This is a genomic window from Streptomyces sp. NPDC006512, from assembly GCF_040611935.1.
Lineage (GTDB): Bacteria > Actinomycetota > Actinomycetes > Streptomycetales > Streptomycetaceae > Streptomyces.
Window position 1 is genome coordinate 78,276 of the sequence record NZ_JBEXPG010000024.1, and the last position, 45,175, is coordinate 123,450.

Sequence of the window (45,175 nt, forward strand, 5' to 3'; positions counted from 1 at the left end):
CCAGTCCAGCATCTCCGCGACCGGACGCGAGACGTACAGCATCCACACCCTCTCCTCCTCCGGCCCGGTCTCCTCGTGTTCCTCGTCGCCGCGGTCCATCTCGACCGCGTCGGCGAAGCCGTGGAGTACCGCGTCCACCACGGTGGGGCCCAGGAGGTGGGTGGGCAGGATGCGGTCCAGGCTTACGGCGACAGTCCAGGCCAGGGCGTCGGAGACCTCCCGGACGGAGGTCTCGTTGCGGGCGCGCAGGATCCACCGCTTCCGCACGTCCGGCCGTTCCCACAGGGTGCCGTGGAAGTCGGCGGCGAAGTGGTCGCGGACCTCGGCGGCGCCGCGGGAGAGGTCGTGGCGGTCGCCGGCGGACATGGTGGCCTTCACGCCCTCGTAGGAACGCTGGCGCGCCTCGACCCAGTCGTCGGCCACCGCCCGCGCCCACTGATCGCGGCCTCCGACCGTCGCCTGCGGCTGGGGGACCTCGCTGTTGCCGCGGGAGATGTAGGCCCGCAGCGTGGAGGCGGTGATGCCGCCGAGCTCCGCCATCTCCGGGACGCCCAGCAGCTGGGCGCCGGTCAGTTCGGGGCTGGCGAGGTCGACCACGCACCGGTCCAGGGGCAGCGCGCCCCCCCGCTCCTGGTGGAGCTGCGCCCACAGGGCCAGGTGGTCGCCCCAGTTCTCCGGCGCCGGGTCCTTGGGCTCGAAGGTGAGGACCTTGCCGATGTGGGCGCGGGCCGGGTCGGCGCGCCCGTCGAGCATGTCGGTCGCGCTGACCGTGACGGCGGCGCGGGCCTTGCGACGCTCGTGATCCTGCGTGATTGGGTCCCAGACCTGACCGGGTCGGTACCAGGTGGTGCCGTCCCACCAGTAGCCGCCGGCACGGAACAGCAGCTGGTCGCCGCCCCAGGTGCTGTGCAGGGAGGCCGTGTCGTTGTCGCGCATGAGCAGCACGGTCCGGCCGTGCTCGGGGTGGTAGCGCACCGACCAGCCCAGGGAGTGGTCGAGGGGGTCGGTGGTGAAGGCATACCAGGCGCCGCTCTGGCGGTTGGTGTCGTAGCGGCCCCACATGCCGTCGGCCTTGTTGCGGCCGACGGCCTCGATGGCCTCGGGCCCCTCGTCGAGGGGGATGTGCGAGTCGTCGACGAACGGCAGCCCGGGCACCGGGTGGTCGGTGCGCACGCCGTTGGCGAGCGGATGGATGTGCATCAACGTGATTCCTCATTCCGTGTCGAGTGCTGCACATCTTGTGCAGCGGTTTACGTCATCTCTTATACACCGTCAGGAGTGCCTTCAAACACAGCGTTATTCGGACAGCCTTCCGCATCGGTTGCCACCGATTCGCTTGCAACGGAACCGGGTTGGGGGGTCACGTCGGATAAGCTCTCCTTATCCGACGCGACAAAAGGGGACATGACGCCCCGTCGAGCAGCGCGTCCGACCGGAGGGGAAAACCGCCGTGGCCTACTACTTCATGAGCGACGAACCGCGTGTCGCCCCGTTCAACGCCGACGACCTGAAGCAGGAACATGCCAAGTCGCTCATCGAATACCTGGACCAGATCTGGAAGACGCTGGCCGAGAAGCACGCGGCGGACAGCTTCGAGGGGCGGGCCGCCCGCACGCTGAGGGAAGCGGTCGGCATCCACCAAGACGCGCTCAACGAGTGCTTCGACGACGAGGAACCCGAGACACTCGAAGCCCGCAAGCAGGCGTGGAACCGACTGGTGTGGCTGGTCTGGCCGTGGGAGGGCACTCCCGGGTACGACGCCCGTCAGTGGCGGCTGGTCCACCACGTCGATGCCGACGACGCGGTCGAGGGAGCCCGGCAGCTGCTCGCCTCGCGGGAGGCCATCGCGCAAAAGCGGCGAGCCGAGCTGGAAGCCCTGTGACCACCGTCCCCATCACGCTGCCGCCTGCCGAGGACGATCTCGGCGGGCGGCAGCCCCCCGCGCCGCTAGACCCGGTGGCCGACGAGCGTCAGGCGCTCATCGAGCGGTGGGCCGAACGTCACGGCGTCGACGCCGCACGCCGTCTGGCCGAGGCCGAGGACCTGGCCGACGCCGTCGCCGCCGCGATCATTCCGGAGAACACCACCGACACCTACGCCAAGAGCTGGTTGGTGTGGAAGCGGTTCTGCGCGGGCACAGGCCTTCCCGAGGCGGCGGGCAGCCGGGGCGCCCTGGTCGCGTTCGTGGCGTGGATGCTGAGCGAGGGCCGGCAGAACGGCACGGGCTACGCCCCCACCTCGGCCTCCACCCACCTGGCGGCCACCGTGGTCGGCCTGCGCGAGCGCGGCGCCACGGTGTCCGGTGACGACCAGGCCGAGGCCCGCGCCGCGTTGGAGGGCCTGACCATCAAGCTCCTCAAGGCCGGCGAGCGGCGCGGCCGCGGCCAGGCCGTCGGCGCCGACATCGACGGCCTGCGCACCCTCGCCCGAGCCTGCCCCGACAACCTCACCGGCGACCGGGACAAGGCACTCACGCTCACCGGTTTCCACTACGCCAGTCGCAGCCAGGACCCGGCCGGACTCCTCACCGGCGACGTCACCCTGCACCCACGCGGCCTGGTCGTCGCCATCCTCACCGGCAAGACCAAGCACAGCGTCCGCAACGCCAAGATCGCCTACGCCGATGACCCCGAGATCTGCCCGGTCCGCGCGTGGACCGCGTACCGCAACCGCCTGGTCGCCGAACACGGTCCGCGGTGGACCGACCCGTCGACGCCGGCCTTCGTCGGCATCGACCGGTGGGGCCACATCACCGGCGGCATGGGCCCGGACTCCGTCACCCGCGCCATCAAGCGGATCTCCACCCGGGCCGGGGTCCCGATCGCCTGGACCGGGCACTCCCTGCGCATCGGCCTGGCCTCCGTCGCCCGCCGCAAGGGCCGCGACGGCATCGCCATCGCCGACCAGGGCGGTTGGGCTCGCCACTCCCGCTCCATGCTCGGCTACATGCAGCGCGACGACGGATGGGACGACAACGCTTCCGTTGGCCTCGCCTGACCCGGCAGGAACGGTCCTGCCGGGTCAGGCGCCGGAGTGTTCCGAAAGGGATCGGGTGATGGATCGTTCTTGCCGGACTTCTTGTCGGCGAAGATCTGGCATGCCGTCGTCTTGTGCAGAAGGGCAGGTTGTCAACACCTCCTTCTAGAAGCAGGTGCGCGCGCTGGGGGCGAAGGCGAGGAGGTCTCGGCGTCTGGGGGCGAAACGGCATGCAGTTCCTCAGCGACCCGATCCGAAGAAGGCCGTGGAGAAGTTCGAGGACATCACCTTGTTCATGAGGTCGAAGGTCCTGCTCAAGCTCAAGAAGTCGATCGAACCAGGGGCACATCCATGTGGTGGTGATGGGGCATCGTCCACGTGCTGAGCAGCCCGAATGTCTCAAAGCGTCGCGTGGGCTTGGGCCCTGGCCTGATGGTCGCCGGGCTCTGGGCACAGATTTGGGCGGCAAGTCGTGAGTGATTTGTGCCACATTGGCAGGGGTGAGTTCGCTGAGGAAGCGAGAGCGCATGACCTCGATAAGCGGCTGTGACCTGGGGTGACACGGAGGTCTCGTTTCCCATACTCCCGGCGAGTGACATTCCACGAATCTGTAGTCCAGTTCGGAGTGTCGCGTGGGGAGTTGGCGTGACCGTACTCGGTTGGGTCTACCGGCCCGGCGTATCGTTTGGACCCATCGAGAGCCCTTCGGAAATGACGAAGGGAGACCGCTGCGAGGACTGCTTCCTAGGGCCTGCCTCGCGGAGGATCTCCCTCTCGTCTGACATCGGGCTGCCGCTCCACAGTGAGGAGAACAAGGCAAGTGACGTCGATCGACCGTACCCCAGTCCCCGCCAGTCCCCAAGGACCGCAGCTCCGAGCTTCCCTTCTCAAGTGGCTGACGGCCGTCACAGCGCTGTCGGCCATCGTTGCCACGGTGGTTCTGCTCGTCATCGGCAACGCGGAGGCTGCCACGTCCGTGGCCGTCATCGGAGCAGCCGCGCTGGGCGTCGGTGGCATCCAGGTGACGATTCAGATCCGGCGCTGACCCGCCGACTGTGAGGCCCCATGTGTCGGGAGACCGGAACATGGGGCCGCCGCTTTCGGGAGCAAGATCGCGTATGTGGACTACAAGGAGAACGACCACCCGGTCCGTGGTGGCCCGTCCAGGGCTGGCTGGCGTGGTTGCCGAGGTCCGAGGGGCGGCGTCCAGAGGGATCAGCGGGGAGGGCGATCAGCTCAGGGCCCTTCGGGGGCGCGGAGCCGTGCGACGGAGGCTCGCACCCCGGACGGCGAGCCGTACCGGCGTGCGGACCAGGGCCTGGTGGTGGAAGTCGCAGCCGGGACGACACGGCACGCGGTGGTTACGGTCCTGCGCGTTTACGACTGACGCGCAGGCATCAACGGGACGGGGGAGACTGCAGGGTCAAGCTCCGGAGTGGGGCTTTTGCTGGGCCTGCTGGAGTGCGGTACAGCACGGGACGCAGAGCGAGTTCTCTAGGGGAGGGACCTGTGGTGCACGTCGGGTGCGTAAGAGTCAATGCAGCTCAGCGTCAGTGCGGGCCAGGATAGCGAGTGCAACATCTGTGGCGCCATCGCTGGATCGAGCGGCACCACGCGAAGAGATCCATAACGCCGAGGACCGTGCGCATGCCGAGAAGGCGGTCTCCGCGTTCGAGAAGGCGTACAGAGCGAAGTCCCAAGACCTCAGCTGAGGGCCACCGGCGAAATGTGCTGACCTGCGGTGATGGCGTCGGTCACGTATGTGGGATGCCGAGCTCGTCGTGGGGCGGCCACGAGGGCCGTTGTCAGAGGCGATTGGCAAGATTGCGGCCATGAATGTCACTCCTGTCACTCCGCCACGGCCGATCGACGTTGCCGCGGTCTTTCCTCAACTGGCCCCGCTGGCCCGCACGGCGACGCGCCTGCACCCCCGCCCTGGGGCGCCGACGTGGCACGACAGCTCGATCGGCGGGCCGCTGCTGTGGCCCGCCGAGGAGCCGTGGCCGCACTGCGAGGAACCGCATGTGGTGGACGGCATCAACCCAGCACAGTCCCCGGCGGATCTGCGGCTGGAACGACGGATCTTCGCCGCCTCGCACGGCCGGGAAATGACTGCGGAGGAGCAAGAGACTTTGGCGCGGATCCGGCCCCCTCAGACGTATCCGGTGAGGGTGGCGGTCCAGCCGTACGAGGGCTCCATAGCGATGCTGCCCGTCGCGCAGCTGTACGTACGGGACGTGCCCGATCTGAGCCCGCCGGAGGGCAAGGACCTGCTGCAGGTTCTGTGGTGCCCTTTCGATCATCCGATCATGCCCAGGACCCTGCTCTTCTGGCGTTCTGCAGCCGCCGTCACCGACGTCCTCGACACGCCCCCCGAGCCGCCCGCAGTGCAGTTCGACGGCTATCTACCGGATCCGTGCGTACTCGAACCGGAGCAGATCACCGAGTACCCCGTCCATCTGGAGCTGAGCGAAGAACTGCGGAAGCAGATCGAGCAGTGGAGTGTGCCGCAGGCAGCAGAGGAAGACCTGACCCCGGAGACGTACTACAACCTTGTGCTGGCGAACGCGCCCGGCTGGAAGGTGGGTGGCTGGGCTGGCTGGAGCTCTACCGACCCCAGCCCGGAGCACTGCTCCGAGTGCGGCACTGGCATGGAGGTTCTGATGACCGTCGCCACGTTCGAGGAAGGGGACGACGAGGCGAACAGCTGGTCACCGCACCCTCACCCAGGCGCTGGACCGTACCCCGGCCACCGCGGCTACAACGCGACCGGCGTCCAGATAGGTAGCGGCTACCGGCAGCACCTGTTCGTCTGCCCGGCCGAGCCCGAGCATCCGCACATCGAGTTGATGACGTAGCCCGTCGGCAGTGTGCAGCCGGGGCGTCACGGTGCGGGCATGCCGTGACGCTGGGTGGCCATGAGGCCCAGGGTCCCGGACAACACCTGCAGTGGGGCCCAGGCGGTCTCGGATATACGAGCCGAGTAGGGTGCGGTCCAAAGCGGGGGTGGAAGATCTTGAATTTTGATGTGCCCGGCTCGGAACCCGGCTGGCTGGATGCACCGGTCTCGGCGTGTGCGAATCCGAATCCTGCTTGGCAAACCAGTATGTGGTGGTACATATCGGGTCTGTTCCGTGTGGTGGCGGGCCTGGCACCGTCGCTGGATGCCGTGGCGGCCCGGTTGAAGCTGACGACCGAGCGGGGCTGGGAGGAACTGAGCCCCGTCGATGTCGCGATGATCCAGATCCGTGGCGTGCACTTTGCGCTCCACCGCATGGAGTACAGCCCGATGACGGACACCATCGTGTCCGTCATCAACGAAACGGACGACGACGAAGCAGCCATCGACATCCTGCTCGATGCGCTGGGCATTGGGCGTGAGGCGCTGACGTTCAGGGGAGATCTCCGACGCGGCGACGACGAAGTCGAATGGCTGCCGACAGCACGGCCCCTGGATTGTTGAGCGACGTTCTGGAAGGTGGCCGGCGTACCTCGCAGCAGCCCGAACCACCGACCCGGGTAGGAGCCACACGAATCCACATGACAACTGTGGCTGGTTCCATGACCATGAGCGGATGATCGTGCGACCGGATCTTCTCAGTCTGACCGTCCTGTGCCCACCGCCTGACGAGGGCGGCGTGGAGGTGCGCCCGATCGTCAATGGCCGGGATCTTCTGGCCGCTGTCCTCCCTGGCGGCGTGGGAGGATCCCGGTACCTGGGAGTGGGCCCTCGGTATCTGTTGGACCGGGATGGGCCGTTGCATGCCATCGCGACGCCCCACGAGGCTCGTCTCGCTTGGTCCGGGTGCGGTGCGGAGGAGTGCTGTGGTGCCCTGTACGTCACGGTCAGGCGTGACGGGGATCATGTGGTCTGGGCGGGCTGGCGCGACCCGGCCAACGAGGCCGTCGCCTTGCCGGAGCTTCGGTTCACCGCGGCTCAGTACGAGGCCGAAGTCCGGCGAGCCGGAGGGGACCGCAGCTGGGAATGGCCGGCAGGAGCAGTTGCGCGGCTGCTTGAGGCGGGGCTGAGGGGACGCAAGGACTGGCTACTCCGGTGGGAGTGCGAACTGCAATACGTCTGGGCCTCCCGCAAGCAACCCGACCACATCCAGGTCATCCTGATGCACCCCCCTGACGGGACCGATACGGATCTGCCCTGGATCCAGTTCGGGATGACTCTCCCGATCTCAGCGGACGACCCGTCGGACCAGGCCGAGCGCCTTGAGGCGCAGCTGACCGCAGGCGATCCCCGTGCCACAGCCGAGGTCTGGGGAGGTTCGCATGATGCCGAGCAACTGGGCTACCCGTGGCCGCCGGTCGACCCTCCGTTCATGTGAACAGCAGTGAGAGGCGGGCTGAGGCCCTGCCGGTGGGTGTCCACTCGCCGGGTATTCCCTCGCTGGCGCGTTTGGTGCTGCTGGCGAGGGTGGCGGGGCGGAGGATGCCGGGGCCGTAGCGGGCGCGGGCGCGGTCGGTGACCGCTTCGATGGCCAGGGCGCGGTCGTCACTGGGATCGAAGGTCAGCTGTTGGGTGGCCTCGATGGCCGGGCGGAGGTCGTGGGCGCGGAGGCTGATGCTGCGGACGCGGGCGCGCTGGAGGGCGAGCAGGTCGTACAGGTCGTACGCGGTGGCAGTGATAGGCCGGGTGTGGGCGGTGGCTTCGTCGAGGGTGCGGCTGCGGGTGCTGGAGCTGCGGTCGGCGTAGCGCACGGCGAGGGTCAAGCCGTTCGCGGCCTGCCGCTCGTCTCGGAGGCGGGCGGCGACTTCCTCGGCGAGGGAAAGCAGGGCTCGACGGTGTTCGGCCGGGTCGAGGACATCGTGCTTGAAGGTCCGCTCCGCGCTCAGTGACTTCGCGATCGGCTGGGTCTGGACGGTGCGCGGGTCCTGGCCGTGGGCGTGGGCGTGCAGGGCGCGGCCGGCGGCGGCGCCGAAGAGCCGTACGAGGGTGGGCATGGGGGTGTCGGCGATGTCGCCGATGGTGTGCAGGCCGTAGGTGCGCAGCTTTTCCGCGGTCGCCGGACCGACGCCGTAGAGCGATGCCACTGGGCGCGGCCGCAGCCACCGCTCGATGTCCTCCGTGCCGATGACGGTGGTCTGGCCGGGCGGGGTGACGGCGGCCGCCATCGTCGCGAGCATCCGGTTGGGGGCGACGGCGCACGTCGTCTGCACGCCGTGCAGGGCCATTGTCCGCAGCCGCAGGAGCGCGGCGAGTTCCGCGGGGGTGCGCTGCCTTCTCTGGGGGAGACGGTGTTGCGCGAGGCAGACGAAGGTCGGTTTGTGCAGCTCAGCGCGCGGACCGCCAACGCTAGTCGCTGCAACAGGTGTGGTGCCATCGCCGGTTCGAGTGACTCGAAGAACGGTGGGGGCGGGTGCGGGGCGGGCACGACGGCGTGGGGCCGCGACCGGCCCCCGTCCCGGTCGCGGCTCCGCCGCTTCGAGGAGCCGTCGGCTCGATCAGCCGACGGTGGCTGCCGCAGCGCCGATGGTGAGGGCGGCCAGCACCCGCGAACGCATCGGCCGCCACCACGGCCTGTGGCGCGACATCGTGCTGCTGGAGCGGCGCAGCACCCTGGTGGTCTGAACCGATCCGGGAATTCCGTTCCCGGCCGGTGAGCTCCGGGTGCAGGATTCAGCCACGGCCATTTCCATTGCAGATATCGCCTGGGCTCGCGCGGAGCTGGCCCGGTTCCTGGAGCTGACCACGCTGTACCACCCGCCGGACCCTCCGGGGGCACCTTCATCACCTCGCGTATGGGGCTGTTCACGAGTAGCGGTGACCTGGTGCGGTACAGGGCGCCTGGAGATCACTTCCCATTTTTAGGTAGATCGTTTCCCGTTTCGCACGCGATCCCTGGCGGATAGGGTGAGGCGGCGGCGTACGAGGTCGACCTCGACGATCCGTACGGTGATCTCGTCCCCCTCGCTCACGATCTGGCCGGGGTGCTCGACGGGCTCGTCACGGAATTCGGTGTTGTGCACGAGGCCCTCGACGCCGTCGGCGATGCGGACGAAGGCTCCGAACGGGATCAGCTTGGTGACCTGTCCGGTCGTGACGATGCCTGCTTGGTCCGCGAAGGGAACGAGCGGGTCCTCTTGGAGAGCTTTCAGTGACAGCTGGACCTGTCCACGCCGGGTGTCTACGTCGATGATCTCGCCGACGACCCTCTGGCCGGCCGTGACGGCGTCTGCGGGATGGTCGATCCGCCGCCAGCTCAGTTCGGGGCCCCTGATGAACCCGGTGCACTGATCATCCGGTTCGCCGTCGAGGTTCACGAAGACACCGAAGTTGTGGACGCTCTGTACCTGACCTTGGTGTGCTGTTCCGCGCCGAAGGCCGAGAAGGAATGCTCGCAGAGCCGGGTCCTCACACGCTGAAGCGGAGGCCAAGACGCGTTCCTGCTGCCAGTCGACGGCTATCACTTCAAAGGTGAGCCGCTGCCCGATGATCACGGCTTCAGACGGATGCCCGATGGCCTTGCGGGTCAGATCGCCGCGAGGGATACGTCCCAGCGCTTTCGCTGGACCAGAGAATCCGTCGAGTTCGACGAGCGCCTCCCGGTCCTCGACGCTGATGACGCGGCCGGTGCGGACTTCGCCGGCTCGTATGGTGCTCAGGAAATCCTTCAGGCTCTCGCTCGACAGGGGTTCGGTCACGGCCACGACTCTAGTCAAGGGGGCTTCGGGCCTTGCCCGTGAACCAGCTGATCCTCATGCTCAAGCCCATGAACACGCGAAGCGGGACCTTCGATGCCGTGCCCCTGGGGGCTCTCTTCCCAGACGCTAGCGTCGCCGATCTCGGCCGCCTTCGGCGTTCAGCAGATGGGATCGATGGCGTCCAGGTGCCAGGGAAGTTCCAGGTCTGGGAGTGGTTTCCCCAGCACGTCACGTTCCCGGGACGGGCTGTGGCCGGCACGCCGGAGATCCTGTTGGCTGAGGTCTCCCTCTACGGCGCAGGCGGTGACTGGCTCGAGGTCTCACTCGACGTGGAGTGGACCAAGGAGGGCCTTCTCAATGTCTGGTCAGCCATCAGCCTGGCCTGCTGGTGCGAGGTGGACCATAACGCTCACTACGTCGACCCCGTAGAACGGACTGTCGTCGGAGCGACTTCGTTGGCTGATGCTTTCGAGACCGTGGCAGGTCGGTTCATCGCGTGGCTCGCCGGACCAAGGGACCCTGAGTTCTGGAGAGCCCACGCGAGTCTCCCTCCTCGGAAGCAGAGATGAGGAGTGGGCGGCTGCGGTGAGGCGACGAAGAGCGGGCTCGCTTGGGGTATCGCTGGCTCAATCGTCGCCATTGTCTGCGTCCTCGTGCTCACCCTCGGTTGAGTCAGGCCTTTCAGGGCTTAGGCTCGGAAAAACCGTTGGCTGTCGGTGTTCCCTGCTGGAACGATCCTGGGATGACCGACCACCGTGACGCCGTCCTCCGCCTGTGGGGTCGCCAGCTCTACGAGCGTCAAGGCAAGCCACTCGCCTGGGCGGAGGCGGTCCTGAAGGCCACCGGTCGCCCGCCGACCGCCGTCACCGCGGCGATGTCCGGCCGACTCGACGCCCTCGCCGATTCCCCACCGGACCATGCATGGCTGCTGTTCCGTACGGTCGCCAAGCTGGCCGCGAACCTGCGGGGCGACGGCCACTACGACGCGGACGTCGGCACCCGGATCGGCCCACTGGCCCTGTGGTTGGGCGAGCTCGAACCGCCGCTCGCCGACCCGCTCGGAGACGCACTCGGCCCCCCGCCGGACGGGCCGACATCCCTCGTCACCGTCCACGCCGCCGAGCTGAGCAGCAACCGCACGATCCGGCTGCGGGCGATCGACGCCCTGCTGGAGTGGGCCGAACTCGGCCACCCGCAGGCCCGGGCGGCCCTGTCCGAGGTCGCCTCCGACCACCGGACGCAGGATGTCACCGTCTGGACCAAGGCACTCAACCGGATCGCCCTGTTCGGCGACGCCAGCCTCGAACCGGGCCTACTGCGCGCGCTCACCGACACCGGGCACCGCGGGGTGCGGTGGTCGGCGCTCGCCTGTGCCGAACTCGGCTTCCGCCGGGCCGTTCCGCTGATCACCGCCCTGCTGGAGCATCCCGATCCGATAGTCCGCGAGGGTGCCTGCGAGGCGCTCGGCCTCCTTGAGGAACATGCCGCCGTGCCCGCGCTGGCAGCCCGGCTGAACGACGAGACCAACTGGGTACGCAGCAGGGCCGCCCTGGCGCTCGGCCAAATCGGCGGCGACCGGGCACTCGCTGTGCTCTGGCAGGCCATGCTGGAACGCCGGAACCCGAAGGCCAACCATCTCGCCTCAGCGATCGCTGCCTTCGGCCCGCCGGTGGTGGACGACCTGATCGCCCTCACCACCGATCCCGACCCGGACCTCCGAGCACTGGCCTGCCGCGCTCTCGGCTCCACCGCCGACGACCGGGCCCTGCCCGCACTGGAACACCTCGCCGCCCACGACCTCGCCAGAACCACCCTCGGCGGCCTCGTGGCAACCGCCGCCAAGCAGGGACTGCGGACCGCGCACCGCATTCGCGCGCGCACCGCATCGACCTGAGCTCGACGCTCGTCTCGACTGACGTTCACCGTGTGGAGATGCGTCAGCTCTTCGGGCTGTTGGTGTGTTCCCGGCGGCCGGTAGGCCGCCGGGAACATGGGCGGTGACCTCAGCTGTTCCGGCTGGGCCGGACCACGGGCGCCAGCTCTCAGGACCCCTGGTTCAAGGCCCTGGTCAGTTCCCGGTTCGCGGCCCGAGCCGCTTCCAGCTCCTCCGTCCGTTCCTCGAGCTCCCCGCGCTTGTCGGCGAGGTCCTGCTCAAGCATGTTGATGCGCCGTTGGAGCTGGTCGATGTCGACGGGGGCCCCAAGGCCGGACTCATTCCAGACGCTCTCGCCCAGCTGGGATGAGAGGCGCTTCTCCAGTTGCCGGACTCTTGCGGTGAGGCGCTTGTTGGCTTCGAGCGCGTTCGCGAGGTCGGCCTGGAGTGAGGTCCGACTGACCGCCGCCATTCGCCCGTTCTCGACTGGTGTGCTGGCGGCGACGTGAACTAGTTCGAGCAGGTCAGGATGCCGGTAGAGGAATGTCCGGTCGACCCGGGCCGCCCGGGCGAGCCCGGAGACGGTGATGTCCCCGCCGGCCCTCACCGCGGTGTCGATGGCTTTGAAGACGCGTTCGCGGCGGCGGGCGGAGTCGGCCCTCTTCCCGTCGATCATGGGGTTGGTCATCCAGTGGGCCTTTCGGGACGGAGATCTTCAGGCGGCCCGACGCGGGGGAGTCCGAGGGCCACGACACGACGGGTTCGGCGGACGACAGACACCGCGTCCTGGATGTGGAGCTTGTCCTCGTCGGTCAGATCTTCAAGGTCCTCACGAACGCGGTGGACCAGGCGGCGGACCCGGGTGATCTCCTCGTCCGAAGGCATGGCCTCGGCTTTCGCCCACGAGTCGGCCGCGAAAGCAGCGAGCCGCTCCCGGCCACGCAGGAGATCAGCGAGGTACGCCTCCAGATCGGGGAGATAGGAGACATCGGTGCGGAAGTGGGAACACCCCACGCACCGAAACCGGACGGGGCAGTCCTGCCCGCCGGCCGCCACGTTGGTCGGTTCGGTGCACAGCCCGTACGGGACTTGGACCTCTCCGATGCCCCGCCGGGCGTGTTCGGAGTCAAGGACAAACTGGGCCTGGCGCCATACACGGCTGCCGTGCCGGTCGAACTGCATGCTGGTGACCCGGTCGACAGCTTCCCGGCGGCGCTGGTCGCCGACCCGGTAGTAGCGCTGTGTCGTCGACAAGTCCCGGTGGTCCATGAGCTGGCAGAGCACGTCGACCGGTACCCCCGCGTCCGCGTGACGCTGCGCGTAGGTGTGCCGGTAGGCGTAGGGAAAGATCTTCTCGCGGTCGAAGAGGATCTCCGCGCGCTCGGGGCGTCCGTCGCGGTAGACGTTCACGGACAGCGCGATGTCGGGCAGGGCCGCCACCCAGTCATGGTGCTGCAGCCCGATGTCGGCGATCGGCTTGCTCCCGTCCGGGTTGGACATGACCGTGGGCAGCAGCACCAGCCGGCTGACCGGCGTCTCCGGATAGCGGGCCCGGACGCGGGCTTGCTGTCCGATGATCAGGGCTGCTGTGGCCTCGGGCACGGGTAGCCGGCGCCGAAGGCGCAGTTCCTTGTGATTGTCGTAGAGCAGGACCGCCTTGCCGTCAGGATCCCGGGTGAGGCAGTCGTAGGGCAGGCTGCAGATCTCGAAGGGGCGCCGCCCGGTGTCGATGAGTAGTTCGACCGCGACCCGTACCTCCCGGCTCGACCTCTGTTCCAGCAGGTCGAGGTTGGCGCACAGCACGCCCATGACCTCATCGGGCAGGTCCTTGCCGGCTTCGGAGTCCTCCGGCTCGTCCGGGATGTCCTGCGAGAGCAGAATGAACTCGGCCGGGAGGCCGTGCAGCGGCTGACCGGGCTGTGTCAGGCCCATGCTCCGCATCTGCTCTAGCCATTTGCGGACCATGCGAGCGATGGCGATCCACGTGTAGACGCTGATCTCGCCGGTCGAGTTGAGGAACGCGAGACGGTTGGAGAAGTTGACCATGTCCTGGCGTTCCAGGAGCGCCAGGTGGGCGCCCTTGTCCTCGCGCTGAAGGTGCAGGCTCTCGGAGAGCCGGCTGAAGGCAGCGATGTGGTTCTGCACCTGTTGACGGGCCTTGCGGCCACGGCGCCGGGGCAGGTCGTCACACACGGCGGCTTTCAGGGCCTCCCGTAGCCAGGACTGGCGGACCTCGGTGAAGCGGATCGTGCCCGAGTGCCCGAACGCCGCGGCGTCCCACACATCCTTCCTGCGTTCGCTCTCCGGCGTCATACCCAGTCGACGGGAAGAGGCCGTGAACGCGGTCAGGACGCGGCGCCCGCGCTTGCACAGCCGGGCAGGATCGAGATCGGCCAGACTGGACACTTGCTCAGCCAACGCCCGCTCGCACACGGGCCGCACATGCCAGGGCGGGACCTTGGTACCCCTGCGGACGCGCTCCTGCAGCCCGTAGAGGACCTCGGCCGCGACCAGGGGTTCAAGGCCGGCCAGGCTGACCTCACAGTTCTTACTGACGGCACGGGTGACGGCCTGGAATGTGTCATCGCCCGGGAACGTCCCTTCCCTGATCTGACGTCCTCGCTGCTGGAAGTGCTGCAGGCAGTAGGGCGAGCCCTTCCCAGGACGCTGCCGCAGACACGCGGTGACCGCGCACACGCCGAGCGCGGCCAGCGGCCGCACATCGCCGAGCAGGAGGAAGCCCTCCAGGGAGAGACCGGCCATCTTGGACAGCTGATACTCGTGCGCCCTGCACAGCTGGGCCTTCCGTGTCGTCCAGGGCCGCAGGCAACCGGCCACCGCGCAGTCCTGCTCGGGCAAGCGACGGTTGCTCCGGGCCGCCCGGGCGAAGTCATCCACGTCCCGGCCGTCTTTCCGCCAGCGGCTCTCGCAGTTGCGGCACAGGCCGCTGGCCGAGTACGCGACACAGTCGCAGTCGCCCACACGGCACAGCGGCATACCCATCACAGGGTGCTCGACAGGGAACGTCACAACCCGGCGCTCCTCGGACCAGCCCACCAGTGAGAGGAACGCCGGCTCGACCGCGCCCATCAGTTCTTCCACCCTGGACGCGCTCCGCGCCACCGGCGTCGCAACGGCGCTCACCGGCCGGCCTCCTGCATCAGGGCCCGAGGAAGGGGAACCCGGTCGACGGCCTCGCGCAACCGTGACCGGGCGGGATGCAGGTACGGGCGGGGAGAGCCAGGGTGCTTTTGCCCGAGCAGGGCCTGCACCTCGTCGAGAGACCCTCCGGCATCGGTGACGTTGCTGGCCATCGCGTGCCGGCACATGCGCGGCGTGATGACCCGCCCCAGCCCAGCGCGCCGCGACAACGACTCCATCAGCTCGCCGATTGCTTCCGTTGTGACCGGCGCCCCGTAGGGCGGCCGGAACAGGTTCACCAGGACGTGGTCGCTGCCACCAGAGCCCAGCACCTCGTGCCGCTCCAGCGCGTACTGGTCAAACGCCTGCACGACGAGGAAGTCCACCGGCATGGCCCACGACTTCCGCGACTTCGACCAGGCGCCGTTCACGTTCTGCCGCCGCACGACGTGAACGTGAGAACCCGCAAGATCACAACCCAATGAGCGAGAGTCAGGCACCAGGTGAGCATCGCAGCGGTGCAGACCCGCCACCTGCCCCGGCCGCAGACCGACCCGGGACAGCAGGAGCACAGTCAGCCGGTCCCTGGCCGAGCGGCACGCCAGAAACATCGCGACGACCTCCTCGTCGCTCGCCCGGTCCACCTCGCTCTCCGGCTCCTGCAACCGGTGCCGTGACCTCAGCCTCAGACGCATCCCGCCGCCTTCTCCCTGGGCCTCGGCAGGAAGATCACGGGTGTCGCCCACCTCGTAGAGCTGCTCCAGTACCCAGCCCGGGACTGCCTTGTTCGCGATGCGGTGAGACAAGAACATCCGCACCGCGGTGAGCACCTTGTTGATCCGACTCTCGCCCCGCACTGGCCGGGATCCAGGCCCAGGCACTACCACTTGCCGTTGCTTCCCGCCCTCTCCAGGAGCCCAGCGCAGCCACAGGATGAACAGACCCATCTCCCGAGCGGCGGTCCGCCAGTCCCGCCCGGTCGCGCCGCACCAGCGAAGGAACAAGACGACACCCTCGGCGTATGCCTTCGTAGTCGTCTCCGCCCGACCCCGAGCAAACCGAAGCTCCCGCAAGAACAAGTCGGCGTCCTCAACGACCTCCCACCCCTCGTCCACGACGGTCCAATACCGCATGCCCGAAGGCAGATCCACCGGGAAAGCACGCACTTTTACCCCTACTCCACAAGCTGATCGCAACGATCCGCCGCAGAGCCACACCCCCTGAGAACCGCTGCAGCACCCTTAACGAAGGGCGCTGCACGACGTCACGCCACAGGTCCGGAACCCCCAGAGAAGCTGCCAGTAGCGCAGTGCCCCGGTGATGTCGAGGTGCGCGGCGTCCGGCGCGAGCGCCTGGACGCGCGGGGTGATGTCCTCGGCGAGGGCCAGGAGCTGCGCGTACAGGTCTGCGTCGCCGGGGTGGGGGAGGTGGAAGTGGGCGTGGAGAATGCGGCGCTGGTTCATGGCGCTCACCCGGGGCTTCCGGGGCTGGTGTAGCCGAGGCTCTTGAGGTCGGCGGCGCGGCTGCCGGCGGGCTGGAGGTCGGCGTAAGGGTGGAGCTTGGCGCCGGTGGTGCCGTTCGCCAAGGTCCGCGCGGGGGTGCTGCTCTGCGCGGGGGTGGGGGCGAGATCGTTCTGGCCGAGGAGGGTGAGGATGGCTTCGGGTCCGTGGTCGCGGCGGGCCGCGGCGAGTTCTTCCAGGTCCCACACCATTTGGCCGACGACGGTGCGGCGCGGGCCGCGGGCTTCGACGGTGCCGCGGACGAGCAGCAGCGCGGAGTGGAAGACGGTGTGGGCGACGGCGTCGTGGCTGTCTTCGAAGAACGCGATGTCGACGAGCCCGGACCCGTCCTCCAGGGTCACGAAGATGACCCGCTTGCCCGACGGGATCGGCGGGGTCTGCGTGGACGCGCGCACCCCGGCGACGAGGACCTTCTGCCCGGGATACATGGTCTTGAGGTGGGCGGCGTCGGTGGCGCCGATCTCGCGCAGCAGCCGGTGGTGGTGGGTCATCAGGTGCTGGGACACGTCGATGGACAGCACGCTGATCTCCGCGTTCAGCGCTTCGCGGCTGGTCATCTCCGGCAGGCCCGAGGAAGCGGCGGTGACGAGTTCTCCGCCGAGGGGGAGCTGGCCGTCGGCGGGGCGGGCGCGGGTGTGGGCGTGGAGCTCGGCGGCCTGGAGGAGGAGGTCGCGGCGGGTGAGCGGGCCGCGCAGCGCGTCGAGCGCGCCGATCTGGATGAGCCGCTCGGCGATCGGGAGGGCGGGGCGGGCACGCTGCCAGAAGTCCTGGAGGCCGTTGTAGGGCTGGCCGGCCGCGATCCGGGCGACCTGGTCCTCGCTGATTCCCTTGACCGACGACAGCGACAGCCGCACCCCCCACACCCCCGCGCCGGTCTCCTCGATGCGGTAGTCGGCGGCGGAGCGGTTCACGTCGACCTGAAGAACGGGCACATCGTGGCGCCGGGCGTCGGAGACGATGACCCGCGCCGGCCACATCCCCGGATCGTGCTCCAGCAGGCCCGCGTACAGGGCGGCCGGGTGGTGGGCCTTGAGCCAGGCGGACTGCAGCGCGGGGACGGCGAAGGCCACCGCGTGCGCGCGGCAGAACCCGTATGCGCCGAAGCCCTTGATGATCTCCCACACCTCGTCCAGGACCGCGGGCGCGTATCCGCGGCCAGCGGCCTCCCGCTTGAACCAGACCTCCACTTGGGGCAGGCGCTCCTTGTCCGCGAGCGCGCGGCGGGCGATCTCGGCGAGCGCCCGGTCGCAGCCGGTCAGGACGGAGAACATGTCGATGATCTGCTCGTGCCAGATCGTCACCCCGTACGTCGAGGCCAGCACCGGCACGAGGTCGGGGTGCGGGTAGCGGGGGGCGGCGCCGTGGCGGGCGGCGATGTAGAGGGCGGGCATGCCGCCCTTGACCGGGCCGGGCCGGAACAGCGAGATGTCGGCGATGACGTCCTGGACGTCGCGGGGCTGGAGCCGGCCGACGAGGTCCTGCTGGCCGGGGGACTCCAGCTGGAACATCCCCACCGTGTCGGACGCCCTGATCAGGTCGAAGGCACCCGGGTCGCCGAGGGGGACGTGGTCGGGGTTGTCGAGGTCGATCTGCCGGCCGGTCGTCCGCTGGATCTCCTTCACGGCGTGGGCCATCGCGGACTGCATCCGCACACCGAGCACGTCCAGCTTGAGCAGCCCCAGGTCCTCGACGTCCTCCTTGTCGGCCTGGACCATCGGGTACCCGCCCGGGGTCGGCTGCACGGGCAGCCGGTCCAGCAGCGTCCCGTTGGAGAGGATCACCCCGCACGGGTGCATCGCGATCCCCCGCGGCAGCGCGTCCAGGCCCTCGGCCAGCTCCCAGAGCGGCCCGAACGAGCGGGCCTCCGCGGCGAGCTGCTTCAGCTCCGGCAGCTCGGCCAGCGCGCTGCGGATGTCGCAGGCCCGGATGTGCGGGAACGACTTCGCGATCCGGTCGACCACCTGCGGCGCGATCCCCAGCGCGAGCCCGGTGTCACGCAGCGCGTGCCGGGCCCGGTAGGTCTCCGGCATGCCCGTCACCGCGACCCGCTCGGTGCCGAACCGCTCGATGATCCGGTCGTAGACCTCCAGCCGGCGCGCGGACTCCACGTCCACGTCGATGTCCGGCAGCGACCGCCGCCGCACCGACAGGAACCGCTCGAAGAGCAGGTCGTGGTCGAGCGGATTCGCGGTGGCCACGAACAGGCTGTGGTTGACCATCGACCCAGCTCCCGAGCCGCGGGCCGCGACCCGGATGCCCATCGCGCGGACGTCCGCGACGACCTGGGCGACGGCCAGGAAGTACGCCTCGTACTCCAGCTTCCCGATCACCCCCAGCTCGTACTCCAGCTGCCCGACCGCCCGCCGGTCCCGGTCCAGACCGCGCGCGAACATCCCCGCCTCACACCGCTGGCGCAGCAGCCGCATCGCCCCGCCCGGCCCCGGCTCTGCGCCGACGACCTCAGGCTCAGGGAAATGCGGCCGCCCCAGACCCAGATCAGCGACCGGATCAAGGACACACTCCTGACCGGCCCGCACCGTCTCCGCCAGCAGCCCGGCAGCACGCCCCCGTCCGGCACCGGACGCCTCCGCGATCCGCCCCGCGTCGGCCCGCATCGTGGCGGGGTCCTTCAGCCAGCGCTCGCCGCAGTCCAGCCTCCGCCGGTCGATCAGCCGCAGCAGCCGGCCCGCATCCAGGACGTCCGCGATGCGGTGCTGTGCCCGATCGGCGTACCGGACCGCATTCGTCAGCACCACGGGAACACCCACCTGGTCGGCGAGCCCGAGCGTGCGCGCGGCCAGCCGCAGCGATCCCGGCCCGGTACCCGGAACACGCCAGCACACCGTCTCCAGCCGCAGGTTCGCACCAGCCAGCTCCCGCCACGGCGCGAGCAACTGCTCGGCAAGGTCCAGCCGACCCGCCGACAAGGCGCGCACCGGCTCGGAGACCGGCCCCAACAGGACCAGCAGTCCCTCGTCGGCGTACCGCCCGAGCGTCCCCCAGGACACCAACGGCGGCCCGCCCTCAGCGCCCGCGTGCGCGGCGGACACCAGCCGGCACAGCCGCGCCCACCCTGCGGCGCTCCGCGCGAGCAGGGTGACCCGCAGCGGCGGCTCCACCACGTGGGCGCCACCGCGCACCGGCGTACGGGGCCGGGCCCTGGATCCAGCGCGGGGCGGTGTGTGGGGGGCGACGGCGACGTCGACGCCGAAGACGGGCCGTATCCCGGCGGCGCCGGCCGCCTTCGCGAAGCGCACCGCGCCGGTCACGGTGTCCCGGTCGGTCAGCGCCAGCACGCCGATGCCGCGCTCGGCGGCCCGTTGCACCAGGTCGCGGGGGTGGGAGGCGCCGTAGCGGGACGAATAGCCGCTCGCCACGTGGAGGTGAACGCCGTCACGCATGGCCCACCTCCCACGAACGAACGATTTCAGCCGGTTTGGCCGGATCTCTTCTGTCCACGGTATCGAACTAAAATCGAACAGCGCGAATCGGTTACTCCGAAGTAGGTGTGGCTGTCCACCACAGGTTGCGAAGGTCCACCATTGGTTGCGACCAGAGCCCGACAGCGTCTTCCGCTACCCAGAGAGCCGAGCTCCTGGAGGCCGGCCGTCATCGGCATGGCCGCCCCCGTGGCCGGGCTCCAGGAGCGGGCCGCGGCCAAGCTCGCCGAGGTCGACGCTCCGGTCGGATGCCGCGGCCGGTTTCCTGCCCTCCGCTGGTGATCAAGGTTCGCGGGCTTGCTCCTGCTGCGCCCTTCGGATGGATGACGTGACGGCCGTCCTGGGGCCGCTTCCGGCTGGTCGGGCGGACCCTGGAGGGAGGGGGCCGGCAAGCCATGAGGGAGGCCCCGTGACGCTCAGACCACCGGTGGAGCCGATGCTGGCGCAGGCTGCGGAAACCGTGCCGGGCCCGGCGGCACTGCGGGCGGGGGTGGCGTACGAGCAGAAGCTGGACGGGCACCGGGCGCTGCTGTTCACCCCGGCCGGCCCGGGAGGCACGGTGCTGGTGCAGACCCGCCGCGGTGCGCTGGTGCAGGACCGGTGGCCGGACCTGGTGGCGGCCGCGGAGGCGCAGTTGCCGCCCGGCCTGGTCTTCGATGGCGAACTGGTCGTCTGGGACGCCGAGGCGGGCCGGTTGTCGTTCGCGGCGTTGCAGCGCCGGGCCGCCACCCGCGCCCGCGGCGCCGCCGGCCTGGTCGCCCGGTGGCCGGCCTACTTCGTCGCCTTCGACCTCTTGCAGCAGAACGGCCAGGAGCTCCTGACCCGCCCATACGCCGAGAGGCGCGCACTGCTGGAGAACCTGTTCTCCGAGCACGCCCTGACGGCCCCGTGGACGCTATGCCCGCAGACGACGGACCTGGCCAAGGCACGGGAATGGCTGGAGTCCTGGACGGACGTGTCCGGGGTGGAGGGAATCCTGATCAAGCCCCTGACCAGCCGCTATCTGCCCGGATTTCGCGGCTGGACCAAGATCAGAAGACGAGACGCCACGGAGATGATCGTCGGCGCGATCACCGGCACCCTGACCCGCCCCGGCCTGCTCGTCCTCGGCCGCCACGACACCGGCGGCCGGCTGCGCGCGGTCGGCCGGACCGTACCGCTGCGCCCGGACGCCGCCCGGCAGGTCGCCGAGCACCTCACCGAGGCCGCGCCCGGACACCCGTGGGAGGGCGTGCGCTTCTCGGCGACGTGGGGGAGCCGTGACGTCCTGGACACCACCCTCGTCCACCCCGCCCTGGTCGCGGAGGTCAGCGCCGATCGCGCCATCGACCACGGCGGCGTCTACCGCCACCCGCTCCGATTCCAGCGCCTGCGCCTGGACGTCGGGCTTGAGGACGTACCCCGGTTCGGCGAGGGCCCGGCCGCGGCCGCCGGGTGACGGACCCGGGAGTGTGCAGTGGCGTTTCGCCGGTGAACCGGTGTGCTCGGGCGGGTGAACCCGGCCGGCACGGGCTGTTGCTGACGGTGTGGGGGCCGGTAGAACCGGCCCATGATGATCATGAAGCGGTCCGCTGTCGCGGCTGCCGCCCTCGCCCTGACCCTGACTCTGCCCACGGCCGCGCACGCGGCCGCACAACCCGCCACCCCGGCTCCGGCCGCGGCCGCCGTGCCGCAGGTGCTGCCGATCGGGGTCGCGGTCTCCGCGCTCCCGATCGCCACCGAGGACCGGTCCGGCTACCAGCGCACCTCCTTCAGGCACTGGAACGCCGGCGAGGTCCCGGCCGACGGCTGCAACACCCGCGCCGAGGTGCTCCTGGCCGAGGCGGTGGTGTACCCGGAGATCGGCCCGGGCTGCACCCTGACCGGGGGCGTGTGGTGGTCGTACTACGACGAGCGCGAGGTGACGCCGGCCGGTGCGCTGGACATCGACCACATGGTCCCGCTCGCCGAAGCCTGGGATTCGAAGTAGGCGGAGTTGTATCGGCTGCATCATTCCGCCTGGTCCGCTGAGGCTGCTGACCGGGGTGGCAGGACAGGGGGTGTCACTCGTATGGGTGAAGATGAGGTCTTCGGCCTCGGATGATTCCGCTTCGACGCCACGATGTTGCATCGGATGCAACCGTGGGAGCGGGTGTGGATGTCGTCGATGTTCCGGGCGCGATGCGCCTGGTGATGCCGGGCAACGTCCGGGCGTTGGACCCGGCGCCTGCGCTGTTCGAGGCCATGCTGGCGGGGTGGACGCGGCAGCAGCAGAGCCGCCTTCTCGCGGCGAAGACGATCGCCGACCGGACAGGCCTGGTGCGCCGGTTCGCTCTGTTCACGGGTACGTACCCGTGGGAGTGGACTGCGGAGGACGTCGAGGCCTACTTCTCCGCCCAGATGTCTGGCCAGTCCCCGCTCGCGCACTCCACGGTGCGCGGCCAGCAGAGCGACCTGCGCATGTTCTGCGTGTTCGTCACCGATGCCCGCTACGGGTGGGCGGCGGCGTGCCTGGAGGAGTTCGGGCGGGCGCCGGTGCAGGTCTGCCATGACTGGAACACCGCTGATCACGTTGCTGAGTTCGAAGGCCGCCCCGGGAGGCGGGCGCTGACCTACGACGAGCTGCAGGCCCTCTTCGACGCCGCCGACGAGCGGGTCGAGGGCATCCGGGAGAGGGGCCGCAAGGGTGTGCTGTCGGCCTGGCGGGACGCGGTGCTGCTGAAGGCGGTCTACGCGTACGGGACCCGTCGGCGCGAGACGGCGATGCTGGACCTGCACGACCTGCGGCACAACCCGCGGGCGAAGGCGTACGGTCGGTTCGGCGCGCTGGAGGTCCGCTTCGGGAAGGCCTCGCGGGGCAGCCCGCCCAAACGCCGCACGGTTCTCACCGTCCCGGAGATGGACTGGATCGTGCCGCTGCTGGAGGAGTGGACCGCTGAGGTCCGGCCCCGGTTCGGGGTGGGCGCACACCCGGCGCTGTGGGTGACCGAACGCTGCGGCCGGATCAGCCTGCGGCGCCTGGACGAGGTGTTCTCCCAGGTCCGGGATCTGGCGGGACTGCCGGAGGAGCTCGAACTGCACTGCCTGCGGCACACCTACATCACGCACCTGATCGAGTTCGGGTACCCGGAGCGATTCGTGCAGGACCAGGTCGGTCACCGGTACGCATCGACGACGGCGCTGTACACGTGGGTGTCGGACGAGTACCGCAACCGTCTGCTGGAGGACTCGCTTCACCGGCGGGCCGACCGCGCGGCCGAACGTGAGGGAAGGGGAGCTCGATGATGAAGCAGATGGGGTTCCGGTGGAACCTGCGGCGCCTGATGGCCGCCCGGGACATGTTCCAGACCACGGACCTGGTGCCGAAACTGGCCGAGTACGGCATCCACCTCTCCCGCGAGCAGGTGTACCGGCTGGTGACGCAGGACCCGCAACGCCTGTCGATGGACACCCTCGCTGCGCTGTGCGGGATCCTGCAGTGCACACCTGCCGACCTGATCGAGGTGGTCGAGGTCCGCACGCAGGTCGTCAAGCCGGCCGGGTCCGGTGAGAACCTCTCGCGTGCGGCCGCGCCGCCTGCTCGCCGGACACAGGTCCGCCGCCCGGAGGGCCTGTGACTGCCGGCAGCTGGGTACCGGAAACCTGGCGTGAACTGGCCGCGATGCTCACCGCGTTCCTGCCGGACCTCGGTCCGGGCACCGCTGCGGAGGTGGTGGCCGGGCTGACGCCCTCCGCCCGCGGCCGCATCCGTGCGCACCTGGGTGAGCATCCCGACGCTCTGGTCAGCGGCTCCTCACTGGCACCACCCGCCGTGCAGAGCCTGATCGCGACTCTGCGCGAACAGGGAGTCGAGGGCGCCAGGATCCCGGCCTGCCTGCGCTGCGGCCGGACCCGCCGGCTTCGCGGGCTCGTCCCCGGCGGCCGGGTGTGCCTGGGCTGTGAAGGAGTCCTCGCATCCCAGGCCAACGTCGGCGTCTGCGCGACGTGCTCGCGCCTGCGGCCCCGGCCGGTCGGTGACACCTGCACACCATGCCGCCATCGGGCCCGGGCGGCCACGCGGTCCTGCAGCGGGTGCGGCCGCCCCGGTTCTGCGGATCCCTGTTCCACCTGCCGGGCCCGCCCGCTCACCGCCTGCGCCTTGTGCTCGACGAAGGCCCCGGTGTGTGCCCGCTGGCCGCTCGGCCCGGTCTGCAAGCCCTGCTACGCCCTCGCCCGGCGTCAGCCCGGCCTGTGCCCCGGCTGCTCGACGGTGCGGGTCCTGATCGCGCGGCTCGACGGCAAGAGGATGTGCGGCCCGTGCGCAGATCATCCGGATCCGTACGCGTGCCCGCGTTGTGGTGGACCCAGCAGCCCCGTGACCGGGGAATCCTGCGACCGATGCGCGGTCGCAGAGCACCTGAACGTCCTCTTCGGCGACCTGCCGCCCCAGCCCGCCGCCGCGCTCGCGCCGCTGGGCGAGGCTCTTGTCGCCGCCGAGCATCCCCGGACCGTTCTGACCTGGCTGCGGAACTCGGCCTCGGCCCGCATCCTGACCGATACCGCGGCCGCCGGTCGGCTGCCCACCCACGCCGACCTCGACGCGATCGCCGCGTCGGGCCGCGGGGCGGCGCAGCGTACGGACTACCTGCGTGGCCTGCTGGTCGCCTGCGGGACTCTGCCGGCCCGCGACGAACACCTCGCGGCCATCGAACGCCACCTGACCCGCACCCTCACCCGGCACCCGCAGTTCGCGCCGCTGCTGCGGCCGTACGTCCGCTGGTCGGTGATGCCGCGCGCACGGCGCCGCGCTGCCCGAAGGCCCAGCACCCGCGGCCGCGCACGGTGGGCGTACACCCGCGTCAACTGCGCCGTTGCGTTCCTGACCCACCTTGCAGGGCTGGGTATCAGCCTGCCCGACGCCACCCAGCACCACATTGACCAGTGGCTCGCCGCAGGCTCCAGCACCCCCTACGAGCTGAGGGACTTCCTCGTCTGGACAGCAGGCCAAGGCCACAGCCGCGACCTGCTGGTCCCGCACCGCAGGAAGTCAGAATCCGACGGCCTCGACGAGGGCACTCACTGGGACCTGCTCCAGCGGTGCCTTCATGACGACAGCCTGCCGGTGGAGGTGCGCGCGGCCGGGGCCGTTCTCCTGCTGTTCGGCCAGCACCTCACCCGCATCGTGCCCCTCACCACCGGTCATCTCCGTACCCACGATGGCCACGCCGTCCTGCTCCTGGACGACACGCCGATCCGTCTTCCCGACCCCCTCTCAGCCGTCCTGACGCGACTGGCCGAAGCGCCCAAGCCGGGCTGGAGGGGCAACGTGCCCGGCACGTGGCTCTTCCCCGGCAGCAGGCCGGGAACGCATCGTGGCACCGGTTCCTTGGCCCGCGCCTTGACCGAGCACGGCATCCCGATCCGTCCAGCCCGCACGACCGCCTTGATCCAGCTCGCCCAGGACCTGCCGCCCGCCGTCCTCGCCCAGCTCTTTGGCCTCCACGTCATCACCGCGCTGCAGTGGAGACGTCGAGCCGCCACCGACTGGACCGCCTACCTCCAGGCACGCCGGCGTGCCCTCGCCGCCGGACAGCCGACTGCGCGACCGTGATCGTTTCTTCGGTGAGAACGGCCACCCAGCCGGGTGAGTTGTCCCGCCACCTCCTCGGTAGTGCGATGATCAACGGCTGCTGGCTCGTGCTACCCGGGGAGTGCGCTTGCACGACATGAAGGTCACTGAGGGCGGGACCGCCGAGGTCGAGGATTTCGTGGGGATGCTCCACGACTACGACTCCTGGCTGGTCCTGCACCGGCACCCCCACTTGTACGAGACGCTGGAGTGGGAAGACCCTCCGCTGATCGTCGAGCAGGTATTGGGCCACACCCGTTCCGGGCGGACAAGGATCTGCAGGGATCTGCTGAGCCGGGTCACGGGCGGTTCGGTGCTGACCGAGGAGGCTCCGGAGTTCGCTCCGGCGGTGAAGGACCCCGAGCTCTACCTGCATTTCCTGGTGACCAGGATGTGGCGACGACAGCTCAGCATGGCGGCCTTGGTCGCCGATGCCCGGGCCGAGGCAACTCGGCGTGGCGCGCGGCTGCTTCGGACACACTGCTGGGCCGGCGAGGACCGCCGCTTGGTCCGCGAGTACGAGGAGTTGGGGTTCACGGCAACGCTGGAGTTCGAGGTGCGGCGGTCGGACGGTTCGATCTGGCCGGGCCAGATGCTGCAGACTCGAGTGTGAGCGGTCAGGGCCGCCCAAGGCGGCGCGCCATCAGGGTGCTAGTGGCTGGGCCCGCTGTCCCACCGATCGAGAAGTCTGATCGCGATCCCACAGGTGCCGGGGCCCGCCAGGAATACCGCTCGGTTTGAGCAGCGCTCCCCGCCAGCTCGCCTCCGCCTGGACCCCGGCGCGGCCGTGCCGTGGGGGTGGCTGCGAGGGTCGGCTCGGGTGACGACGCCGTCGGTGTAGCCGAAGGCGCCGACGGCAGCGGGCGGCGGTGCTGGTCTCGCCGGCGCCGCCCGGGGAGGTGACCTGCACGTCCACGCCGGCCCCGGCGGTACCCGACGAACTGGTGGCGGTGCAGGTGGAGGCGTCGGGGCAGGTCACGCTGGTGGCCTGCGGCCCGCCGGGCAGGGACAGCGTCACCCGTTCGGCTCTACGGCTTCACCGAAGAAACGACACTCCGGCCAAGCACCGACCCTAGGGGACAGCCGCGTCCCGGCACGGTCCGGGCCCGGCAGGCTCGGCGCCCCGGGGCGTGGGACGGTGGTCTGGGCGGGGTGCGGAACCGACCGGTGGATTCATGGGGAAGATTCGGTCGCTCATCCGCTACCCCCGCCTGGTGGGGTCGCCGCCCGCGCCTTCGGGAGAACGCCCGGTATCGGTGATTTCATCGGATGAAAGCAATCCGGCATCGCCGTCTCCGGCGGCCGAGAGTTCCATCCCGTGGAGAGGCACATGACGACCACTGAGGGTTATGCAAGCTCATCGGTAACGGCCCAGTCGTGGGAGCCCTATTTCGAGGACGGCCGCGAGACTGGGGAGATTCATTGGCTCGTCAAGGCGGAGGAGGGCCAGATGTCGGGGCTGTGGAGGATCGGCCCCGTGGAGGGTGCGGAGTTCCCCTACAAGCCGGCGGCCACGGACACGTTCCACGTGATCGAGGGTGAGGCCGAGCTGGAGACCCCGGACGGCGAGAAGATCGAGCTCGTCGCCGGGGGCATTTATTCCTTCCCGGCCGGATTCGCGGCCACCTGGAGAACCCGCTCGCCGTTCATGAAGTTCTTCGTCGTGGGCTGAGGACCAGCCATGCACGCAGCGTGACACTTGCGTCGGTGTACCCACAGGAGATCAACCGAGAAGACACGAGATTTAGGCAGAGCGTGGCATGCGACCGGCTGGCGTCCATTCCCGGATAGTGGCTCGCGGGTCAGGCCGGACGACAGTAAGGGAGCAGAACGTGGCGACGTCAGATTCTGAAGTGGATGTCGTGATCGTGGGCGGCGGTTTCGCCGGCGTGACGGCCGCGCGTGAATTGTCCGCGCGCGGACGCCGGGCGGTGCTGGTCGAGGCGCGCGACCGACTGGGCGGGCGGACCTGGACGAAGGACCACGACGGGCATCCGATGGAGTTCGGCGGCACGTGGGTCCACCCTCTGCAGCCGCACGTGTGGTCCGAGATCCACCGCTACGACGTCGAGACCGAGACCTTCCCGGTCCTGGAGGGGCTCCGGCAGGCAGTGGTGTCCGATGGCCGCCTCGTGGACCTGTCCGACGAGGATGCCGTACGGGCACTGGAAGCGCTCGACGAGTTCTGTGCCCCGGCCACGGCCCTGTTCCCGGAGCCGTTCGCGGAAACGCTGGGCCCGGACCCGGAGGGCCTCGCTGACCGGTCGCTGCGTGAGCAGCTCGACGCCTTCAAGGCCGATCCGGCGCTGCGTGACTGGGTAGAGGGGATGTGCTGCACCATCGCGTTCGGCCCTCTCGACCAGTCCGGCGCGACCGAGGTCTACCGGATCTACGCCCTGTCGGGACACGACGCGGAACAGACGATCGCCTCGCTGTCGGCGACGAAGCTGGTGAAGGGGACACGTGAGCTGATCAACTCCATCGCCGGACAGGCCACACTCACCGATATCCGCCTCAACTCGCCCGTGCGGCGCGTCGCCCAGACCGATGACGGGGTGCGGGTCGAGCTGGAGAGCGGCGAGACCGTCAGCGCGCCGACCGCGCTGATCGCGCTGCCGATGAATGTCCTGAACAGCGTGGAGTTCGAGCCTGCCCTGTCGGAGATCAAGCGGACCGCGTCGGCCGACCGGCACGCGGGCATCGGCATGAAGTGCTTCGTCCGCGTCAAGGGCGACATCGGCAACGTGAGCATCGTGGGCCCCGAGTCCCAGCCGATCAACTGGTTGGTCACCTACGCCCACGGGCCGGAGGGCTCGTGGCTGATCGCGTTCGCCTCCAACCCGAAGACGCTGGAGCTGACCGCGTTCGACGACGTCCAGGGCATGCAGAGCGCCCTGCAACCGTTCCTGCCGGGCGTCGAGGTGGAGAGCATCGTCGGCTGGGACTGGACCAACGACCCGCTCGCACTCGGCACGTGGTGCATCTACCGGCCGGGACAGCTGACACAGGTGCTGCCGGACCTGCGCACCACCGAAGGACGCCTGTTCTTCGCGGGCAGCGACTCGTCGAACACGTGGCGCGGTTTCATCGACGGGGCGATCGAGAGCGGCTACCGCTCCGCCCGCGACATCGACAACTACCTGGCCTGAGGCGGGACCGGCCCGGAGCTGTGACGGCAGACCCCAAATGGGTTCAAGGCGGGGTCACCTGACGGCCGGTGGGACATCGTCCCCACCGGCCGCCGACCGGTCCCGATGCCGCCTGCCTTCCTGGACCGCGTTGAGCAGGAGCCGGGCCGCCACGCCGACAAGCAGGAAGTTGACCGCCATCTGCCCCGTGGTGAGCAGCCGGGCGGTTTGGCTGCGCGCGGTGATGTCTCCGAACCCGACCGTGCTGAACACGGTCATCGAGAAATACAGCGCATCGGTCCGCGAGAGCTCTTCGCTGAGGCTGCCCGAGACACTGCGCTCCATCAGCCAATAGGTCGTTGCGAACAGCAGCACGACGAGAGGGACGGTCACCGCCAGTGCCTCCATGGCGCGCAGCCCGGGCCACGGGGACAGCGTAATTCTGCGGATCTGCCAGGCCAGAAGCAGGGCCAGCACCGCGATGCCGCCGACCAGCGCAAGGACGGGACCGGCAGTGAAGGCCGAACCCAGCGGCAACAGGTAGTAGCCGGCGACGAGTGCGCCGGCTGTCACCAGCGCACGCAGCGAGGCGAACAGCGCCTGTCTGCGGCCACTACCCGTCCTGTTCAAGGGTTCCTTCCCGATCGCACCGGATGGCCTGACCGCTCCGCTGGACCTGCTCCGCTGCCAGCCTCTCGGGTGAACCGGTTCCCGCGCAGCAGGCGCACCACGGGGTCCCCGGCATGGCGGCGCCGGTGTGGACGGCACGTGGGCCGACTCCCCGCACTGCTGGGTCATCCTCACCGTGTACGAGATGAAGCGACGCCGCCGAACTCACCGCCGCCGACCACCTCACACCCCATGGCCTGGTCCTGGAGCTGCCGGGGGATGTCCGGCCCATCCGGCCCGGGCAGACTGCTGTTCCCACGACATCGACAACTACCTGACCAGCTGATCACCGGCGGCGGGGGCTGCCACAGACCCCGCCCCCGTGATCCGGCTACGGGTCCTCGGGCAACGGGGTCAGGGCGGCGGGAGCGAGTACCCACAGCAGGGCCCGGCCGGTCAGCGGCGTGGTGGCGATGAGGGAGAGGTAGACCTCCGCCACCGATCCGTCGCCCCGCAGGATGTCGAGGTCGCCGGACAGCCGTGACAACAGGAGCAGGGCGGCGTCGACGATGAGCCATGAGGCCAGGTTGGCGCCGATCCACCACGCCCAGCGTCTGGTGACCTTGCGCAGGACCACCGACTGCGACAGGCCGAGCAGGGGACCCAGCGCCAGGCTCTGGCTGGCGGCCAGGAGATAGGCGATCGACACGTCCTGGTCCGATTTCTGGGCGCCGATCACCGCGGGCATGATCACCAGCAACCAGGCCAGCAGCGCCGGTCCGATGTTGGCGGTCACCCACGCCTTGCGGGGGATGGCCACCCGCTCCCGCACGATCAGCCACTGCAGCGTGCCGAGGACACCCCCGAACAGTACGGCTCCCAGTGTTGCGATCACCAGAGCTACCAGTGTGTGGCGGCTGGCGAGGCGCAGGTGCAGGACGTCACTGCCCAGCAGTGCCAGCGCGACACCCACGCTCAGGACGATGACGAACGCGATCGAGTTGTACGCGATCCAGCGCCAGTACAGGCGGGGCTCCCACCCACTCGACGCCGGCACCTCACGGGCTGAACCAGAAGCGGTCATCCCCCACTCCTACCGCGCCCAGCCCCACCGGCAGCGCAGACCCACTGATACGCCCCGCCGACCATCAGCCTCGCTGGGAGAGCGCGGGCCCCTTGAGTTGCACTGCGGTGCAACTCAGTGCGGCGGCCGACCCCGCCCAAGGAGCACGACAGCAGAGGAATACCGCACGGTTCGAATGACGCTCCCCGCCAGCTGGCGCCAGTTCGTGGACCGCGCAAAGGCGCGAGGCGTACGCGAATGACCAGGGCCAGCCGGCCTCTCTGGTGGCGGTGACGGCCCGCTCGAACAGGCAGAAGGCGGACCAGGACCCGGCGGAGTGGCTGCCGCCGGCACCGGACGCGCTGTGCCGGTACGCGTCGGAGTGGACCGCGACGAAGCTGCGGTGGGGGCTGGCGGTGGACGAGCTGGAGCAGGACCGGCTGCTGGACATCGCGGCGGGCTGCGGTGGCACGGCCGTGGAGTTCACCCCGGCCCCGTAGGTTGGAGGCAGCAGGGCCGAGGGCCGTCACCGCGTGCAGGGTGACGGCCTTTCGTATGCTGCCCGGACGCTCGGCCACGGTCGTACTCGTCCGATGCCTGCAAACCTTCCGACGACTGCGGGGGTGGTGCTGTCCTCCGGGCCATGAGAGCGCCAAAGGGGTGAGGCAGGGCATGACATCAGGACGTCGGGCCTGTCCGGGACAGTTTGGTCGTGACGATGCGGCTCGTTGGTTTCGCCGTGGTCGTCCTGGGGCTGTGGATCGCCTTCACCTCGACTGCCTCGGCCGCCCGTGCCGGCGGTCTGATGGTCGCGACCGCCCGTGCTGCCGTCGCGGCGTTCCAGACTGCGCCGTGGGCGCTGTACGTGGCGCTGGCGCCGTAGCCGACGCGCTCCCTCCTGCGCCGCGATCGAGCCGGCCGGGGCTTCGTGAACTCGTCAGCAGGGGTTGCGGGGCTTGGGGGTTGAAGCTGTAGGGCGTGCGCGAGGTTCGCCGATCATGGCTTTGGCCTGGTGTTCTCTCGGACTTGCGTGGCTTACCCCTTGGCGTTCGACAGTGCGGTTCACGCCTCAGATCGGAGGTGTGGACCGAGCTTTGCCGTAGAGAGTGAGCTGTCATGGCCATGCCAGATCAGGGTGGGGATTCGATGGGCGCGGAGTCCGGAAGCGAGCCGGCCCGGCGCCGCGAGGAGTCGGAGCCGGCGCGCCCCCGGCACACCGTCCGCGTGATCGCCGGCCAGCTGGCCCGTGAGGGGGCCGGCGCGGCCGTCGAGGCGGTGGTGGGCGCGTGGGCGCCGGAGTGGGTGGAGGTGGTGCGGGTCCTGGTGATGGCCGCACCGGCCGCCGCGGGGCTGCGTCGGCGCCGGGGTCGAGGTGGGCGCCGGCGCGCCTGATCGGTCCCGTGCGGGCGCCCGGGCCGCCTTCCCGGTGGCCCGGGTGCCCCGGGAGGTCCGGACCGCCGTTCGCCCGGCGGGGTGAATCCGGGCCTCGCGTACGCGTACGCGATTTGTGCGGCGCGCCCCCAACTCGCATCAACTGGCGGGGACTTGACAGCTTTTGCGGCTGTTCGTCACTGTTCGTCCCGTGCCCGAGGGTCGGGCCCAGTGTGCGTTTGGGGTGCGTTTCATGGTGAGGCGGCAGCGTGAGGTGTTCGACGCGTACGAGGCGGCGGGCCGGTTGAAGGTGTCGGTCGCGGCCTGGCGGTGGGCGGTGGGTACCGGCCTGGTTCCACCGGCGGACGCGGGCGGGTGGTCGTGGTCGCGGGCGGTGGTGGAGGCGGTCGACGGCGAGGCGGTGCGGGCCGCGTTGCGGGGGCCTGTAGGCGCGGGGTGGGCGGCGGACCGTCTGACCGAAGCCCTGGGCACACCGTTGCCGTGGTGTCGGCCCCGGGTGACGGCGGCGGCCGTCGGTCACCTGGTCCGCGCCGGCCTCCTGGTCCCCCTCGGCGGCGACGACGAGTTCCCCGACGTCCACCCGGATCAAGTCGCGGCCCTCGGACGCCGCCGGGACCTGCCGGCCCTTCTGGACCGGCATGTGCCGTTGGGCCCGGATCAGGCGGCTGTCCGCCTCGGCGTCCGACGGGTCGACTTCGACGTGTTGGTGCAGCGCGGGTACGTCGCGCCGGTGGGGTCGGTCACCATCGACTTCAAGAAGCAGGGCGGCCTCACCACGGTCGCCCTTTACAGCGCGGAGGAGGTAGCCCTTCTGCCGGTGGTGTGGCCGGGGGTGGACTGGCGGGCGGTGCGTACGGTCGCGGCCGGGCGCCGTTCCCCGCTCGCCGGCCTCGACCCGGTCGACCCGAGCGGGTACCGGGTGCTGTTGGCGGGGGTGGCGCGGATCGCCCGGGTGGGGCGGGCCGCGGTGGTGCAGTGGCGCCGCCGCCACGACGACTTCCCCGCCCCGGTCGGCGGGAGCGACGTCCACCCCGAGTTCGACCGGACCGCCGTGATCGCCTGGCTGCTGGCCCACGGCAAGATCGAGGTACCCACCCGAACCCCCAAGGCGTCCCTCCTGATGAACCGCTCCGGCGGCGGCACACGCACGTTCCGGCTCGACGACCCGATCCTGACCCTGACCGACGACGTCGCCGAGGAGGATCGGTTGTCGGGCTGGTCCACCGACGAGGACGCCGACGCCCTCACCACCCTCGGCGCGCAGGAGTTCGGCGCGACACTGCGCCGGCTCACCGTCCTGGGCTTCGAGGCGGTCGCGGTACCGGGCGAGGTGCGCGTCCTCGACCGGACCCGCGCGGGACGCGGAGGCCTATGGGTCACCCTGGCGTGGCCGGCCCGCCTGCGCGGCGCCGCCTCACCAAGCCCTGCGGGAGGAGTGGTGCGCCACGTGGTGGCGTACGCGGATCCGGGCGAGGCCTGCGTCTGCGCCCGCTAGGAATGCGGCGGGGTCATCCCGGTGGGCTGGTGCCCGGAACACGGGGACTCTGTCGCCCCGGTGATGGAGTGGCACCCCGGGGGCGGTCTGCGCTGCGCCGACCTGGCGGAAAGGGCCGCACGGGGAAGCGGGGCCGCAGTGGACTCGGGCACACTGCCCGCATGACCGATGACGAGATCGCCGATGTACTGCGCGATGGGATCGACGCCTTCCTGACGGAAGTCGACCCCGAGGACCTGGATGCCGACGATCTGGCATGGGCACTAGTCCGCCGGCTGCGCCGGGCGGAGACCGCGCCCCCGGTGTGAATGGTGCCCGGTACCGGGCGGTGAAACGGCATCACCGCCCGGCGCCTTGGTGGGGGGCGGGCCGCCTGCACGGGTCGCAGTCGCGTTCGGTGATGTCGGCGTCGGCATCCTTCCCGGCGGGGGGTGACCCCCGACCGGGGTTCGATGGGCGCGGTCGTGGGGAGTGCGACGGGTATGCGTAGGGGTTCATTCCGATGGCGCGAGATCTACGCCCACAGACCGGCGATCCCCGCGCCCTCGATGGGCCCCGACGCCCCGCAGGCAGTCCGGACGGCGAGGGGAGTAGCAGATCCCCTGGTGGAGGCCGTTAAGGCCGCGGAACTGGCTCTAGAGCGCGTGGACGAAGTCCTGATGGACCGTAGTGCCACCGAGCACCGCTTGACTGTCGATGCCGAGCACATGCAGAACCGGCTCAGGCGGATTGGCCGCATCCTCGCGAAGGTCACGGTGCCGGCCGGTGACGTTATTGAGGCGGAAGTAGTCAACGAGGCCCACGATTAAGGGGAACCCGGCAAATTTGCCGGGTACCCAGATAGACGTTCAACCGCCACACGAAGCCCCCGTCCGGGTACCAGCCGGGGGCTTCGTGTTAGGGCAAGGCGGCTTAGCCGAACCTGCGCTACAGGTCCTCGCACTTGAGACCGCCGACCAGGGAGCCGAGGGCCTCGTACGAAAGAAGAAGAGCCGGCCCCGCTGGTTCCTTGCTGTCCCGCACGGCGACCACGCGCCCGCTGGCGTCAACGATGCCCAGTTCGACGCATTGCGCCCCGGTGTCGCTCCTTGACGACTTCCACCAGGTGACAGGCAAGGTAGAGGCGTCGGCAACGTGGTTCATAGGGCTTTCCTTATCTCTGTGATCAGTTCCGCGGACGCCTGCGATGACTCCGCCGCGGAGGTCAATCGCTCCATGGCGTCCCGGTATACGGCGACCTGGTCGCGATCCTCGACGTACAGGGCAGCCGTCAAGGTCTCAGTGTGAACGACGTCGAGGTCTGCACGCCCGGCGAAGGACAGCAGGCTGAAACTTCCAAGCTGTCCGACGTGCAGCGGAGCGTCCGACTGCACGATCGCAATGTTCACGTTGTCCCGCTTGCTCATGGACAGAAGCTTTCCCAACTGCTCGTACATGACCTCGCCGTCAACATCCTTGGTACGTAGTGCACCCTCGGCGATGATCGCCCAGAGGGTGAGCGGATTCGTCGAGCGCGTCAGCACGGACTGTCGGGCAAGGCGGACAGCCACCAAAGCGTCCACCTTCGCCTCAACCGCTTCCGACATTGCTGTGGCGCGGATGATCGCCCCCGCATACTCGCTCGTGTGCAGGAGGCCCGGGACCGCACCGAGGTTCCACGTCTTGATCGTGGAGGCCTCCGCCTCCAAGCTGATCAAGTCTTCGTACGTGGGCGTGAGGATCCCCCGGTAGGAGTGCCACCACCCACGTTGCGCACCCTCGCGCGTCAAGTCCACCAGCGCCGACGTCATCTCGTCATCGGCCGCCCCGTACAGCCCAAGCAGCATCTCGACGTCTGCGGGCTTGGCGGCTGACTTGGCCAGCTCAAGCCGCGAAAGCTTCGCAACCGTCACCTTGCCCTTTGACAGCTCTGCCACGTCTTCCAGCGTCAAGCCAAGGTCGTCCCGAAGTTCGCGCAGCTTCGTTCCCAGCCTGCGCCGGCGCACTGTTGGCGCGCTCAACCTCGCCCCCTCCCTGTCGGCCTGCGGTGCCGACAGTTTGCCGTGTCCCATCAGGCCTGTCACCTGTCGATCTATCACACCATCATCGTTCGCCCCGGCATATGCGAATTCTCATGACTCTGTGAGAACGGTTGCAGCACCAGGCCGCAAGGAGGAAGCTGACGGTACGAAATGCGATGGGGTCTGCACTGACACGGTGAACTCTTGTGTCAGTCGGTACCCATGTCCGAAAGGATTCGCGTGGTGACCTTGCTGCCCAGGCGCTTAGTCGTGCCGTACTGCCGCCCACCCGCAGAACCGCCGCCGGTACTTGTGCTCGCGAAGCACCCCGAGTCCACGCACGCCGCGCGAAAATACGCACGTGAGTTCGTCAACTACCACGTTCCGGGCATTCCGGCGGGGTTGAGGGACGATGCCGTACTGATCGTGTCGGAACTGGTGACCAACGCGCTGCGGTATGGCACCGAGCCGGGCGACTTCCTACGTCTCGTTCTCGACGCCGACCCCGGCCGTATCCGCATCGAGGTCCACGACCCCTCGCGCCGCCGCCCGCACCCCAAGGCCGAAAGCGACGAACGCCAGCGCGGACGCGGCCTGTTCATCATCGAAGCCCTTGCCGCCGGCTGGGGTGTCGAGGACCGGCCCATGGGAAAGGCCGTGTGGGTTGAACTGCGATGGGGGCAGGAGTGAGCGCGTTTCTGTCCCCGCTTCCAGGCCCCCGCTTCCTTGACGAGCTGGTCGTCTCGTTCACGATCGACATCACCGACTACCGGTGCCCGCTGTCTCTGACGGTCATCGGACACCCGGAAGCGCGGCCCAACGAATCCCCCGCCGCGGTCGAGGCCGCCCTAGGCCACCTCGCCGCCGGTCTTGGACTCGCACACGGCTCGCTCCGCATGCCCGCACGGCCGGCACTCATCTACAAGCGCCCCGGATGGACTCTCGACTACGGACACCCTGCGTACGACCTGCTCCTACCGGAACCCGGCTCAGAGTGGGGCATCACCGCCCGCGCGACGGGGGGATGCATCGTGGTCGTCACGCTCGATTCCCTACTTCCGGGCGCTCCCGCCCGTGAGCACTACCAACGGGCTCTCAGGACCCGCCGCTACTACGCCGGATACTGCCCCCAGGCCAACCCGTGAGGACACCGTGACCGCGCCCGACATCCCGCCCGGCCCCGGGTTCGTCGCGACGGTGACCGCCATGACCGGCATTCACCGCGCCGACGGAATCGATCTCGCCCGCCTACTGATCACACACCCCGGACCGCGCCGAGCCAACGAAACCACGGAGACTGTAGAAGCTGGGATGCGGCGTCTCGCTACTGCCCTCCACCTTGGCCCGGGACACCAGCCCCCGCAGCTGATCGGCGCACGGCTCATGATCCGGCGCACGCATGCCGCACTCGACTACGGCCACGACAAGTACGTCATGACGATCCCCCCACCGCACAGCGAGTGGCTCGCCCTCGTACAGCGCGGGGCCATGTGCCGGGTTTGCCTGATCATCACCCCTCTTCCGCTCACCGCCACCACAGCGGAGACCGACGCACACCTACGGGCCAGCCTTGACCGCGGTGACGTGATGTGGGGCACGACCTACCTCCGTCGCAGGTTCTGACCCAGGACGACGGACGGGCCGCCCACAACAGGCCCTTGGGCCTGGCCCACTGGGGGCGAGCGTCTACGCCGGGGCGCACAGCCCCAACTCCGCGCAGCCGGGTGGGTGGCCGTCGAATGCGGCGGCCACCCACCGGGCCGCACGGCCCTCCCGGTCAGTCAGCCATGACAAGGAGATCCAGTGACCGATCTGTCACCAGTAAATCCACGTGTACGCGCCATCCCAGGCCAACAGGCCTTAAGTCCCGCCCGCCCGGACGGCATCGATCCGTCCAGGGCCAGGGAGTCCGTACGCCGCTTGTACGCAGGCCCGCCGCTGACCGCGGCGGACCTGAGTGCCCCCCTACTGGTCCTACCCGAGGGGCACCGCAGCGCCGGCGCCCTGCCCGGCGCCGTGCCCCTGGCCGAAGTCCAGGCCACCGTCACACGGTGGGCCGACATGGGCATCCGCGGCGTGAAGGTCTTCGCGCACGGGCACGACCGCGACCCCTACGGCACAGGAGCCCTGACCCCCGACAATCTGATGATTCGCGCCATCCGGGCCGTAAAGGCTGCCACTGGCGACGCCGTGGCCGTGACCACAGAGGTCTGCGGATGCTCCTGGACCAGCACCGGCGAATGTGTACTGCGGAGCGACACCGGAGCCATCGATGTGGAGGGCACCTACGCACTCATGCGAGGCATGGCCACCCAGCACGCTGAGGCTGGCGCCGACGCTGTATCGCCCACCGCGATGCTCGCCGGATCAGTCCGTACCGTCCGTACCGTTCTGAACGTCAAGGGACATCGCGAAGTCGGGGTGAACCCCAACCTGGCGATTCGTACCCGGCTCTACGGCCCCTTCAAGCGGCTCATGAACACCGAGCCCGCAAGAGGTGATCGCCGGGGGCTCCAACTGGAATCCGGCCGGGCCCAACGGGACACCCTCGTGCAGGCCCGCTCATGGATGAGCGAGGGGGCCGACTCCCTGACACTCCAACCCGTCATGACAGCCGCGGACGTACTTGTACGCCTGCGCGACATCACGGACGTCCCGATCGTCGCCTACTCGACCTCCGGCGAGTGGGACGCTCTCCAGACCCTTGGCACTGAGGGAATGGTCGAGTACCTAGCCATGCTCAAGAGGGCAGGCGCCGACACAGTTCTGACCTTCGCGGCCGAACACGTCGCCGCCTACCTGGGGGGCCACCGTGGATGACACCCCCTGGTACCGGCCGGCAGCACTGGACGGCATCCTGGCCGACGCCGCGGCTCAGGGCTTCGCCATGTCGTGCGAGGACCGTACCGGATCCCTTCTGGGCACGCTCGCGGCAAGCCAGCCCGGCGGACAGATCGTTGAACTCGGGACCGGAGTCGGGGCAGGTGCCGCCTGGCTTCTGCACGGCATGGACTCAACCGCCCGACTGACCACGGTCGAAATGGACCCCCACAGCCAGGCGGTGGCCGTCCGGCACCTTGGCGAAGATCCGCGCGTGACGTTCCACAACATGAATGCAGACAGATGGCTCGACGGCTATGACGGTCCGCTCCTGGATCTCGTCTACGTCGACTGCCGACCGGGCAAGTTCCGCCGCATGGGTGACCTGCTGACCCTGATGAGGCCCGGCGGAATCTACCTCGTGGATGACCTGATGCCCCAAGCCACCTGGCCTGCCGATCATCAGCCGCGTGTCGACAAGTTTCTCGAACAATTGCCCGGCATTCCCAACTTCACTTCCACGGCGCTGAGATGGGCGTCCGGGTTGGTCATCGGAGTCCGGATCTGAGGGTCTATCGTGGGCGGCATGTCCGCCCCTGACCACATCCGTATCGTCTCCCGCGACTCTCCGATGGCACTCGCCCAGGTAGAGCGCGTCCGCGGCGAGTTGGCCGCGCTCTACCCGCACGTCACCACCGAAGTCGTACCCGTCAAGACCACCGGGGACCGGTGGATGGGCGACCTTGCCGCAGTCGAGGGAAAGGGTGCGTTCACCAAGGAGGTGGACGCCGCCCTACTGGACGGAACTGCCGACCTGGCCGTCCACTGTGTGAAGGACGTTCCCGCCGACCGGCCGCTACCGGCCGGGACCACCTTTGCGGCCTTCCTCAGGCGCGATGACATCCGGGACGCCCTTGTCCACCCCGACGAAGTCCCCCTGGCCGACCTCCCTGCCGGCAGCCGCATCGGCACGTCATCCGTGCGACGAATCGCCCAGCTCGCCGCCTCTCACCCACACCTCGAATGTGTCCCGATCAGGGGCAACGCGAACCGGCGACTCGACAAGCTCGCCGCGGGCGAGGCGGACGCCCTACTACTGGCCGTCTCGGGGCTGGAGCGGATCGGCCGCACGGACGCGATCACCGAAATTCTTTCCGTCGAGACCATGTGTCCGCCCATCGGCGCCGGCATTCTGGCCCTCCAATGCCGCGAGGGTGATACGGGGCTCATCGAGATCGTTAGCGCACTCGGCCACCCGGCCACGCACCGAGAGGCCACCGCCGAGCGCATGTTCCTGCACGTCCTCCAAGGGCACTGCAACAGCCCCATCGCCGGGTACGCCTCCACAGAGGCGGACGGAGGGCTCAGCATGTACGCCAAGGTGTTCACGCCCGACGGCAAACGCGTTCTACGGGCTCACGAGTGGGCCGGCCCGCTGGACCCCGCCACCCTCGGTACCTCCGTGGCCGTTGCTCTCCTCCGTCAGGGAGCCCGCGACCTGATCGACGGCATTCCGCACTGACGCGAGCCGTCTGCGACTGATCAGCAGACCTCACCCGGGGCGGGAGAGGCCCCGGACCGTCGCAACCGGCCCCCGGCCCCTCGCAGGCGATCACATCCAGCAGGCCCCGCCCCCCAGGCCTGCGCAAGGCCTCCCCGCTCCACCTCTGGGTCATCCTCGACCAGGCGGTACTTCGACGCGTCGTAGGCAGTCACGCCGTGATGGCCGAACAGATCGATGCTCTGATCACGGCGGCCCGACAGCCGACGATCGACATTCAGGTGCTGCCATGGGAGGCCGGCGCGCACGCCGCGGGCCTCGGCCACTTCGTACTGCTGCGCACCGCGGGCGCTCTTGGGGCGGTGTACGTGGAAATGCTGGGCGGTGGCCACTACATGGATACTGCGAAGGAGGTGCATCGGTACTCCGTGGCCATGGACTACCTTCGCACTCGGGCAGCTGATATCACCGAATCGCTGCACCTGCTGAAAGCCGCACGCGAGGAGCACAAGAGATATGACGGACAGGCCCACACCTGACGAGCTGGCAGCGGCGTCGTTCAGGATCTCCTCATACAGCGGCGCGAACAACGAGTGCGTAGCGGTCGCTATCGGCGTCCGTGAATGGGTGTGCGTCCGCGACTCCAAGCTCACCGACAGCCCCGTGCTGGCTGTGCGGGGACCCGCGTTCACCGCGCTGACCCAAGCCCTGCGAGCGAACACTCCCTAGCGACGACCGCAGAAGGCGTCCGCCGCTACAAGCCGCTCCTCGTCGACGCCGGTGGGCCCGTTGCTGCCCGAGGCGCACCGGCGGCGCGCGGCGACGGGCGTGTTCGCCGGGGACTTCCACCGGGGTGCGGGCGAACCTGGCCGCCCTGTTCGCTCTGGCGGACGGCTGTCTGGCCGGGCTGGGACTCATCGATCCCGCTCCGTTGCGGGTGGCGCTGCACGGTGTCGCGCTCGGGGCGAAGGCGGTATGGCCACCGCGGCTGGCGGGCCTGCCTGCACTCATCGCGACGGCCGCCGTGGCCGCGGCCGGGCGGCGGGTGGGCATGTTCCGCCGCCTGGTCCCCCCCCGGCTGTGTCGCTCGTGCTCTTCCCCCGGCCGCTGCTCTTCATCGCGGGCGGCGGTGCGGGCGGCGTCGCAGATGTTGCCCGCCCGGTGGGCCAATCACTGCGGGCCTGACCCGCGCGGACGCGACAGCGCCCCCGGTTCCGCACGTGGAACCGGGGGCGCTGCGCTGGGATGGGCACTTGGGGAGGGTCGTCACCGCTGTGCGGGCGGCCCTCTTTCCCGTCGAACGGTGAGCCGGCCTTTGTCGCGATCCTGTGAAGCGCGGCGCGTCACCACACGGCTCGGGGCGGGGGTAAGCCAGGGGAACCATGGGGGGAACCATCAGGGGAACCTAGAGGGGGAAATAGAGGGGGAACCTAAGGGGGGAACCATGGGGGGAAGGTGGTTTCGGTGAGGTTCTGCGTTTTGGCTGGTCAGGTGCCGTTCTGCGGGTGGTGACTTCCCGGACTTTCTATTTAGAGCTGGTGTTGGAGGTGGAGAGGAGGGGGTGAAGGAGGGGCAGGCAGGGGTGAGACGGGTGTGGCAGTGGCTTTGGTTGGGGCTGGGCGGTGATGAGGGTTCGGAGGGGGAGCCGGTTCGATGTGCTGCGTTGGCGTCGTGGGTCGCGGCAAGGCGGTTCCGGAGGGTTGGCTGGTGGTGCGGGTGAGGGCGAGAGCTGCATCGGGCGTACTGGCGTGGGGCGGTAGTTCATGAAGCTGGCAGGGCAGGGCAGGGCAGGTCAGGGCAGGGGAGAGGCGGTGCGTACTGAGCGGAGGGGAAATGAATGCGGCCGGCGCCCACTTCCGCCGAAGCGGGTGACAAGGGCGCCGGCCAGCCGAAGACACACAACCCGGGTTGCCCCAGGAGTGGCTACACCTTGAGTGTACCGTCGAGTGACGTAACTGCTATAGCTTTTTATTACGGAGGTGGGGCCGCGATGATTCGGGCTGGACGGCGAGAGCTGGTGCGAACGCGTGAGGACCTGGCTCGCGACCGCGGGATGAGTTTCGGGACCTTCCGCAACCGGAAGCTGTATGCGATCCCGGGGCATCCCGCGCCGATCAGTTCGCCTGGCGCACGTGTTCTGTTGTGGGATGCGGAGCAGACGGAGGCCTTTCAGGCGGGCCGGCCGGTGCCCGGGCTTCCAGTAGCCGGTGATGACGAGGACCTCCTTGATCGCAATGAGGCAGCGGCCGAACTTGGGGTGACACCGAGAAGCTGGGACAGCTATCAGCGGGCAACGCCGGAGCTCGTTGCGCAGAGTGTCGTCGTCGCGGGTGTGGAGCATTGGCCTCGCCGGGCCGTGGTGGCGTTCAGGCAAGGGCGGCCTGGCAAGCAGGCGGCCACGGGGCGGCCGGCAGGCAGTGGCGACGCTGTTCCACGTGCTGAGCTTTCCGCGAGGGTCGATGCCCTCCTTCAGGATGATCCCGCGGTGACGACGACGCAGGTGATGGATGGCTTGGGAGTCTCCTATTCCACAGCGCAGAAGGTGCTGGCGCGGCTGAGGGGCGCTCGGATCGCAGATGCGATGAAGGGCGATCCAGGTCTGCGTGCGGATGAGGCGGCGGAAAGGCTTGCATACCCGCCCGCGGTGAGGCGGGCCGCGGTTGCCGAGGCGGAGCGGCAGGCAGGGGGCCCTGCGGCGGGTTAGCGGGCTGCGGTTCTGCGCAGAGCAGGTCAGAGACGTTTCCTCCGGGGGCTGGGCGCCGTGGGCCGGGTGCCGCGGTGGGGGCGGCGGCGACTTCGCGCCGCCGCCCCCACCGGCGCGTGCCGGCCCTCCGCTGCGCTGCGGGCCGGACCGAGCGCTGCGCGCTCTCACGCGCGCAGCCTGGGCGACGGCAGTCGGCACCAGCGCGCTCCGCTTGCTGGAGCCTCGCTTCGCGCTGCCGTCACCCAGGCGGGGAGGCGGGCAGCCGGCCCTGGCGCGCTTCGCTTGCCAGGGCCTCGCTTCGCGCTGCCCGCCTCCCCGCCCTCCGGCGCTTCGCGCCTTTGGGCTGCAGCGGCACCCAGCCCACGGTGCCCAGCCCCCGGAGGCGCAAACCTGCCCTGACCTGGCTAAATACTTTTTTTCCAGGGGGGAATCCGCTCGACGTTGTGCCGCTAGTGCGATATATTTGTCTTGTTGGTCGGCAGTGACAGTCGGCCACAAAGCCAAGACGCAAACCCAAAAAATGAAGGAGTGGTCCACATGGCAACGAAGTCGCACCCCGGTGACGGCCAGTACGCGAAGGGCGCGAAGGGCACCCTGTTCACCGAGCCCCGCCGGGGCTTCCTGGCGGTCGCCCGCACCATCGTCCGCAGCATGACGGACCTGCGCCAGCGGTGATCTCACCCCTCGTAAGGGGCTTCCGGGGCGGGGACGGGCGGACAGCGGCAAACCCGCTGGAACTGTCCGGCCCCGTCCCGGGGGTCGATCTCAAAGCGGTGGGGCTGCTTCTGGCCCCACCCGCGCTGACGGGGGAGTTCTACCCCCTCAGCCTGTGGCGCGGAGTCGAAAGGCTTCCTGTGCGCCCCTTTGCGCCAGCAGCCCACCCCGGAGGACTGCGCGCAGCGTTCGCAGATTCCGTTCGGGCGCTGACAGCGGATGCCGAGGTGATCGGGGTTGCACTCTCAGGAGGCCTCGACTCCCTTGCCGTGCTGCTCCACGTATGTGAGACGGCAGGTGGTCGTCCAGTGATTGCTTTCACCGGAGACCACAGAGACGACAAGGGACAGTCATGTGTTCCGATGGTGCGGAAGCTGCTTGCGGACCTGCGGCTCACGGAACGGGTCCGCTTCATTGCCGTCGATCCGGAGCGGCACCGAGCTGAGCCGCAGTGGTCTCCCACGGGGCCGAGGCTTGACGCGGCACCCGAGATCAACGCTGGTCTGGCAGCGCTGGCCGCTGACCTTGGGGTTGGAGTACTTCTCTCAGGGGTGGGTTCCGACGAACTCCTGGCAGTTCCGCGCTACGCGACAGCGGAGATTGCACGCCGCTATGGGATGCGGGCAGCTCTTCGTTATCTGAGAGACGTTGGCCACGCCGGACCAGGGGCGGCCGGAGAAGCTGCTGCGCTGCTTGCCCGGGTAGCTCCCGCCAGCATCAGCGGACGGGCCTACTGGGCTACGAACTGGCCCGAGTGGACGAACCCCACGGCAAGCGACGTACTGGCAGCGCCCTACCGGCAGTACGCGTCGGACTGGGGCCGGGCATGGGTAGAAGGGAGGATTCGCGATCATGCCCGACGAGAACACTCTTGGGCGCAGGCAGACGCGTTCGACGCGTTCTGGCCGCATGAGGTGATCGGGTCAGCGGGGCAGGTCAGGGAAGCATCACCGTTCCTGACAGAGGAATTCCTCACTGCTGCGTTCGCGATCCCCCTCGCAGCCCGCTACCGGCCGGATCTCCCGACGGCATACTGGCGCTGCAAGTCGCTGGTGCTCTCTTTGATGCCAGCTCATGTACAGCCAGCCCTGCCTCGTCAGAAGTCCTATTTCACGGCAGCCCTGGCAGGGGAGGCAGCCCAACTCGACGCGGGTGCCCCGCTCCTGGCAGCCGAGTGCGGGCTCATCGACCGGGCCCGTCTAGCCCAGGAGACAGACACGGCGCTCCTCTTGGCCGTGTCAGCAGTGGAACAGTGGCTCATCGGAGCTGAACGGATCGGTGCACAGCTGAGCTGATTCCGCGTGGGGGCGGTGCGCGGCGCCGCCCCCACGACTGGACACGAAGGAAGGGACTGGCCATGGTCATAGCTGTGAGCCCCCCAACCGGCGTCATTACTTTGCGCCCATACACTCCCGCCGACATGGCCGCCGTACTGAACGTGATCAACTCGGAGCGGATCCCGGGCCAGCCGGTCACCTCTGCCGAGATGCTCTCAAACGCCCTCGAAGGCCGGTCGACGGTCGACGCCGGATGGTGGGCCGACCTGGCGCCGCCATCAACATGGGTGGCCGTCAAAGCCCCCGGAATCCTGGTGGGCGTGGTTTCCTACGCGTGGCGGCCCAAGGACCGTACAGGGCTGCTTCTGTGGCTCCATAGCGGCGAGAATGAAGCCGTAACCAAAGCACTGATCGACCACGTGATCGATACGTTCACTCCCAACTCCGTAGAGGCGTTCCAGATTGCTACAGCACTCTCCCTCGGACTGGAAGCCCTGCCCATTGGGCACCGCCCCGTCACAGACGCACTACTCCGGCAAGCAGGGTTCACCGCCGAAAGACTATGGCGCTACATGCGCGCCGATCTCCCGGCGACCAGCCTGCCCGAGCTGACCCGCGTGCGAGAGACCGTATCAAGCGGGGAGAAGTCAGCGCGCAAGCTGGAAGCCCGCCGGTTCTGGCGCACGGTTACAGCAGAAGCTGAGGTGGGAGAGCCGGTGCAAGGCATCGGAGTCCTATGGTGGATTGAAGTCTCTGAGTCACACAGAGGGCAGGGTCTGGGCAGACGGATGCTCGGCTCCGCACTGGCACGACTCACCGACCTTGGAGCCCGGCAAGTGATTCTCTACGTGGATGACGACGCACCACCAGGAGACCCACGGGACCGCACCGCAGCAAACTCCCTCTACGAATCATCGGGTTTCGTAGAGATCGATCGTCTCTACTCCTACAAGCGGAATCCCGGGCCGCTGTAAGGACAAGGAACCTCCTAGTCCAGTATTCATCCAGGGCGCAAGAATGAAGCGCTGCTCCAAAGGAGCGATCCTCAGCCCTGCCACCGGGTCTGCTGCTGCCAGCTGCCCGCGAAGCGGGCAGGCGTGAAGGCGAAGCCGGAAGGCCCAGGGTGGGGAGAGCGCAGCGAACCCACCCAACGGGCCGAAGGCCCGGACCCCGTGAAACGGGGTCAGACGCCGCAGGAGCCGGTGGGGCACGTATTCGTACCGCTCAGCCATCGGACCTCTCCTCGAAGGAGGAGACGAAACGCTCCCAGCCAACGCGAGC

The 45,175-nt window shown here is 69.2% G+C and carries 44 protein-coding genes and 2 pseudogenes (1 of these 46 running past the window's edge); 34 read left to right on the forward strand and 12 right to left on the reverse strand.

The window, feature by feature from the left end; translation table 11 throughout:
* Positions 1-1,200: the 5' portion of a hypothetical protein gene (locus tag ABZZ17_RS18540; RefSeq protein ID WP_356877256.1), read on the reverse strand. 192 nt of this gene lie to the left of the window's left edge; the window shows 1,200 of its 1,392 coding nt (coding positions 1-1,200); it begins with the start codon at positions 1,198-1,200; the stop codon falls past the left edge of the window.
* Between the two features lie 265 nt (positions 1,201-1,465).
* On the opposite strand from ABZZ17_RS18540, the gene ABZZ17_RS18545 reads away from it, so the two are divergent.
* The 6 genes from ABZZ17_RS18545 to ABZZ17_RS18570 all read left to right on the forward strand — a co-directional run bounded on the left by ABZZ17_RS18545 (position 1,466) and on the right by ABZZ17_RS18570 (position 7,313).
* Complete coding sequence (locus ABZZ17_RS18545) at positions 1,466-1,882, forward strand: hypothetical protein (protein ID WP_356877258.1); 417 nt, start codon at positions 1,466-1,468, stop codon at positions 1,880-1,882.
* The gene (locus ABZZ17_RS18550; RefSeq protein ID WP_356877260.1) at positions 1,879-2,997 is read left to right on the forward strand and encodes an integrase; all 1,119 of its coding nucleotides are present in this window, start codon (positions 1,879-1,881) and stop codon (positions 2,995-2,997) included. Before ABZZ17_RS18545 ends, ABZZ17_RS18550 begins: the two co-directional genes overlap by 4 nt.
* 799 nt (positions 2,998-3,796) lie before the next feature.
* Positions 3,797-4,021: a hypothetical protein gene (locus ABZZ17_RS18555; RefSeq protein ID WP_356877262.1), complete on the forward strand. Its 225-nt coding sequence runs from the start codon at positions 3,797-3,799 to the stop codon at positions 4,019-4,021.
* Between the two features lie 787 nt (positions 4,022-4,808).
* Positions 4,809-5,834, forward strand: a complete 1,026-nt coding sequence (locus ABZZ17_RS18560; protein ID WP_356877264.1) for a hypothetical protein — start codon at positions 4,809-4,811, stop codon at positions 5,832-5,834.
* 158 nt (positions 5,835-5,992) lie between these two features.
* Positions 5,993-6,439 (forward strand): hypothetical protein, encoded by a 447-nt coding sequence (locus ABZZ17_RS18565; protein WP_356877266.1) that lies wholly within the window; start codon positions 5,993-5,995, stop codon positions 6,437-6,439.
* 112 nt (positions 6,440-6,551) lie between these two features.
* The gene (locus ABZZ17_RS18570; protein ID WP_356877268.1) at positions 6,552-7,313 is read left to right on the forward strand and encodes a hypothetical protein; all 762 of its coding nucleotides are present in this window, start codon (positions 6,552-6,554) and stop codon (positions 7,311-7,313) included.
* On the opposite strand, the gene ABZZ17_RS18575 is transcribed toward ABZZ17_RS18570, so the two are convergent.
* Both ABZZ17_RS18575 and ABZZ17_RS18580 read right to left on the reverse strand, forming a co-directional pair.
* Positions 7,306-8,145, reverse strand: coding sequence for a hypothetical protein (locus ABZZ17_RS18575; RefSeq protein WP_356877270.1), 840 nt, complete (start codon positions 8,143-8,145; stop codon positions 7,306-7,308). The genes ABZZ17_RS18570 and ABZZ17_RS18575 overlap by 8 nt on opposite strands.
* A gap of 648 nt (positions 8,146-8,793) precedes the next feature.
* Positions 8,794-9,630: a S1 RNA-binding domain-containing protein gene (locus tag ABZZ17_RS18580; protein WP_356877272.1), complete on the reverse strand. Its 837-nt coding sequence runs from the start codon at positions 9,628-9,630 to the stop codon at positions 8,794-8,796.
* Between the two features lie 38 nt (positions 9,631-9,668).
* Here ABZZ17_RS18580 and ABZZ17_RS18585 point away from each other — a divergent pair, with 38 nt between their 5' ends.
* Together ABZZ17_RS18585 and ABZZ17_RS18590 are read left to right on the forward strand one after the other, a co-directional pair.
* Complete coding sequence (locus ABZZ17_RS18585; protein WP_356877274.1) at positions 9,669-10,199, forward strand: hypothetical protein; 531 nt, start codon at positions 9,669-9,671, stop codon at positions 10,197-10,199.
* Between the two features lie 173 nt (positions 10,200-10,372).
* Entirely contained in the window at positions 10,373-11,524 is a 1,152-nt protein-coding gene (locus tag ABZZ17_RS18590) for a HEAT repeat domain-containing protein (RefSeq protein ID WP_356877276.1), read from the forward strand.
* Positions 11,525-11,672: 148 nt separating this feature from the next.
* Here ABZZ17_RS18590 and ABZZ17_RS18595 read toward each other — a convergent pair whose 3' ends face one another.
* The 5 genes from ABZZ17_RS18595 to dnaE form a co-directional block, all read right to left on the reverse strand.
* Positions 11,673-12,191, reverse strand: coding sequence for a DUF6262 family protein (locus ABZZ17_RS18595; RefSeq protein ID WP_306068552.1), 519 nt, complete (start codon positions 12,189-12,191; stop codon positions 11,673-11,675).
* Positions 12,188-14,647, reverse strand: a complete 2,460-nt coding sequence (locus ABZZ17_RS18600; RefSeq protein ID WP_356877278.1) for a site-specific integrase — start codon at positions 14,645-14,647, stop codon at positions 12,188-12,190. Before ABZZ17_RS18600 ends, ABZZ17_RS18595 begins: the two co-directional genes overlap by 4 nt.
* A complete protein-coding gene (locus tag ABZZ17_RS18605; protein ID WP_356877280.1) occupies positions 14,644-15,474 on the reverse strand; it encodes a tyrosine-type recombinase/integrase in 831 nt (276 codons plus the stop codon). Before ABZZ17_RS18605 ends, ABZZ17_RS18600 begins: the two co-directional genes overlap by 4 nt.
* A gap of 411 nt (positions 15,475-15,885) precedes the next feature.
* Positions 15,886-16,116, reverse strand: a complete 231-nt coding sequence (locus ABZZ17_RS18610) for a hypothetical protein (protein WP_356877282.1) — start codon at positions 16,114-16,116, stop codon at positions 15,886-15,888.
* Entirely contained in the window at positions 16,113-19,565 is a 3,453-nt protein-coding gene (gene dnaE, locus ABZZ17_RS18615; protein ID WP_356877284.1) for a DNA polymerase III subunit alpha, read from the reverse strand. Before dnaE ends, ABZZ17_RS18610 begins: the two co-directional genes overlap by 4 nt.
* A gap of 448 nt (positions 19,566-20,013) precedes the next feature.
* Between dnaE and ABZZ17_RS18620 the strand changes: the two genes are divergently transcribed.
* From ABZZ17_RS18620 to ABZZ17_RS18655, 8 genes and pseudogenes are all read left to right on the forward strand, one after another.
* Positions 20,014-21,042 carry an ATP-dependent DNA ligase gene (locus ABZZ17_RS18620; RefSeq protein ID WP_356877286.1) on the forward strand — a complete coding sequence of 343 codons (1,029 nt, stop codon included), beginning with the start codon at positions 20,014-20,016 and terminating at the stop codon, positions 21,040-21,042.
* Between the two features lie 114 nt (positions 21,043-21,156).
* Positions 21,157-21,567 (forward strand): annotated as a pseudogene (locus ABZZ17_RS18625) (HNH endonuclease); the annotation flags it as partial.
* A gap of 170 nt (positions 21,568-21,737) precedes the next feature.
* Positions 21,738-22,868, forward strand: a complete 1,131-nt coding sequence (locus ABZZ17_RS18630; RefSeq protein WP_356877288.1) for a site-specific integrase — start codon at positions 21,738-21,740, stop codon at positions 22,866-22,868.
* On the forward strand, positions 22,865-23,200 hold the full coding sequence (locus ABZZ17_RS18635) for a helix-turn-helix transcriptional regulator (protein ID WP_356877290.1): 336 nt from the start codon (positions 22,865-22,867) through the stop codon (positions 23,198-23,200). Before ABZZ17_RS18630 ends, ABZZ17_RS18635 begins: the two co-directional genes overlap by 4 nt.
* 737 nt (positions 23,201-23,937) lie before the next feature.
* Complete coding sequence (locus ABZZ17_RS18640) at positions 23,938-25,173, forward strand: hypothetical protein (protein ID WP_356877292.1); 1,236 nt, start codon at positions 23,938-23,940, stop codon at positions 25,171-25,173.
* A gap of 106 nt (positions 25,174-25,279) precedes the next feature.
* Positions 25,280-25,804, forward strand: a complete 525-nt coding sequence (locus ABZZ17_RS18645; protein ID WP_356877294.1) for a GNAT family N-acetyltransferase — start codon at positions 25,280-25,282, stop codon at positions 25,802-25,804.
* 717 nt (positions 25,805-26,521) lie between these two features.
* Positions 26,522-26,863 carry a cupin domain-containing protein gene (locus ABZZ17_RS18650; RefSeq protein ID WP_356877296.1) on the forward strand — a complete coding sequence of 114 codons (342 nt, stop codon included), beginning with the start codon at positions 26,522-26,524 and terminating at the stop codon, positions 26,861-26,863.
* A 181-nt stretch (positions 26,864-27,044) separates the two neighbouring features.
* Positions 27,045-28,340, forward strand: a complete 1,296-nt coding sequence (locus ABZZ17_RS18655; RefSeq protein WP_356877298.1) for an NAD(P)/FAD-dependent oxidoreductase — start codon at positions 27,045-27,047, stop codon at positions 28,338-28,340.
* Positions 28,341-28,394: 54 nt separating this feature from the next.
* Here the strand turns inward: ABZZ17_RS18655 and ABZZ17_RS18660 are convergent, their stop codons facing one another.
* Both ABZZ17_RS18660 and ABZZ17_RS18665 read right to left on the reverse strand, forming a co-directional pair.
* Positions 28,395-28,949 (reverse strand): ion channel, encoded by a 555-nt coding sequence (locus ABZZ17_RS18660; RefSeq protein ID WP_356877300.1) that lies wholly within the window; start codon positions 28,947-28,949, stop codon positions 28,395-28,397.
* 370 nt (positions 28,950-29,319) lie between these two features.
* Positions 29,320-30,012, reverse strand: coding sequence for a hypothetical protein (locus ABZZ17_RS18665; protein WP_356877302.1), 693 nt, complete (start codon positions 30,010-30,012; stop codon positions 29,320-29,322).
* 191 nt (positions 30,013-30,203) lie between these two features.
* Between ABZZ17_RS18665 and ABZZ17_RS18670 the strand changes: the two are divergent.
* The 6 genes and pseudogenes from ABZZ17_RS18670 to ABZZ17_RS18695 form a co-directional block, all read left to right on the forward strand.
* Positions 30,204-30,491, forward strand: a pseudogene (locus tag ABZZ17_RS18670) (HNH endonuclease); the annotation flags it as partial.
* A 212-nt stretch (positions 30,492-30,703) separates the two neighbouring features.
* Positions 30,704-30,874 carry a hypothetical protein gene (locus ABZZ17_RS18675; RefSeq protein WP_356877304.1) on the forward strand — a complete coding sequence of 57 codons (171 nt, stop codon included), beginning with the start codon at positions 30,704-30,706 and terminating at the stop codon, positions 30,872-30,874.
* 233 nt (positions 30,875-31,107) lie between these two features.
* Positions 31,108-31,383 (forward strand): hypothetical protein, encoded by a 276-nt coding sequence (locus ABZZ17_RS18680; RefSeq protein WP_356877306.1) that lies wholly within the window; start codon positions 31,108-31,110, stop codon positions 31,381-31,383.
* A gap of 232 nt (positions 31,384-31,615) precedes the next feature.
* Positions 31,616-32,878, forward strand: a complete 1,263-nt coding sequence (locus tag ABZZ17_RS18685; RefSeq protein ID WP_356877346.1) for a hypothetical protein — start codon at positions 31,616-31,618, stop codon at positions 32,876-32,878.
* A 161-nt stretch (positions 32,879-33,039) separates the two neighbouring features.
* The gene (locus ABZZ17_RS18690; RefSeq protein WP_356877308.1) at positions 33,040-33,186 is read left to right on the forward strand and encodes a hypothetical protein; all 147 of its coding nucleotides are present in this window, start codon (positions 33,040-33,042) and stop codon (positions 33,184-33,186) included.
* A 336-nt stretch (positions 33,187-33,522) separates the two neighbouring features.
* Positions 33,523-33,687 (forward strand): hypothetical protein, encoded by a 165-nt coding sequence (locus ABZZ17_RS18695; RefSeq protein ID WP_356877310.1) that lies wholly within the window; start codon positions 33,523-33,525, stop codon positions 33,685-33,687.
* Between the two features lie 118 nt (positions 33,688-33,805).
* Here ABZZ17_RS18695 and ABZZ17_RS18700 read toward each other — a convergent pair whose 3' ends face one another.
* Together ABZZ17_RS18700 and ABZZ17_RS18705 are read right to left on the reverse strand one after the other, a co-directional pair.
* The gene (locus ABZZ17_RS18700) at positions 33,806-34,021 is read right to left on the reverse strand and encodes a DUF397 domain-containing protein (RefSeq protein WP_356877312.1); all 216 of its coding nucleotides are present in this window, start codon (positions 34,019-34,021) and stop codon (positions 33,806-33,808) included.
* A complete protein-coding gene (locus tag ABZZ17_RS18705; protein ID WP_356877314.1) occupies positions 34,018-34,956 on the reverse strand; it encodes a helix-turn-helix transcriptional regulator in 939 nt (312 codons plus the stop codon). Before ABZZ17_RS18705 ends, ABZZ17_RS18700 begins: the two co-directional genes overlap by 4 nt.
* 165 nt (positions 34,957-35,121) lie before the next feature.
* Between ABZZ17_RS18705 and ABZZ17_RS18710 the strand changes: the two genes are divergently transcribed.
* From ABZZ17_RS18710 to ABZZ17_RS18765, 12 genes are all read left to right on the forward strand, one after another.
* The gene (locus tag ABZZ17_RS18710; RefSeq protein WP_356877316.1) at positions 35,122-35,568 is read left to right on the forward strand and encodes an ATP-binding protein; all 447 of its coding nucleotides are present in this window, start codon (positions 35,122-35,124) and stop codon (positions 35,566-35,568) included.
* Positions 35,565-36,023, forward strand: a complete 459-nt coding sequence (locus ABZZ17_RS18715) for a hypothetical protein (RefSeq protein WP_356877318.1) — start codon at positions 35,565-35,567, stop codon at positions 36,021-36,023. The genes ABZZ17_RS18710 and ABZZ17_RS18715 overlap by 4 nt, the downstream gene beginning before the upstream one ends.
* 7 nt (positions 36,024-36,030) lie before the next feature.
* Complete coding sequence (locus ABZZ17_RS18720; RefSeq protein ID WP_356877320.1) at positions 36,031-36,501, forward strand: hypothetical protein; 471 nt, start codon at positions 36,031-36,033, stop codon at positions 36,499-36,501.
* A gap of 180 nt (positions 36,502-36,681) precedes the next feature.
* Positions 36,682-37,698, forward strand: a complete 1,017-nt coding sequence (locus ABZZ17_RS18725; protein WP_356877322.1) for a hypothetical protein — start codon at positions 36,682-36,684, stop codon at positions 37,696-37,698.
* The gene (locus ABZZ17_RS18730; protein WP_356877324.1) at positions 37,691-38,266 is read left to right on the forward strand and encodes a class I SAM-dependent methyltransferase; all 576 of its coding nucleotides are present in this window, start codon (positions 37,691-37,693) and stop codon (positions 38,264-38,266) included. Before ABZZ17_RS18725 ends, ABZZ17_RS18730 begins: the two co-directional genes overlap by 8 nt.
* Positions 38,267-38,284: 18 nt before the next feature.
* A complete protein-coding gene (hemC, locus tag ABZZ17_RS18735; protein ID WP_356877326.1) occupies positions 38,285-39,220 on the forward strand; it encodes a hydroxymethylbilane synthase in 936 nt (311 codons plus the stop codon).
* Between the two features lie 89 nt (positions 39,221-39,309).
* Positions 39,310-39,738: a DUF5753 domain-containing protein gene (locus ABZZ17_RS18740; protein WP_356877342.1), complete on the forward strand. Its 429-nt coding sequence runs from the start codon at positions 39,310-39,312 to the stop codon at positions 39,736-39,738.
* Entirely contained in the window at positions 39,716-39,928 is a 213-nt protein-coding gene (locus ABZZ17_RS18745; RefSeq protein ID WP_356877328.1) for a DUF397 domain-containing protein, read from the forward strand. The genes ABZZ17_RS18740 and ABZZ17_RS18745 overlap by 23 nt, the downstream gene beginning before the upstream one ends.
* Before the next feature lie 1,324 nt (positions 39,929-41,252).
* Positions 41,253-41,903, forward strand: a complete 651-nt coding sequence (locus ABZZ17_RS18750) for a hypothetical protein (RefSeq protein WP_356877330.1) — start codon at positions 41,253-41,255, stop codon at positions 41,901-41,903.
* Between the two features lie 537 nt (positions 41,904-42,440).
* Positions 42,441-42,578, forward strand: a complete 138-nt coding sequence (locus ABZZ17_RS18755; protein WP_356877332.1) for a hypothetical protein — start codon at positions 42,441-42,443, stop codon at positions 42,576-42,578.
* A gap of 179 nt (positions 42,579-42,757) precedes the next feature.
* Positions 42,758-43,912, forward strand: a complete 1,155-nt coding sequence (locus tag ABZZ17_RS18760; RefSeq protein WP_356877344.1) for an asparagine synthase-related protein — start codon at positions 42,758-42,760, stop codon at positions 43,910-43,912.
* A gap of 125 nt (positions 43,913-44,037) precedes the next feature.
* Positions 44,038-44,868 (forward strand): GNAT family N-acetyltransferase, encoded by an 831-nt coding sequence (locus tag ABZZ17_RS18765; RefSeq protein WP_356877334.1) that lies wholly within the window; start codon positions 44,038-44,040, stop codon positions 44,866-44,868.
* Positions 44,869-45,175: the final 307 nt, after the last annotated feature.

Coding starts and splice junctions, on each gene's coding strand:
- ABZZ17_RS18545 (WP_356877258.1), top strand. CDS start 1,466: ATGAGCGACGAACCGCGTGTCGCCCCGTTCAACGCCGACGACCTGAAG.
- ABZZ17_RS18560 (WP_356877264.1), top strand. CDS start 4,809: ATGAATGTCACTCCTGTCACTCCGCCACGGCCGATCGACGTTGCCGCG.
- ABZZ17_RS18570 (WP_356877268.1), top strand. CDS start 6,552: ATGATCGTGCGACCGGATCTTCTCAGTCTGACCGTCCTGTGCCCACCG.
- ABZZ17_RS18590 (WP_356877276.1), top strand. CDS start 10,373: ATGACCGACCACCGTGACGCCGTCCTCCGCCTGTGGGGTCGCCAGCTC.
- ABZZ17_RS18595 (WP_306068552.1), bottom strand. CDS start 12,191: ATGACCAACCCCATGATCGACGGGAAGAGGGCCGACTCCGCCCGCCGC.
- dnaE (WP_356877284.1), bottom strand. CDS start 19,565: ATGCGTGACGGCGTTCACCTCCACGTGGCGAGCGGCTATTCGTCCCGC.
- ABZZ17_RS18635 (WP_356877290.1), top strand. CDS start 22,865: ATGATGAAGCAGATGGGGTTCCGGTGGAACCTGCGGCGCCTGATGGCC.
- ABZZ17_RS18650 (WP_356877296.1), top strand. CDS start 26,522: ATGACGACCACTGAGGGTTATGCAAGCTCATCGGTAACGGCCCAGTCG.
- ABZZ17_RS18665 (WP_356877302.1), bottom strand. CDS start 30,012: ATGACCGCTTCTGGTTCAGCCCGTGAGGTGCCGGCGTCGAGTGGGTGG.
- ABZZ17_RS18680 (WP_356877306.1), top strand. CDS start 31,108: ATGGCCATGCCAGATCAGGGTGGGGATTCGATGGGCGCGGAGTCCGGA.
- ABZZ17_RS18685 (WP_356877346.1), top strand. CDS start 31,616: ATGGTGAGGCGGCAGCGTGAGGTGTTCGACGCGTACGAGGCGGCGGGC.
- ABZZ17_RS18690 (WP_356877308.1), top strand. CDS start 33,040: ATGACCGATGACGAGATCGCCGATGTACTGCGCGATGGGATCGACGCC.
- ABZZ17_RS18700 (WP_356877312.1), bottom strand. CDS start 34,021: ATGAACCACGTTGCCGACGCCTCTACCTTGCCTGTCACCTGGTGGAAG.
- hemC (WP_356877326.1), top strand. CDS start 38,285: ATGTCCGCCCCTGACCACATCCGTATCGTCTCCCGCGACTCTCCGATG.
- ABZZ17_RS18745 (WP_356877328.1), top strand. CDS start 39,716: ATGACGGACAGGCCCACACCTGACGAGCTGGCAGCGGCGTCGTTCAGG.
- ABZZ17_RS18750 (WP_356877330.1), top strand. CDS start 41,253: ATGAGTTTCGGGACCTTCCGCAACCGGAAGCTGTATGCGATCCCGGGG.
- ABZZ17_RS18755 (WP_356877332.1), top strand. CDS start 42,441: ATGGCAACGAAGTCGCACCCCGGTGACGGCCAGTACGCGAAGGGCGCG.
- ABZZ17_RS18765 (WP_356877334.1), top strand. CDS start 44,038: ATGGCCGCCGTACTGAACGTGATCAACTCGGAGCGGATCCCGGGCCAG.